This is a genomic window from Streptomyces sp. NPDC034103 (genome assembly GCF_055575395.1).
In genome coordinates, this window is sequence record NZ_JBVISS010000013.1 from 1 (window position 1) to 56,463 (window position 56,463).

The window sequence follows — 56,463 nt, forward strand, 5'->3', positions numbered from 1 at the left end:
ATCAACTAAATCTGGCGTTGATTTTTGGCACGCTGTTGAGTTCTCAAGGAACGGACGCTTCCTTTGTACTCACCCTCTCGGGCTTTCCTCCGGGCGCTTCCCTTCGTTGTTCCAAACTCTATCAGTGTTTTTCCGGCCCCCTGACCACTCTTCCGCGAGCATGCAGAAGGTGACCCCGAGATAGGATCTGACAAGTTTGGTTGCTGCTGAGCAAGGACGCTCGTGAGCGCCGCTCGTCCTCAAGCAGGGTTACGACTGTACACGCGGCCTCGGAGCACGTGCAAATCGACGGGACTGGTGGTCTAGACCACTACGCGGTATCTTCCATGCGGAACCGTCAGTTCATATGACATACGCTGCTCACAGTGCGCTGTCCAGGACAGGTAGTGACGGCGCACTTATCGATCTCCACCCCTGGGAGGCTTCCCATGACCACCGTGTCGTCCCCGCTTGCAGGACGCGCCATCGGACTGGCATCCGTGCCGGATCCGGTCTTCTCCGGGGCCATGGTCGGCCCGGGTACGGCGATCGACCCCGTGCGTGAGGCCTCCGAGGCCGTCGCGCCCGTGGACGGAGTCATCGTCTCGCTCCACCCGCACGCCTTCGTCGTGGTCGACGATGAGGGTCATGGCGTGCTCACTCACCTCGGTATCGACACCGTCCAGCTCAATGGTGAGGGTTTCGAGCTGCTGGTGAACAAGGGCGACACCGTGACGCGCGGCCAGGCCGTCGTCCGCTGGAACCCCGCCGCCGTCGAAGCGGCCGGCAAGTCCCCGGTCTGCCCGGTCGTGGCGCTCGAAGCCACGGCGGAGGCTCTCTCCGATCTGCGCGTCGACGGCGATGTGAAGGCCGGCGACAGTCTCTTCGCCTGGAAGTGACATCGACTCCGTCATAGGACGGCAAGTAGTGGCAACCACCGCGGCGGCGGGAGCCGCCGCACTATCGGAGACGGGTGAGATGGAGACAACGCTGCGAGGCGTCGGCGTGAGCCATGGTGTGGCGATCGGCGAGGTTCGGCACATGGGAACGGCGGTGCTCGAGCCGCCTGCCAAGCAGATTCCGGCCGAGGACGCGGAGCGTGAACAGGAGAACGCTCGTAAGGCAGTGGAAGCTGTGGCGGCCGACCTGATGGCGCGCGGCAATCTGGCCGGTGGTGAGGCGCAGGCGGTGCTCGAGGCGCAGGCCTTGATGGCCCAGGACCCCGAGTTGATGGCCGATGTGGATCGGCGCATCGCCGTCGGCAGCACGGCCGAGCGGGCTGTGTACGACGCGTTCGCCGCGTACCGCGAGCTGCTGGCGGGTGCCGGTGAGTACCTCGCCGGACGCGTCGCGGACCTCGACGACGTGCGGAATCGCATCGTCGCTCGTCTGCTCGGGGTGCCCATGCCGGGCATTCCGGACAGTGACGAGCCGTACGTCTTGGTGGCGCGTGACCTCGCGCCCGCTGACACGGCTCTGCTGGACCCCACTCTGGTGCTCGGTTTCGTGACCGAGGAGGGCGGGCCGACCAGCCACAGCGCGATCCTGGCCCGGGCCCTCGGCGTGCCGGCCGTGGTGGCGCTCCCGGGTGCCGGTGAACTCGCCGAAGGCACCGTGATCGCGGTGGACGGCAGCACCGGTGACATCTTCGTGAACCCGAGCGAGGAGAAGAAGGCGCAGCTGGAGGCCGCGGCCGCCGAGCGCAAGGCCGCGCTCTCCGCGTCGACCGGGCCGGGCGCCACGGCCGACGGCCACAAGGTGCCGCTGCTCGCGAACGTCGGTGGTCCGGCGGACGTTCCGGCCGCCGTCGAGGCGGGCGCGGAGGGTGTCGGTCTCTTCCGCACCGAGTTCCTCTTCCTCGACGACAGCAAGAACGCTCCGTCGGAGGAGAAGCAGGTCGAGGCCTACCGTCAGGTTCTCGAGGCCTTCCCCGAAGGTCGTGTCGTCGTTCGTGTACTGGACGCGGGTGCGGACAAACCGCTCGACTTCCTCACGCCGTCCGACGAGCCGAACCCGGCCCTGGGTGTCCGTGGTCTGCGGACGCTGCTCGACCATCCCGAGGTTATGCGTACACAGCTGACGGCGCTGGCGAAGGCGGCGGAGGGGCTGCCGGTCTACCTCGAGGTCATGGCTCCGATGGTCGCCGACCGCACTGACGCCAAGGCGTTCGCTGACGCCTGTCGTGAAGCGGGACTCCGGGCGAAGTTCGGCGCGATGGTGGAGATTCCGTCGGCCGCGCTGCGGGCGCGCTCGATTCTCCAGGAGGTCGAGTTCCTGTCGCTGGGGACGAATGACCTGGCCCAGTACACCTTCGCCGCGGACCGTCAGGTGGGTGCGGTGTCCCGTCTTCAGGATCCTTGGCAGCCCGCGCTGCTCGACCTCGTCGCGCTGTCCGCCGAGGCGGCGAAGGCCGAGGGCAAGAGCTGCGGTGTCTGCGGCGAGGCCGCGTCGGACCCGCTGCTGGCCTGTGTGCTGACGGGTCTGGGGATCACCTCGCTCTCCATGGGGGCCGCGTCGATTCCTTATGTGCGGTCGACGCTGGCGAAGTACACGCTGGCTCAGTGCGAGCGCGCCGCGGCGGCCGCTCGTGCGGCGGACAGTGCCGATGACGCGCGCGCCGCTGCCCAGGCGGTGCTGTCCGGCGAGTAGTCCGGCTGTCGCGGTCGCCGGTGTTTCCTGAGGGGCGCTCCACCTGTGGGTGGGGCGCCCCTCTGGTGTTCAGTGGTGGTGTCCGGGTGTCGGGCCGGCCGGTCCGAGGTCGGGCGGCACGCAGTAGTCGACGCCGGATTCCGGTGAGACGAGGTCTCCGGACTCGACGTCGGTGCAGTACGCGTCGAAGACCTCACCGGCGGTCAGGGGTTCGAGGCCGTCTCCGCGCAGTCGCCAGCCGTAGACGCGGTCCGTGGTTCCGGGGGCGCTGGTGCGCATGACGAGGCCGCCGGGGGTCTGGGTCGCGAGGCCGAGGGCCAGGACCGTGGTGAACTCGAGCGCTTCGGCTTCGTCGAGTTCTGTGGTGCCGTCAGCGGCGATGTCGGCGTGGAGGACCGAGGTGAGCGTCTCCGGGTTGGCCGTGACGCTGCAGACGAGGTGTCGGTTGCCTGGGTGCGCCGTGTCGAGGATGCGGACGAGGAGGGCCGAGGCGCGCACGAAGGCGGCTCGGCCGATGTCCTCACCGCAGGAGGCGCAGGCGCCGAGGCGGGCCAGGAGTGTGGAGGCGTACTCCCAGGTGGCCTGGCGCACCGCTTCGTCGATGAGGGCGGGGACGAGTTCCGCCAGGGGGCGTCCGTCGTACGGGATGGTCGGGCCCGTGGCGGCGAGTTCGGCGGTGAAGCGGGTGCGGCTGGACGGGATGTCGGGTTCGAGGCCGGTGTCGGCGCAGTAGTCGGCGTACTCCTGTGGGTCGAAGAGGGCGACTGTGGTGTGCGTGCCTTGGGATGCGCGGGTCTTGAGGAGGGCCTCCACCTGTTGGAGATAGAGCGTGTGGTCGTCGAAGGTGAAGCTGCGGTAGCGCCGCATGGCTCGGAAGTCGTGCTCGTCGGTGAGCAGGCCGATGGTGCCGGCGATTTCGCGGCGCAGGACGCGTCGCATGGTCTGGTGGTCGGTGTGCGCCATGTTTCCCCCTGAGCGCTGTCGATCAATGCTCACTCACAGTAACCGGCGGCACTGACAACGGGGGTCTGGCGGGGTGACTGCCGCCGCCGGCCAAGGGGTCGGCGGCGGTGTCGGTCAGGCGCGCTTGCGGGCGAGGTCCTCGTAGAAGTGGAGGAGGTCGAGGTTGTCGATGGACCCCGGGTTGACGGCCTTGTCGAGGGGGGTGCCCTGGAGGATGCGTTTGACGGGGACCTCGATGCGCTTGCCGGTGAGGGTGTGGGGGATGCCGGGGACCTCGATGATCTCGTCGGGGATGTGGCGCGGGGAGAGTTGCTCGCGGATGGTCCGCTTGATGCGGTCGAGGAGGGGTGTGTCGAGGGTGGCCCCGGGCGCGAGGTGGACGAAGAGGGGCATCCAGTAGCCGCCGTCGGGCTGTTCGATGCCGATGACGAGGGATTCCTTGATCTCGGGGAGTCGCTCCACGGCTTCGTAGATGTCGGCCGAACCCATGCGTACGCCCTGTCGGTTGAGCGTCGAGTCGGAGCGGCCGTGGATGACGACGGAGCCTCGGGAGGTGACGGTGATCCAGTCGCCGTGGCGCCACACGCCGGGGTAGGTGTCGAAGTAGCTGTCGTGGTAGCGGCTGCCGTCGGGGTCGTTCCAGAAGTGGATCGGCATCGACGGCATGGGGTTGGTGACCACGAGCTCGCCGACCTCGTCGACGAGGGGGTCGCCGCTGGGGTCCCAGGACTGGAGGTCGGTGCCGAGGCCGGGGGCCTGGAGTTCGCCGATGTGCACGGGGAGGGTGGGCACGGCTCCGGCGAAGCAGGAGCAGACGTCGGTGCCGCCGCTGACCGAGGCGATCCAGAGGTCGTCGCGGACCTCGTCGTGGAGCCAGCGGAAGCCGTCGGGCGGCAGCGGGGAGCCGGTGGTGGCCACGCACCGCACCGCGGAGAGGTCGAAGTCGCGTCCGGGGTGCACGTCCGCCTTTCGGCAGGCCATGACGTACGCGGCCGAGGTGCCGTAGAGGGTGGCCCCGGTGCGTTCGGCGATCCGCCATTGGGCGCCGGTGTCCGGGTAGCCGGGGCTGCCGTCGTAGAGGACGATCGTCGTGCCGGTGAGGAGGCCGGAGACGAGGAAGTTCCACATCATCCAGCCGGTCGAGGTGTACCAGAAGAAGCGGTCCTCGGGGCCGAGGTCACAGTGCAGGCCGAGTTGCTTGAGGTGCTCGACGAGGATGCCGCCCTGGGACTGGACGATGGCCTTGGGCAGGCCGGTCGTGCCGGAGGAGTAGAGCACCCACAGGGGGTGGTCGAAGGGCACCTGTTCGAAGACGGGTGCCACGTCGCCGCTGGTCAGGGCCGACCATTCCAGGGCGCCTTCCGGGGCGTCGGTGCCGAGGACGGGGATGTGGACGACGGCGCGCAGGGTGGGCAGTTCGCGGCGGAGTTCGGTCACGATGTCCCGCCGGTCGTGCTCCTTGCCGCCGTAGCGGTATCCGTCGACGGTGAACAGGACTACGGGTTCGACCTGCTGGAAGCGGTCGAGGACGCTGCGGGCGCCGAAGTCGGGGGCGCACGAGGTCCACACTCCGCCGACGGCCGCGGTGGCCAGGAGGGCGACGACGGCCTGCGGGATGTTGGGCAGGTAGCCGCTGACGCGGTCTCCGGGGCGTACGCCCAGGGCGCGCAGTTCGGCGGCGAGGGAGCCGACCTGGCGGTTCAGTTCGGACCAGGTGACGGGGCGTGGTTCGTGGGTCTCGTCGACGTGCAGGAGGGCCGGTTGGTCCGCGCGGGTCGTGGCCGCGCGCAGGGCGTGTTCGGCGTAGTTGAGGGTCGCCCCGGGGAACCACTGGGCCCCGGGCATCGAGCGGTCGCCCAGCACGCGCGCGTAGGGGGTCGAGAACCGTACGTCGAACCATTGCGTGACGGCTTGCCAGAAGGTGTCCAGCTCGTCGACGGACCAGCGGTGCAGGGCCGGGTAGCCGCCGTCGGCGGGGGCGCCGTGGTGCTCGGCTGCCCAGGCCTGGAACCTGGTGACCTGCGCCTGTGCGATGCGCTCGGGATCTGGCTGCCAGAGCGGCTGGGGGTTCTCGGTCGACATGGGGCGGCTCCCGGACTGTGCGCGTCGTGTGCGTCTTCCGCGCACGGGCTGGGGTGTGCGCGCGACGCGGATGACACGGACGATGCCATGTGATCGACATCCACACCAGGGTGCGCCCCACATAGTCCGTGTCGTGAAGATGTGGACCAGATCCACCATCTCGGCACGTCAGCGGCTGTGCGAGTGGGCCTGCGCGCTCCCCTGCCGTAGACGCCAGGGGGCCGATGGTCCTCGCGTCCGCTCACCTGATCGGCGGCTAAGCTGCCTGGCTTGGATCACCTGCACCGTACAAGGCGCTCTCGACACCGTGGACCGTGTCGTGAAGATGTGGGCCCGGCATGGGTGAACGGCAGTTGAACGACACGCGCGCGTGCGGCGGTCAGTGGCAGGGTGAGCAGCATGAACGGTCGTGACCTGGTGCGTTCGATAAAGGCGGTCGGTTCGGTGGGGGCGGCTCAGGGGTTGCGTTCCGTACGGGCCGCATGGCGTGCGCGGCGTGCCGACGCCGCCGGGTTGCCGCCGCGGGGGGCCGAGCGGGCCCGGGTGCCCGGACCGGTGCGGGAGGTGGAGCCGGGGCCCGGAGGCGGGGTGATCCGGTTCAGCCGTTCCGAGCTGCGGATCATCGTCGCGGTGAACGGGGCTGTCTTCTGGGGCTGGGACGGGGCCGGTCCCGAGCCGTCGTACGCCTTGGCGGGACGCTGCCCGGAGGCCGATCCGCGGGCGGTGCTGGAGCCGGACAAGGACGGCGGCTGGCGGGTGGTGGCCGAGCGGGCCACGGTCGTGGTCTCGCGGCACGGCGGGATCGAGGTGCGGACGCCCGGTGGGGTGACCGTGCGGCGGGACATGCCGCCGCGCTGGTGGGAGCCGGTCGACGGTGAAGGCGCGCGCTGGATGCAACGGTCCGAAGTACCCGCGGACGCGCGGTTCTTCGGGCTCGGCGGGCGGGCTTCCGGGCCCCGGCTGCGGGACGGTGCGTACCGGCTGTGGAACGCCGATCCCGGCAGGCCCTTCGGCCGCTCGGACGATCCGCTGTACCTCACCATGCCGGTGCTGCTCGTGGTGTCCGACGCGGCCACGCATCTGGCGTTCCACGACACCTCCTGGGACGGCGCGGTGACCTTGCGGGAGGGCGAGGAGGGTGCCGGGTCCGGGCACGACCGGCCCGGGACGTGCGAACTGCGGATGACCGGCGGCCCGTTGCGCTGCTGGGTGATGGTGGGGACCCCCGCGCGCGTGCTGCTCGCCTGGGCCTCGCTCACCGGTGCCCCGGCGCTGCCGCCGGCGTGGGCACTGGGGCATCACCACGCGCGGTGGGGGTTCGGGAGCGAACAGGAGGTGCGGCGGATCGTCGCGGGCTATCAGGAGCGCGGACTGCCGCTGGACGCCGTCCATCTGGACATCGACCACTACGACGAGCACCAGGTGTTCACGGTCGACCAGGAGCGTTTCCCCAAGCTGCCGCAGCTCGCCGAGGAACTGCGGCGGGACGGGGTCCGTCTGGTGTCCATCGTCGACCCGGCGGTCAAGGCCGAGCCGGGCAACGCCGTGTTCGACAGCGGTGCCGCCGCGGACGCGTTCGTGAAGGACAGTTCCGGACGGCTGGTGCGCGGGGTGGTCTGGCCCGGGGAGGCGGTCTTCCCGGACTTCACGCACGCGCGTGCGCGTGAGTGGTGGGGCAGCCTCTACGAGGAACGGCTCGCGCAGGGCTTCTCGGGGTTCTGGCACGACATGAACGAGCCCACCTCGTTCGCCGCCTTCGGGGAGTCGACCCTGCCGCGTTCGGCCCGGCACGAGCTGGACGGGCAGGGCGGTGACCATCGCGAGGCGCACAACGTGTACGCGCTGTGCATGGCCCGCGCGGGATACGAAGGGCTGCGGGAACTGGAGCCCAAGGAACGGCCGTTCGTGTTCTCGCGCTCCGGGTGGGCCGGTATGCAGCGCTACGGCGGCACGTGGTCCGGTGACGTCGCCACGGGCTGGCCGGGGCTGCGGGCGTCGCTCTCTCTGGTGCTGGGGCTCGGGCTGTGCGGGGTGCCCTACTCGGGCCCGGACATCGGCGGCTACGACGGGTCTCCGTCACCGGAGCTGTATCTGCGCTGGTTCCAACTGGGCTCGTATCTACCGCTGTTCCGTACGCACTCGGGGCAGCGGGCCGGGCGCCGGGAGCCCTGGGAGTTCGGTCCCGATGTGCTGGAGCACGCGCGCGTGGCGCTCGTGGACCGCCAAAGGCTGCTGCCGTACTTCATGACGCTGGCGCACCTGTCGAGGCGGACGGGCGCCCCGTACGTGCGGCCGCTGTGGTGGGGGGCGCCCGAGGATCGGGCCCTGCGGGACTGTGAGGATGCCTTCCTGCTGGGCGACTCCCTGCTGGTGGCACCGGTGCTCGATCCGGGGGCGGACCGGCGTGCGGTGCAGCTGCCGAGGGGGCGCTGGTACGACACGGTCACGGAACGCGCGTACCAGGGGCCGGGGCAGATTCTCGTGGAGGCGCCCTTGTCCCGGATTCCGGTGCTGGCGCGCGCGGGTGCCGTCCTCCCGGTGCGTGGGGAGGACGGCGGGCTGGAGCTGGAGGTGTGGGCGCCGGCCCGGGGGCGGACCGGCGGCGGGCTGGTCGTGCCCGACGAGGGGGACGGCTGGGACGAGCAGGAGATAGAGCGCTACGTGGCGCGTTGGCGGGGCCGGCACGTGGTCGTGCAGCGGGAGGGTGAGGACGGCGTGAGCGCGCCGCCTCACCGGGTGCGTGTGCGGGGGGCCGGGGAGCTTTAGGTCAGACGTACCGGCCCTCGAACCAGGCCCGTACGGCATGTGTGTGCAGCGGGAAGGCGAGCTCCTCGGGCCTGCGCAGCAGGTGCCAGCCCTCGGTCTCGTCCGTCGCGGCCGGGACGGGCAGGCTGTCGGCCGGGCGCTCGGGAAGCGATCCGAAGAGCAGGAGGTGGCCGTCGGGCGAGCTCATGGCGTCGACGAGGCGCACGTCGCGGCTCGCCGCGTCGATGCCCGTCTCCTCCTTGAGTTCACGGACGACGGCCTGGCGCCAGTCCTCCCGGTCGTCGATGTACCCGCCGGGCAGGGCGATGCCCCCGCGTGCGGGAGCGATGGTTCGGGTGATGACGACAAGGGCGGCGCCTTTGGTGTCGTACACCGGCTGGAGTGCCACCGCGACGGGCAGCGGGTTGCGGTAGGCCACGGTGGTGCAGGCGGAGCAGGTGCGGGGCCAGCCGGAGACGCCCTCTCCGTAGGGCGCTCCGCAGCTCGAACAGTGGGAGTCGGGCGCGGAGTTGGGGGCGGAGGATTGAGTTTCGGACACGCGGCGGACTGTATCCGATCATAGGAAGGGCGTCTTCCGGGGGCCGCTCAGTGTGTGCCGGTGAGGGACTTCCAGGACACCGGGAAGTCGAAGAAGGTGTCCGGGTAGGGCTCCGGCTTGTACGTGAAGTGCCACCACTCCTCGGCCAGGTTCACGAACCCGAGGCCCTCCAGCGTGCTCTTGAGCAGCAGCCGGTTGGCACGCTGTGCGCCCTGGACGCGCGGGTCGAGGGTGTGGGAGAGGGTGTCGAAGCAGTCGTAGCCGGTGCCCATGTCGACGGAGTTGTCGGGGAATCGCTCGTCCTGGGGTGCGTAGCAGGGGACGAGGGTCTCGCCGGGGTGGTACGGCCGGGTCGGCTTCGCGGGGAGCTTCACGAGGGTGAGGTCCATCGTCGAGCCGCGGCTGTGGCCGGACTTCTCGGCGATGTAACCGTCCGCGAAGAGCCGGGTCTTGTCGACGTTCGGGTAGAACTCACCCTTCATGGCCTGGTCGTCGAGGTCCTTGGCCCAGCGGACGAAGTGGTCGACGGCGCGCTGCGGGCGGTAGCAGTCGTAGACCTTGAGGCTGTAGCCCTGCGGGAGCAGCTTGCGCTGGGCCCGGTGGAGGGCTTCGGCGGCGGGCCTGGTGAGGATGCACAGGGGCTGGCGGTAGCCGTCGATGCGTTCGCCCACGAAGTTGTGCGGGGTGAAGTAGCGGATCTCCTGGATGATCACGGGATCCACGCTTCTCAGCGCCACGAAGTCGGCGGGCGCCTTGGGTTCGGGCGTCGCGCGGGCGGTGGTCGCGGCGGCTGTCAGGGCCAGCAGGGCGGCGAGGGTGGTCGCCAGGGCGCGTACGGCGCCGGGGAGTCGTGTCATGCCTCTGCCTCTGCCCATCTCCGGTTCACCGTGACACACTTCTGACGTTCCGTCAGATTCTGTGCCTGGGAGGAACGGTGTCACGTGCACGTACGCCCGTGGTGGCGGGTTGGTTCGCCGGTGAGGGGGACGACTTCCGGCTCCTCGGCACCCGCTGTTCGGTCTGCGCCTCGACCTTCTTCCCCCGCGAGGACGTCCACTGCCGCAATCCCGGATGTCCCGGGGGCACGCTGGAGGAGGTCCCCCTGTCGCGGCGCGGTCGGGTGTGGTCCTACACGGACAGCCGGTACCGACCTCCGTCACCCTATGTGACCGATCCGGAACTTCCGTGGGAGCCGTGCACGTTGATCGCTGTGGAGCTCGAAGCCGAGCGGATCGTGGTGCTGGGACAGGGGGTCGTGGGGCTCACCGTCGCCGATCTGGCGGTGGGCATGGAGGTGGAGGTCGTTCCCGGTGTGCTCCACGAGGACGCGGAGACGGTGTGGACGACCTGGCAGTGGCGGCCGATGAGGGGGGTGACGGCATGACGGGTGAGGTGGCGGTGCTCGGCGCGGGCATGCACAGGTGGGGCAAGTGGGGGCGCGGCTTCACCGAGTACGGGGTGGCGGCGGCGCGCGCGGCGCTCGCCGATGCCGGGGTGGACTGGCGGGACGTCGGCTCGATCGTCGGGGCGGGCACGGTGCGTGGCGGGTATCCGGGGTTCGTGGCCGGGGCGACCTTCGCGAAGGCGCTGGGGTGGCAGGGGGCCCGCGTCACGAGCGTGTACGCGGCGTGCGCGTCCGGGGCGCAGGCCGTCAACACCGCGCGGGCACAGATCCTTTCGGGCCTGGCGGACGTCGTGCTCGTGGTGGGCGCCGATGCCGCGCCCAAGGGGTTCTTCCGGCCGGCGGGCGGTGATCGTCCCGACGACCCGGACTGGCTCCGGTTCCGTGTCCTCGGAGCCACCAATCCCACGTACTTCGGGCTGTACGCGCGCAGGCGGATGGCCGTGCACGGCGACACGGCCGAGGATTTCGCACAGGTCAAGGTGAAGAACGCGGCCATGGGGGCGCTGAATCCGTACGCGCGCTACCGCAAGCGGGTCACCGCCGAGGAGGTCGCCGCGTCGACGGTGGTCGCCGATCCCCTGCGGTTGCTCGACATCTGCGCGACCTCGGACGGCGGGGCCGCCCTGGTGCTGTCCAGCATGGAGTTCGCGCGACGACAGGGGGCGGCCGAGCCGGTGCGGATCCGCGCGGTGTCGACGGTGACACCGCGCTATCCCAACACCGTGCTGGATCTGCCGGACATCGCCACGGACTCCGCCGCGGCGGTGGATCCAAGCGAGGTGACGTTCCGGGAGTCCATCGGCCGCGCCGCCTACGAGGAGGCGGGAGTCGGACCCGAGGACCTCTCCCTCGCCGAGGTCTACGACCTGTCCACCGCCCTGGAGTTGCAGTGGTACGAGGACCTCGGGCTGTGCGGCGCGGGTGAGGGGGCGAAGCTGCTGCGGGAGGGCGCGACGGCTCTCGGCGGGCGCACACCGGTGAACGTGAGCGGCGGGCTGGCGTCCTTCGGGGAGGCCGTGCCCGCGCAGGCCATTGCCCAAGTGTGCGAGCTGACATGGCAGTTGAGGGGCACGGCGGGTGCCCGGCAGGTGACCGGGGCACGGGTGGGGGTGTCGGCGAACCAGGGGCTGTTCGGGCATGGGTCGGCGGTGGTCGTGGTGAGGTGAGAGGCGGCGGGACCAGCCCTTTTGCAGGGCGAGCTCACGTCGCCGACACCCTCGCCGACCTGGGCGGGCTCACGCCGTTGCAGGAGCTGGCCCAGGGCAACCTGTTCGCGCCCCCGGCGAGGCTTCCGGCCGCAGACGTGTACGTGCCGCCCCGCTCCCCCACCGTCGTGGCGCCGCCGCGGTCGGGCCCGTCGGTACGGGAGTTCGTACGGCCCGCCGCCCTGTTGCCCGCCACCGCGTCCGCCGGCCGGGTCCGGGCGCTGCTGACCGGGGCGCCGGAGGTCTCCGGAGTGCTGCTCGTGGACGGGCACGGGGTCCCGGTGCGGGCGGTGCACCGCGCCCGTTTCCTGCTGTCGATGTCGGGACGCTACGGCCACGCCCTGTACGCCGACCGGCCCGCCGCCAAGCTGGGCGATCCACCGCGCACGGTGGGTGTCGACGCCACCGCGTGGGAGGTGCTGGACGTGGTGGCGACCGGCGTCCGCGACCGCACCACGGACGACGTGGCCGTCGTGGACCGGCACGGGCGGTGCGTGGGGATCGTACGCCTCGCCGATCTCGTACGGGCGCTGGCAGAGAGCCGGGTCGAGGAGGCGGCCGGGCTCAATCCGCTGACGCGGCTGCCGGGTTCGGACGCGATCACGGGTGAGGCGGACCGGTGGATCGCGGACGGGCGGACGTTCGCGCTCAGTTGGCTGGACGTGGACCACTTCAAGCAGGTCAACGACAGTGCCGGTTTCGCGGCGGGCGACGAGTTGATCCGCTCCGTGGGGCGCGTGTTGCAGCGGGCCGCGTCGGGCGGCGCGCGCGTGGGGCACATCGGCGGTGACGACTTCCTGGTGCTGGCCGATCCGGACGGACTCGGGGCGCCGGCCGCCTCGGTGCTGGACACGCGCTGGTGGGCCGGGGGACAGCCGGTGTCGTTGTCCCTGGCCACGGTGGTGTGCGCGCCGGGCAGCGTCACGGATCACCGGCAGGCGGCGGCCTGTCTGGCGCCTCTGAAGAAGGCCGCGAAGGCGATCCGGGGGGCGAGTTGGGTGCTGGGACGAGCGGGGTTGCCCGGGTACGAGGTCCGGCGCGGTACGGAGGTCGTCGCCGCGGCGGCGGGGTTCGGGGCGGCGGGGCCGGGCCGGGGCTGAGCCGTGTGCCGCGGTGGGTTCCGCGTGTCCAACCGTTGCCGTCCGCGTCCTTGACGCCCCCTGGACACCGGTGAACACTTCCGGTGTCAGTCGACATCGTCGTACATTCTCGGCGTATCCACGCACTGCGCCGCGTGGGCTCCCCCATGCCCAAGGCCTGTTCCGCCATGGACGATTCGGCTGCGACGGCACGCTCGTCACGGATGCCGGGCGGGGCGCGGGTCTCCCTGCCCTCGGCTGACGTCGCCATGGGAAACGCACCCTGCACGGAGGACCGGAGTCGATCGCCCCGGGCCAGGGCCTAGGAGCCGCCATGAGCAACGGAGACGTATTCCTCGGGGAGATCATCGGCACCGCCATCCTGATCCCCTTCGGCGCGGGACTGGTCGGCGCCGTCGTCCTGAACTACTCCAAGGCGAAGGACGCGGGCTGGGTGGTGATCGCGTTCGGGTGGGGCTTCGGCCGTGCTCGCCGGGGCCTACACGGCCGCGCCGCTGTCCGGTGGCCACCTCAGCCCACAGGATACGCCGTCAACCCGGCCCGCGACCTGGGCCCGCGCATCACCCACGCCGTGCTCCCGATCCCTAACAAGGGCACCCCGCACTCGGGTTACGCGTGGATCCCGGTGGTGGGACCGCTGATCGGCGGGGCTCTGTCCGGGGTCATCTTCAACGCAGCGTTCTGAAGCATCCGACGAAGGGGACGTCATGACGGACAAGTTCGTCGCCGCGATCGACCAGGGCACCACCTCCAGCCGATGCATCGTCTTCAACCAGGACGGCGGCATCGTCGCCGTGGACCAGCGCGAACACCGGCAGATCTTCCCCAAGCCGGGCTGGGTGGAGCACGACGCCACCGAGATCTGGTCCAAGGTGCAGGCGGTGGTGGCCGGGGCGATCGCCAAGGCCGGGCTGCGCGCCGACCAGTTGAGCGCGCTCGGCATCACCAACCAGCGGGAGACGGCGGTCCTGTGGGACCGCGCCACCGGCAAACCCGTGCACAACGCGATCGTGTGGCAGGACACCCGTACCGCGGCGCTGACCCACCAGCTCGGCGGCTCCGACGGCCAGGACCGCTTCCGCGAGCAGACCGGACTGCCGCTGGCCACCTACTTCTCCGGTCCGAAGGCGGCCTGGCTGCTCGACAACGTGCCGGGGCTGCGCGCGCGGGCCGAGAACGGCGAGATCGCGTTCGGGACCATCGACTCCTGGCTGATCTGGAACCTCACCGGCGGCACGGACGGCGGCCGGCACGTCACCGACGTGACCAACGCCGGACGCACCATGCTGATGAACCTCGAGACCCTCCAGTGGGACCAGTCCATCCTCGCCGCCATGAACATCCCCGAGGCCGTCCTGCCCGAGATCAGGTCCTCCGCCGAGGTGTACGGCACCGCTGTTGGCCAACTCGCCGGTGTGCCGGTCGCGTCGGCGCTGGGCGACCAGCAGGCGGCGGTGTTCGGGCAGGCCTGCTACGACGTGGGCACGGCGAAGAACACGTACGGCACGGGCAGCTTCCTGCTGCTCAACACGGGCAACCGGCCGGTGTCCTCGAAGAGCGGGCTGTTGACGACGATGGGCTACAAGATCGGTAGTGAGGCGCCGGTCTACTGCCTGGAGGGCTCCATCGCCATCACGGGCGCGCTCGTCCAGTGGTTCCGCGACCAACTCGGCATCATCCGCACCGCCGACGAGATCGAACCGCTGGCGGCGAGCGTCGAGGACAACGGCGGCGCCTACATCGTGCCCGCGTTCTCCGGCCTGTTCGCGCCCTACTGGCGCTCCGACGCGCGTGGGGTCGTCACCGGGCTCACGCGGTACGTCACGAAGGCACATCTCGCGCGCGCGGTGCTGGAGGCGACGAGCTGGCAGACGCGGGAGGTCGTGGACGCCATGTTCCAGGACTCCGGGGTCCGGATCACCACCTTGAAGGTCGACGGCGGCATGACCAAGAACAACCTGCTGATGCAGCACCAGGCGGACGTGCTCGACGTGCCGGTGGTCCGTCCCATGGTCTCCGAGACGACCTGCCTCGGCGCCGCCTACGCCGCGGGGCTCGCCACGGGCGTGTGGAACGACCTCGACGAGCTGAAGTCGCACTGGCGGAAGGACGTCGAGTGGACGCCCGGAATGGAGGCCTCGGTCCGCGACCGCGAGTACCACAACTGGCGCAAGGCCGTGGAGAAGAGCTTCGGCTGGCAGGAGGACGAGGAGAACTGACGGCACGCACGCGTGGGCGCTGACCGCTCGTGTCCGGCGCGGCGGGCGGGGGGCGGCACGTACGCGTGTGCGCTGGCCGCTCGTATCCGCGCGGTGGGCGGGGAGGACGGACGCGTCGGCGCGGCGTTGGGCCCTCGTATCCGCGCGGCGGGCGGGGCGGCACTGGCGGCACGCGCGCGTGGGCGCTGAACAGCCGTACGCGCGCGTGGCGTTCGAGAACGCGGCCCGTACCCCGGTCGGCGGGGGTACGGGCCGTCCCCGTGGGTCAGGTCGTGACGACGGTCCGGCGGCGCTCCGACGCGTAGTCCATCGCGTGCCGGACCACTGCGACGAGGACGTCCTTGGCCGACCGGCGCTCGCGGGCGTCACACAGCAGCAGGGGCACGCCCTCGTCCAGGTCGAGCGCCTGGCGGACGTCCTCGACGGGGTAACGCGCCGATCCCTCGAAGCAGTTGACGCCCACGACGAACGGGATGGAACGTCGCTCGAAGTAGTCCACGGCGGCGAAGCAGTCCTCCAGACGGCGGGTGTCGGCGAGCACGACGGCACCGAGGGCGCCCTCGGACAGCTCGTCCCACATGAACCAGAACCGTTCCTGGCCGGGCGTGCCGAACAGGTAGAGCACCAGGTCCTCGCGGAGCGTGATACGGCCGAAGTCCATGGCCACGGTGGTGGTGCTCTTGCTCTCCACGCCCCGTAGGTCGTCGACCGGGCGCCCCGCCTCGGTGAGCAGCTCCTCGGTGCGCAGCGGCCTGATCTCGCTGACCGCGCCCACGAGCGTGGTCTTGCCCACGCCGAAGCCGCCGGCCACCAGGATCTTGAACGTGACGGGCTCGACCGGGGGCTTGCCGCGCTCAGAACGCCCGAAGATCATCGGTCTCTTCTCCTGCTGAGTGGGTGGGGGTGGGGCGGCGACAGGCCGTGGCCTGCGCCGCCGGGGGTCTCGACGTCGGGTACGTCGCCGGGGCCGCGACCGCGAGGGTGCCGCCGAGTCCGGTGACGGTGGCGCCGGTGGGGCGGGCGAAGACGCCGGGGCGGTTCCGGTGGGGGACGCGCGGGGCGTCGGCGCGGCGCGCGGGACGGTCGCGGAGCGGTTGGTGCGTGCGGAGCCGGCCGTGCGCGCGGCGCGCGATGACGTCGATGAGGGTGCCGCCCCGGTCGCCCCGGGACTGTCGGCCTGTCGTCACGTCCGTCTCCCCGATCGCGCTGTTCGGCACCGTATCCCCAGAGTGGCGGCCGACCGTCTGCGGATGGTCGTCGACGATCAGTCAGATCATATCGGGAGTGCGGTGGTGACACGCGATCCGCTCGGGTGGAGGGGCGGGTGTGGGACCACGTCCCCCGAGGCCGCCGCTGAGCGGCTCGCGGCGCCGGGGAACGGCCGCCTCGGTGGGCGGGGTACTGGGTCAGAGCGCCCGGAGGCCGTTGATCACGTCGCGCAGGATGCTCTCGTCCGGCAGCTCGGCGGGCGGCACCGGTCGGTTCACGTGGACGAACTCCGCGTCCACGAGGTCGCCCACGAGAACCCGTACCACGCCGATGGGCAGGTCGAGTTCGGAGGACAGCTCTGCGACCGACTGCGGGGCCTCACGGCACAGGTCGACGATGTCCACGTGCTCCGGGGAGAGCGTGTGGTCGCCTTCCGGGTCGTCCGCCTGGGCCTCCGCGACGACCACCGCGATGAGGTCGAGGCGGTGCTGGGCCGCACTGGTGGTGCGGCCGCGCGTCATGGCGTACGGACGGACGACCGGTCCGGCCTCGTCGTCGAACCAGTGGCTTCTTCCCTGACCGTCTGTGCTCATGTCATCCCACTACCCGCCTTGAGGCAGATCGGTGCGCGGAGCGGAGGCCAGATGTACGCCGACCCGCTTGACGAGGAGCGTCATCTCGTACGCGACCAGGCCGACGTCGGAGTCGGCGTCCGAGAGGACCGCGAGGCAGCTGCCGTCGCCGGCGGCTGTCACGAACAGGAAGGCGTCGTCGAGTTCGACGACCGTCTGCCGGACGTTGCCCGCCTCGAAGTGGCGGCCCACCCCCTTGGCGAGGCTGTGGAAGCCGGACGCGACGGCGGCGAGGTGCTCGCCGTCCTCCCTGGTCAGGTCCTTGGAAACCCCCGTCGCCAGTCCGTCGCCGGAGAGCACGACGGCCTTGCGGATGCTTGCGACGCGGTCGACCAGGTCGTCCAGGAGCCAGTTCAGCTCGCCGGAGTTGTTCGTGGTGTGGCCGGTCGCCTTCGGTGCGGTCATCGACCGTCCCCCTTAGTTCCTCGTGGTGCTGTGCCGCTCTGGGTGTCTTCGCCCGCGGCGTCGTTCTCCGCACGACCACGCTGCCAGCCGCGCTGGAGCGATGCCATACGGCTGCGTACCTGGTCGGCGTCCCGCTCCTCGACCTCCGTGTCGTCGTCGGTACGGCGTGCGGCCGGGCCTTGTTTCAACTGCGGGGCCAGGTTCGCCTGGCGAACGCGGCGGGGCAGTGGCGCGGTGTCCCGCGCCGCGGAGCCGCGTCCGGCCCGCTGGGGCGTGGCGGTGGCCCCGGGCTCCGGCGCCCCGTGGTGCGAGCCGCCGCGCCGGTCTGCGGCGCCGGCACCGTTCGACGGCGCCGCGAGGTCACCTGGAGCCGTCCGCGAGGGCTCTCCCGCGCCGCTCGACGCGATCTCGGCCCGCCGGGTGCGCCTGGGGAGCAACGGAGCACCGGGCGCCCCACCGGGTTCGCGGCCCGCCGGGGTGTCGGTGCGCTGCTCGTCCAGCCGGTCGGCGACGCCGGTGGCGCGGCGCTGCGGCCCCGTCGCGCGACGGCGGGCGGGCAGCGGCGGCCCCTGCTGGAGCGAGCGGCCGGGGCCCGTCGGGGCCTCCTCGTCGGCCTCGTCGCGCTGCCCGGTCACCGGGCGGCCGTGCGAGCTGACCAGCTTCGGGGTGTGGCGGCGGGGCAGCGGCACCGGGGCGTTCAGGTCGCTGTCGGGGTGCTGGCGGGATTCCCCGCCCTGGGGGTCGTCGGCGCGGACCAGGGAGCGGCGGGGGCGGAACAGCCCGCCGCGTTCGCTGTCCTCGTCGTCGAGTACGCCGGGGAAGTCGTCGATGGCGTCCAGGTCGACGGGGGCCTCCAGCTCCACGGGACCGTCCAGGAGCCCACCCGTCAGACCGGGCAGCTGCACCGGCACGTGGGCCGACTGGGCGCGGCGGGCCTCCTCCAGCTCGGCCTCCTTGGAGGGCTGGGGACGGTCCAGGCGGAAGCCGATGCCGTTGGTGTCCGGGACGTCGTCGGTCAGGAGGGTGTTCGGGATGAACACCACGGCTGTCGTGCCGCCGTACGGCGACGGCTGGAGCGAGACGCGGACGTTCTGCCGCTGGGCGAGCCGGCTGACCACGAACAGGCCCAGCCGGTCGGTGTCGGACAGCTCGAACTCCGGTGTCTCGGCGAGCCGGAGGTTGGCGTCCAGGAGGGCGTCGGCCGCCATCCCGAGGCCGCGGTCGTGGATCTCCAGCGTGAAGCCGTTGGCGACACGCTCGCCGAGTACCTGCACGGCGGTGTGCGGCGGGGAGAACACCGTGGCGTTCTCCAGGAGTTCGGCGACGAGATGGGTGAGGTCCGCGACGGCGGGGCCGGTGACGGCGACCCGCGGCAGGCGGCGGACCTCGATGCGCTCGTAGTCCTCGACCTCGGCGACGGCCGCGCGTACGACGTCCATGAGCTGGACGGGCTTGCGCCACTGCCGGGAGGGGGCGGCGCCGGAGAGGATCACCAGGCCCTCGGCGTGCCGGCGCATTCGGGTGGTCAGGTGGTCGAGGCGGAAGAGGTCGGCGAGTTCGTCGGTGTCCTCGGTCCGGCGCTCCATGGTGTCGAGCAGGGTGAGCTGCTTGTGCAGGAGCACCTGGCTGCGGCGGGCGAGGTTCACGAAGACCTCGGAGACGCCGGCGCGCAGTTCGGCCTGCTTGACGGCGGCCTCGACGGCGGCGCGCTGGAGGGTGTTGAGCGCCTGGCCGACCTCACCCATCTCGTTCTTGTCGTACTCCAGGCGCGGGACCTCGGTCTCCACGTCGACCTGTTCGCCCGCGGAGAGCCGGCGCATGACGCTGGGGAGCCGGACGCCGGACGCCTCGTGGGCGTCCAGGCGCAGCTGCCGCAGGTCGCGGATGAGACCGCGGCCGACACGCACGGAGAGGAAGATCGAGAAGAGCAGGGCGAGCAGACCGAGGACGCCGGCGACGGCCGCCTTGACGATGACGTCCATCGCCACCGGCTGCACCCGGTCCTGATAGCGGTCGGCCGCCTGGTCGTCGAGGGTGGCGAGCTCGTCCAGCACGCTGGCCGCGGTGGCGTCCCAGCTCTTGGCGCTGATGAACCGGGGCGCGCCGGGGTCGGAGTCGACGACGATCTTCTCGGCGGAGCGCAGGGACGCGGTGGAGGCGTTCTTCCAGAACAGGTCGTAGCGCTCGCGCTCCGCCGCGGGCAGCACCGGCAGGCTGACGTCGTACAGCACGGTGCGCTGTGCGATCAGGTCGGAGACCTCACGGATCTCGTCATGGGTGAGCTTGCCGACCACGAGGGCGGAGCCCAGCAGGGCGTCCTCGCGGGAGAGGAGTTCGCGGGCGCGGTTGATGTTGACGAGGGCGCGGGACTGCTTGTCCATCTCCACGCTGTCCACCCCGTCCAGGGAGGCCAGCAGGGCGTAGCAGGGGTCCACCAGGCGGTTGTAGCGCTCGATGGCCTGGGCGCGGTTCACCGCGCCCTCCTCGACGCTGCGGCGCAGGGACTTGACGCCGCCGAAGGCGTCCAGGACGGCGGTCAGGCGTAGCTCGTCGTCCTGGTCCATCCCGTCGCGGATATCGGGGTCCTTGGCGTTCTCGCGGACCTTGGCGATGGCGTCGTCGGTGCCGGTGCGGGTCTCCCGGAGCGCGGCGAGCGCGTCCGAGGCCCGTGGGTCGGCGAGGTAGACGAGGGTCTGACGGCGTTCCTGCTGAAGGACGCGGACGACGTCCTCGGTCGGGTAGCCGAGGTCCTCGACGACCGTCGACACGTGGAACAGCTGGGCGACCGCCCGTCCCGTGAGTACCGTGGCGAAGCCCCAGATCGCGGCGAGGGACACCAGCGGCACGAGAAGCAGCGCCACGATCTTCCGGCGGATCGACTTCCCGCGAAAGCGCATGGCCTCCCCCAGCTCGACCCCCGTCGGCAGGGGGTACACATGTGCGTCAACAAACGGCGCGAGCCTACTACCGTCGCACAGTTAACTCGAAGACCCGTCCGGAGGCCGAACTTCCGCACCGGCGGCACGAGATGGGGAGTTGTCCGGGCATTGCGGGAGATGCCGCCCTGAACCCACCTCGACGACTCCTATGGATTCGGTCGGTTCTGCTGGTCAGTTGGCCAGAATTTTTCGTTCTCGGGAATCTTCGAAGCGTGTCGTTCGTCCTTCTCTTCGGGAAATGGGGGCGGAATCGGCCACACGAGCCGCATCCCACATCCGGGCAGCGTAAAACAGCGCAAGCCGGGCACCCACAGGGGAGCCGTGCGTTCGACACGGGCAGTGGTCTGCTGGCGGTGGGGAGTGACACGTTGATGGGCACGGCGGAGCGGCGCGAGGCGCCCGTGGGCGGCGCCGCGGCGCACCTGAGGGTGCGGCGGGGTCCGGAGGCACTGGATCGCGACATTCCAGAGCGCGCAGGCGGGCCCGGGTCCGGGACCGCGGAGCAGGCCACAGCGGAAGAGCGGTTCGACTACCGGCCGTTGTGGGTCGAGGAGGTGGCGCCGCGGCGCCGGATGCCCGATCCGGTGCGCCGGTCGGCGGTGCGTGCGGTCCTGATCATCGCGGTGACGCTGATACAGGCGATGGTGGCGTTCCTGTGCACCATGGCCGGATCCTGGCTGGCGTTCCCGATGGTCCTCAGCAGCGTGGCGAGCACCGTGGTGGCGACCTGGGGCGCGCTGGACGTCTGGGTGACCCGCCAGGTGTGGAACCAGCGCAACGGCGTGGTGTCGGCCCCGAGCAGCACCGCCCGGGCGCTGCGGCGCGAGCGGCGCAAGGCCCGCCGTCACGCGCGGATCGTCGCGCGGCCCCAGGGGCGGATACGGCAGCACCGGAGCGGTGCGGGGCGGCTGTCGCACTCCTGAGGGCGGCGGCCGTGCTCCTGCCGGGACCGACGCGCTCTTGAGGGGCGCAGACGCGGTCCAGGCAGGGGTCCTGGAAGCGCCGGCACCCCTTCTCGTCGGCCCGGCAGCCTCCCTCGGGAAACCACCGGGTCAACGCACGGGCTCCCTCAGGAAGTCGGCGCCGGGCGCTTGAACATCCGGGTCGCCGTGATCTCGCTGTGCCCCGCCTCCTCCGACTGCGCCTGCTGGGGCAGTCCCGGACGCAGGTGCTCCTCCACGCTGATGTACTTCAGGCCCGCCCTGAGGTCGGCGTCGTTGCGCAACCGGATGACCAGCGGGAACTCCGCGAGCGCGGTCGTGTCGAACAACCCCGTGGTGTAGAGGAGCTGGACGCCCAGAGCGTCCGACACCGCCCGCTGGAGCTCCAGCAGATAGGTCGCGTTGGCGCGTCCGATGGGGTTGTCCAGGAACAGCGTGCCCGCGTGCCGGTGCTTGTCCCGGCCCCGGTCGTTCGACCGCAGCGCGGCCATGGTGCAGTACAGCGCGATGGCGGCCGTGAGCAACTGGCCGCCGGAGAAGACGTCGCCCATCTGCCCGACCGGCACCCGCTCGGCCCGCAGCACGGCGTCCGGCTTGAGGATCTCGACCGCGACGCCCTTGGGCTCGAGCGCCGCCCCGACCCCGCGCAGCAGCAAGGACATGCCATCCCTTCGCAGGTCGGAGTTCTTCTTCACCGCCGCCCGGGTCGCCTCGTCGATGACCACGCCGAGCCGCTCGGTCAGGATGGCCTGGTCGGGCTCCTCGAAACGGATCCGCAGGAACTCCTGCCCGGACCACTCGCCGAGTCCCTCGGGCAGCCGGGACAGCCGCTGAGCGGACCGCAGGGTCGCGAGCGCCGACTCCACGAGCCCGCGCAGCCGGTCCACAATCGAGTCCCGGTTCCGCTCCAGCTGCGCCAACTCGTCGGTGAGGACCCGCAGTCGGGGCGCGAAGGCGTCCGCCCACTTCTGGGCGTGCTCCGGCAGCGCGGACGCGGGCAGTTCACGGATCTGCTGGCGCGCGGGGGTGCGAACCTGCTCGTAGCGCGTGGAGTTGGCATGGCGTACGAGGATGTCACTCGCCTCGCGCACGGCACCCTCGGCGGCGGACAGGTCGGCGGCGCAGCCTCGCAGCGAGCGGCGGGCCTCGGCGGCGGACTGCCGGGCCTCCTCCAGGTTGCCCGGGTAGGGCTCCGGCTCCTCCTGGTCGTCCTCCAGGGCGTGCTCGCGCAGCAGGTCCCGGAGCATCGCGGCGATCTCGTCGAAGCCGCCGGCCGCGTCCTCGGCGGCGCGGTGGGCCTCCAGCAGCTCGGCGTGCGCCTCCCTGGCCTGGGTCAACGCCTCGGTGCGGGCGGCGAGTTCGGCGGTCGCCGTGCGCAGCAGCGCCTGTGCGTGCTCGGCGTCACGGGGCTCCAGCTCCTCGGACAGCTCGGTGTGCGCCGCGCCGTCCTCGGGCGCGTGCCGCTCGGCCTCGCCGCGCAGTCGGCCGAGGTGTTCGCTCGCGGTGGACATCCGGGTCTCCAGGAGCTGCACCAGCTCCTCGGCGCGGGCGGCGGCGGCCTGCCGGGACGGTCCGTCGGAACCGTCGGGCGACTGGAGCAGCTGTGCCGCGCGCGTGCGGACCTTGTTGCTCAGTCGGTCCAGCTCGGCCAGCGACGCGCTCTCGTCGCTCTCGGCACGGGCCTGCTCGGCGCGCAGGTCAGCACCGACACCGACCTTCTCGTAGAGCTGTGAGGCGGCCCGGTAGGCCTCCCGCAGGGCGGGCAGCGACGCCTTGGGGTCTGCGGCATCGCTCTCCGGTACGTCGTCGGGGGCGCCCGCGATCTCGGCGCGCTCGGCACGCAGCGCACGCGCGGTGCGGCGGGCGTCGTCGGCGGCGCGCTGGGCGGCGCGCCGGTCCTCGTCGGCGGCGCGGGCGCGCTCCAGGCAGGTCTGGGCGCGGGCCTCCGACTCGGCGGCCTCGTCGGCGAGTTCACGCAGCTTGACCTGCCAGCCGGCCCGTTCGCGCAGCCGGAAGGCGAGGCCCGCGAGGGCGTCGGCGGCACGCCGGGCCTTCTGCGCGGCCTCCTGACGCTCGTCGCGCACCTGGGCGGCCTCCGCGGCGGCCTCGTCCGCCTCGGCCCGCACGGTCCGCGCCTCGGCGAGCTCCGCCTCGGCCTCCTCGGCGAACACGCGCGTGTCGTGCGCGCTCTGCGCCAGCTCGACCAGCCGCCCGGCCGGGCAGCCGGTGCGCCAGGAGGCGAGCCGCGCGGCCAGCTCCCGGTCCTTGCCGAGCCGGGCCGCGAGCGAACGGATCTCCTCGTCCCGCTCGGTGGCCCGCGCGCGCAGCGCCTGGCGTTCCTCGTCGGCGGCGTGCTCGTCGTGCATGGCCGGGTTCGGCGGTACGAGGAAGACGGCCTCGCTCGCGGAGTCGGCGGCCGGGGTCGGGGCGAGCAGGGCGGCGGCCGTACCGACGGCGACGGCGGACCGCGGCAGCAGGGCGGCTTCGTTGAGCGCCTCGCGGGCACGCGCGTGCGTCTCGGGGTCGGTGATGATCACGCCGTCCACGAGCTCGGGCCGGGCGGCCAGCACGCGCGCGTGGTCGGCGGGGTCGACGGCCTGGGCGAGGTAGCGCCAGCCGGGCAGTGCCGGGATGCCGTGCTCGCCGAGGTACTCCACGGTGGCCAGCACGTCCGGGCCGGGCGGCAGCAGTCCGCCGTCACCGAGGGCGCCGAGGATGCGGGAGTCGTCGGCGGCGGCGGTGCGCAGCTCGAAGAGGTGGCGTTCGGCGGAGGAGACGGCGTCCTCGAGCAGCTCGCGCAACTCGTCGGCGAACCGGTCGAGTTCCTCGGGGGTGAGGGCGCCGTCCACGGCTCCCACGCCGTCGTCCCCGACCGGGGCGCCCCCGACGGAGGTGCCCTTCTGCCCGCCCGGGGCATCGTCGCGTCCGCCGGGACCGTCGGCCCCCGCCCGGGGCTCGGGCACTCCCGCGCGCCTGGTGCCGGACGCGCCGGTCAGGCTGAGCAGCTCCGCAAGGCGCGGCTCGGCCGCCAGCGCCTCGGCGAGCCGCTTCTCCGCCTCGTAGGACCGTGCCGCGGCCGCGGCCGCGTCCGCCGCGCGTGCCGCCGTGAGTTCGGCACGGGACTCGGCGGAGCCCGCCTCGCGCGCGTGCTCGGAGGCCCGGCGCGCGGCCTCCCGCGCAGTGTCCCAGGCGGCCACGGTCGTCTTCTCGGCGTCGCTGGCGGCCAGGGCGGCCCGTGCCGGGTCGGCGTCGGGCGCGCTGTCGTCGAGCCAGCCGGCCCGCACCGCCTCGGCGGTCTCCTGCTCCACCTCGGTGAGCCGCTGCCGCAGATGCCCGACCTCGCTGCGGGCGCGCTGCGCCTCGGTGGCGGCGGCGGTGGAGTCCCGGTGCGCGGTCTCACCGGTCTCCTGCAGCGCGGCGGACCGCTCCTCCTCCTTGTTGGCGAGGGTCTCGGCACTCTCCGCGGCCGCGTGCAGGGCTCGGACGAGGTCGACGGCGGCCTTGGCGCGGGCGGCCAGCGCGGGTGCCGCGTCCCGCTCGGCCTCCTGGATCGCCACCGACACGCGCGCGACGCGGTCGGCGGCCGCGCGGTGCCGCAGCACGGCTTCCGCGGCCTGCCAGGCCGAGTGCAACGTACGGGCCTCGGCGAGTTCGCGTTTCTGTGCGGCGGCGGACTTCTCGGCCGCGGCGAGCGCCAACGAGGCGTGTCGGAAGGCGAGTTCGGCGGCTACCAGCGCGCTGCGCTCCCGTGCGCCCTCGGCATGCGTGACCGCGTACGCGGCGGCGGTGACCCGCTGGGCGAGGTCGGCGGCCCGCACCCGTTCCCGGGAGCCGCGCGCGGAGAGCCTGCGGGCCAGGGTCCTCGTACGGCGTTCGGCGCCGGTGTGGATGTCCCGCGCGCGGGAGCGTGCCTCGGCGGCCTCGACGATCCGTCCGAGCAGATCGACGGAGCCTGCCGTGAAGTCCCGTTCCGCGATCAGCTCGGCGCGGCGGCCCAGCTTGTTGCCGAAGCCGCTGACCAGGTCGGCGAGTCCGTCGGTGTCCCGGGTGTCGGTCACGGCCCGCAGCAGCAGGTCGGTGAAGTCGGAGTCCTTCTTGACCGCGAAGAGACCGGCGGCCTCTCCCTCGTCCGCGTTCATCTCCCGCTGGTAGCGGAAGAGTTCGGGGTCGAGACCGAGGTCCCCGAGGTGCTCGATCCAACGGTCGTGGATCTCCTCCCAGTGCACCTCCAGGTGCGGATACGCCTTGCCCGCCTCGGTGATGGCGTCCCGGAAGCCCTTCATGGTGCGCCGGCGACCCTGCGCCCCGGAGACCCCCTCGACGGTCGACCGCACGGAGGTGGACTCGGCGACGGGCAGGTTGTCCAGGGACAGCCCGGGGCCGGGCCGGAAGGAGTACCAGGCCTCGGCGAACTTCCGCGGGTCGTTGGAGACCTGCCGCCCCCGCCACTCGCTCACCTTGCCGACGACCACGCACTCGCCGGTCAGGGTGTGCTGCCACTCCAGCGCGACATGGCCGCAGTCGTCGGCGAGCAGGAACTTGCGCAGCACGCCGGAGCTGGCGCCGCCGAGGGTGTTGCGGTGGCCGGGCAGCATCACGGAGAAGATCAGCTTCAGCAGTACGGACTTGCCGCCGCCGTTCTCCAGGAAGAGCACGCCCGCGGGCGCGGGCCGGCGCGGCGGGCCGACCGGCTCGTCCTCGAAGAACTCCGCCTGGGTGGGTGCGGGGTCGGGCACTTCCGCGCCGACGCCGCGCAGGTCAAGCACGGTGTCGGCGTAGCGCGCACCGGCGGGACCGATGGAGTAGAGGCGGACCCGGGACAGCTCGTACATGGCGGACTCTCGTAAGTCTTCGGCAGGTGGGGGGAGTTCAGAGGGAGTTCAGGAGTGGAACGGCAGCCCGGCGTCGGCCACCAGCTCCTCGGTTTCCTCGGCGGGCAGCAGCGTCGGGGTGCCGTCGGTGACGGGGACCACGCCCAGTTCCAGCAGTTCGGCCATGGCGGCACTGCCGGCCATGTCGCGGACCTGGAGCTGGTAGCGGGCCGTCGTCCGGTAGGTGCCGCCGTTCTCGTCGCCGGTGCGCTGGAGGAAGCCGGAGTCGGTGAGGAAGGCCACGGCCTTGCCGACGATGCCGGTCGTGGAGCCGGCGAGTCTGCGCGCGTCCTTCGTGGCGCCCGTCGCACTGCGTCTGACCCAGATCCGCCAGGCGGCCTCCAGCCCGGGCGCGTCGGTGGCCGGGTCGGTGTTCTCGCCCGTCTCCTCGGCCCGCTCCCCCAGCCGTCGGCAGGCCTGCCGTACGAAGGCGTCGACGCCGTTGACGCTGACCCGGCCGATGTAGGCGTCGTCCGCGAGGTCCTCCGGACGCGGGAACGCCATGGCGGCGACGGCGAGGTGGGCCAGTCCGTGCAGGAACCGGTCACCGCCGTCGGCGGAGGTGCGGCGCGCGTAGTCGCCCATCCGCACGGCGAACACGGAGTCCTCGGCGGCGGTCACGGCCATCCCCGCGCGCGGGGAGACCTCCAGCACGACCAGTCCGAGCCCGGCGGCGACCGCGTCGGCGAGCCGCGCGAACGCCGGGTCCTCGCGATAGCGGCGCAGCAGCTCGGTGTACTCCTGGTCCCGCGCGGGCTGGAGCTTGGGTTGCAGCCCGAAGGCGACGAGCCGCGCCGCGTCTGCGGCGTCGGCGGGCGTGACGGCGGCGGGCACCGGCGCGGGTCCGGCTTCCGGCTCGCTCCACTCGACGTGCTCGGTCACGGTCGGTCTCCCTGCTGCCCTGTCACTTGCCTCATGCCGCCACCGTCCCGGTCACGGCCGCTCCCTGCTGTGCTGTCGCCCGGCTCACGACGCCTCCGTCCGGGCCACGACCGGGCCCGTCGCCGCGCTGTCGCCCGGTCACGACCAGGCCTTCTCTGGGCTGTCGCCCGGTCACGGCCACACCCGACTGTGGTGCGGCCCCGCTCAAGCCGCCTCCGTCCCGGTCACGAACGACCCCCTCACCGCGCCGCCAACCGGCCAGGGCCAGTCTCCCGCTGCAGTGTCGCCCGGACACGGCCACTCCCTGCTGCCCTGCCACTCGCCTCATGCCGCTTCCGTGCGGACCGCGGAGAGCCCTCTCACCGCGCCGCCAACCGGCCACCACGGCCAGTCCCCCGCTGTGGTGTCGCCCCGTCACGGCCACTCCCGACTGCCCTGCCACTCGGCTCATGCCGCTTCCGTGCGGACCGCGGAGAGCCCTCTCACCGCGCCGCCGACCGACCACCACGGCCAGACCCCCGCTGGGGTGTCGCCCCGTCACGGCCACTCCCGGCTGCCCTGCCACTCGGCTCATGCCGCTTCCGTCCTGTCCGCCGCCATGCCCGCCGCGTCCAGCAGGGCCGTGCCGACGATCAGGTCGGCCCCGCCGAACTCGGGGTCGTCCAGCTCGGTCCCGTCGTCCACGGCGAACAACAGCTTCTCCTCGCCCTGCCGGTAGGCGGTGCCGACCGGCGGGCTGGCCGCGTGGACCGCCAACAGGGCCACCAGGTACGGCAGATCGGGGTCCCGCCGACGGGCGTCCGCGAGCAGCCCCGACAGTCGGCGTGGCGCGTCCGCGGGCAGGTCGAGCAGCTCCATGGCGGAGGCGAGCTGCTCCTCGCTGAACCGGCTGTCGTCCGGGGTGGCGATGAGGTCCGGCTCGGGCATCTCCGCACCCAGGTGCTCCCGCTCCACCGGCGGGGTCAGCAGTATGTCGACGAGGTCCCCGACCCGCACCGACACCGGGGTGCGCAAACCGGTGCCGCGCGCGAAGAACGCGTCGGTGACCCGGACCGCCTGCTCCAGGGGCAGCGGCAGAACGGGCGAGACCAGCTGCCCGTAGAGGTCTATGCCCGAGGTCGTCATGGGCGTGGCGAAGGCCTGCCGGTCCTGTTCGGCCCGGAAGAGCGGCCCCGCCTCCAGCAGTCGGGACTGGAGCTGGGTGTGCCGGCGGATGCAGTCCTTGACGATGTCGACCAGTTCGGCGGCCCGGCGTTTCTGCTCGGGGTCCTCGGACTCGTCCCGCGCCTTGCGGATGTTGGTGAGGATCGCGTTCTCGTGGCGGTAGCGGTCGGCCACGTGGTCGAGCGCCTCGGTGATCATGTCGGGGACGGCGTTGAGCCAGTCGACCGCCCGGACGTTGCGCCGGGTCGCGTCCAGGGCCCGGCGCAGGGTCTCGGAGTACTGCACGGTCCGGTACCGGGCCTGTTCGGCGGCGAGTTGGGCATCGGCGAGGCGGCCGCGGCTGATCAGCACCTCCAGCTTGACCTCGGCGGCGATCTGGGCGCTGGTGACGTCGGTGTCGAGGGCGCCGACGAGGACGTTGACCGCCTCGTCGGTCGTCCGGAGGTAGACCGAGCCGCCGGGGCCGGGTACCTCCTCGATCAGCTTGAAGTCGTAGTCGCGCCGGACGTATGTGCCGTCGGTCGCGAACGTGCCGTACACCGCGCGGAACCCCCGGTCCACGCTGCCGACGTTGATCAGGTTCTCCAGGACCCAGCGGGCCACCCGCTCGTGCTCGGCGACGGGCCGCTGGGGGGCCTGTGCGGCGATGCGCGGGATGAGGCGGGCGACGACCTGGTCATGGTCGGCGCCGGTGTCGAAGTCCATGTTCAGAGTGACCAGGTCGATGGCGGCCAGGGCCACCTCCGCCATGCCGTAGACCGAGTACTCGCCCGCCAGGTTGGCCTTGCGCACGTCGAGGTCATGCAGCGGCGCGGTGCACGCGAGCGCGCGCAGCCGACGCGCCAGCCCCTCGTCGGCGGCCGGGCCCGGTGCGGGGCGCGGCCCCGCGCTGAGCTGGGGCGGAACACTGTCCGTCGTCGCAGGCGAAGTCACGGTGCACAGACTAGGCCCTCGGTCTGACAACGGCCGAAACGCCGCAGAAGCGACCCCGCCTCCCGGATTTCACACCGCGGCACGGCCGACCCGCAGGGACCGGCATCCGTCTGCCCCGCCGGAACCCGCATCCCCCCGCCCCGCCGGCACCCACTCACGCCCGCCTCGGCGGAACCCGCATCCGCCCGACCCGCCGGACCGGCCCCCGCCGTCCTGACCTCCACCTGACCGCCACCGGACCGCCACCGGACCGCCCCCGACCGCCCCCGCGCCCGCCGGACCGGCCGCAGCCGACCTCGCCCCCGCACAGCAGCCAGCCGACCTAGCCCGCACGCACAGCAGCCAGCCGACCACGCCTCCGCGCAAAGCAGCCAGCCGCCCCGCGTACAGCGGCTAGCCGTCCTCGCCGACCCTGCGCATGTACACCTCGACCACGCGCCTCAGCGAGTCGTCGAGGTACGTCGCGAGCAGTTTCTCCGCCTCGGCCTTGTCGCCCGCCTGGAGCGCCTGGAGGATCTGCTGGTTGCGCGCGAGGTAAGGCTCGTGGAGCCGGCGGGGGTCGTCCACCACGTGGAAGGCGAGGCGGAGTTCGGCGAAGACGCTGCGCATCAGCTCGTCGGTGCGCTCGCTGCCCGCGAGTGCGACCAGTTCCCGGTGGAAGTGGATGTTGGCGGTGCCCAGCGCTTTCCAGTCACCTTCGCGCACCGCCCGCTGCCCGGCGGCGACGGCCTCGGCGAGTCCCTCCCCGTCGTACGGCGGCTCGCCCAGCCCGCGTACGACGGCGCATTCCACAAGGCGGCGGGTGCGGTAGATGTCCTCGACGTCCTCCACCCTCAGGACCCGGACGAACACGCCCCGGTTCAGCTCGTGGACGAGCAGACGTTCGTGGGTGAGCAGGCGGAAGGCCTCCCGCAGGGTGTTGCGGGACACCCCGAGCGCGCCCCCGATGCTGTCCTCCGACAGGCGGGTCCCCGGCGGGAAGTAGCCCTCGGCGATACGGCTTCTCAGGATGTCCGAGACCCGCTCCGCGGTACTGGTGCGGCCGAGGAGGGCGCGGTCGCCGGCCAGGCCGGTCAGCTGCTCTGCCATGCCCGGAATTCAACCGCAGACACGAGAACGAAACAACAGGGGTATTGAAGGATCGTTCAACGATCCTCTACCTTCTTGCTCACCGCACAGCTCAGTTCCGCACCCTTCGTCCTCCCCTAGCGAGGTGCACATGAGCACGACTCCCCCATCCCAGGCCATGACCGCCGACCCCACGAGGACCGAACACGCCGCCGAAGACGGGGCGTTGGGCTGGTTCCGCGCGCTCGGTCCGCGCGGTCGGCGCGCCTTCGCCGGCGCGTTCGGCGGCTATGCCCTCGACTCGTACGACTACTTCACGCTGCCGCTGAGCATGGTCGCGCTGGCCGCGTACTTCGGTCTGGACAGCGGCCAGACCGGCCTGTTCACCACCGTCACGCTGCTGGCCTCCGGCATCGGCGGCGCCCTCGCGGGCGTGCTGGCCGACCGGGTCGGCCGGGTCCGGGCCCTGATGATCACGGTGGTCACGTACGCGGTCTTCACCGTGGCCTGCGGTTTCGCACCCGACTTCGAGTCGCTGCTGGTCTTCCGCGCCCTTCAGGGACTCGGCTTCGGCGGTGAGTGGGCGGTCGGCGCGATCCTGGTCGCCGAGTACGCGAGCAGCGAGCACCGGGGCCGCACGCTGGGCGCGATCCAGAGCGCCTGGGCGGTGGGCTGGGGCCTGGCCGTCGTCGCGTACACGCTGGTCTTCTCGCTCTTCGACGATGGCACGGCCTGGCGCGTGATCTTCTGGACCGGCGCGCTCCCCGCCCTGCTCGTGGTCTGGATGCGCCGCCGGGTCCAGGACGCGCCGCAGGCCGTCGCCGCGCGGGAGCGGAGCACCGGGCGGACCCCCTTCACGGCGATCTTCAAACCCGGCCTGCTGCGTACGACGATCTTCGCGGGCCTGCTCTCCACAGGCGTCCAGGGGGGCTACTACACGCTCGCCACCTGGGTCCCCACGTACCTCAAGAGCGATCGCGGCCTCTCCGTCGTCGGCACCGGCGGCTATCTGACCTTCCTGATCTCCGGCGCCTTCCTCGGTTACCTGACCGGCGGCTACCTCACCGACCGGCTCGGCCGCCGCCGCAACATCTGGCTCTTCGCGCTCCTGTCGGCCCTGTGCGTCCTGGCGTACGGCAACATCCCGCAGGGGGCCGACACCCTGCTGCTGGTGCTCGGCTTCCCGCTCGGGTTCTGCATGTCGGCCATCTTCAGCGGCTTCGGCTCCTTCCTGGCCGAGCTGTACCCGACGGCGGTGCGCGGCACCGGACAGGGCTTCACGTACAACGCGGGCCGTGCCGTGGGTGCCGTCTTTCCCACCACGGTCGGCTTCCTGGCCGACAGCTGGGGCGTGGGCGGCGCGCTGGTGTTCGGCGCGATCGGATACGGCATCGCCGCGCTGGCCCTGCTCGGCCTGCCGGAGACCCGCGGGAGGGAACTGACGTGAACCGCACCCAGGACCGACCTCTGCCGCCCACCGAGGACCGATCCCTGACCCTCACCGGAGACCAGGCCCCGACAGGCACCGGAGACCAAGCCCCGACAGGCGCCGGAGGCCAAGCCCTGACGGGCGCCGCAGCGCGCCTCATGACCGGCGCCGAGGAGCGACCCTTGAGCAGAGCCGAGGAGCGCCCCATGAGCGGAGCGGCAGACCAATCCCTCACCCGCACCCAGGACCGGCCCTTGACCCTCGTCGACGAGCACGCGCACGCGTGGAGCCCCAAGGAAGCCAGGGCCCGCTTCCGGGCGGGCCTGACCGGCCCCACGGCCGGGGTCGCCGCCGGTCACACCCAGGCCAACCTGATCTCGGTGCCCGCGGACTGGGCGTACGACATGCTGCTGTTCTGCCAGCGCAACCCCAAGCCCTGCCCGGTGCTCGACGTCACGGACGCGGGCTCCCCCACGACCGTCCTGGCCGACGGCGCCGACCTGCGCACCGACCTGCCGCGCTACCGGGTGTGGCAGGACGGCGAGCTGGTGGACGAGCCGACCGACGTGCGCGCACACTGGCGTGAGGACCTGGTGTCGTTCCTCATCGGGTGCAGTTTCACCTTCGAGTGGGCACTGAGCGAGGCAGGCGTGCCGATCCGTCATCTGGAGCAGGGACGCAACGTCCCGATGTACGAGACCAGCTGGCAGTGCCGGCCGGCGGGGCGCCTGCACGGCCCGATGGTGGTGTCGATGCGTCCGGTGCCGCCCCAGCACCTGGCGGCGGCGATCCGGGAGAGCAGTCTGCTCCCCGCGGTGCACGGCGGCCCCGTACACTGCGGCGACCCGTCGACCCTCGGGATCCGCGACCTCGATCGCCCCGATTTCGGGGACCCGGTGGACCGCGAGCCGGACGACATCCCGGTGTTCTGGGCCTGCGGAGTGACCCCGCAGGCCGCGGTGACGACCTCGCGCCCGCCGTTCGCGATCACCCACGCGCCCGGCCAGATGTTCCTCACCGACGCCCGCGACCAGCAGTACCGAGTGGCCTGAGACACGGCCCGGCAAGGAGACGCGGAACTTCCATGACCTCGATCGATCTCAACGCCGACCTCGGCGAGGGCTTCGGCCGCTGGCGGCTGACCGACGACGAACAACTGCTGTCCGTCGTCACCAGCGCCAACGTGGCCTGCGGCTTCCACGCCGGGGACCCGGTCACCATGCGGCGGGTCTGCGAGCAGGCCGCCGAGCGCGGGGTACGGGTCGGCGCCCAGGTCTCCTACCGGGACCTGGCCGGGTTCGGGCGGCGGGCCATGGACGTGCCGCCCGCCGAGCTGACGGCCGAGGTGGCGTACCAGATCGGCGCCCTGGAGGTCTTCGCCCGCGCGGCGGGCACGCGCGTGTCGTACGTCAAGCCGCACGGCGCGCTCTACAACCGGGTCGTGCACGACGAGGAGCAGGCCGCCGCGGTCGTCGACGGTGTGCGCCTCGCGGACGCCACGCTGCCCGTGCTCGGCCTGCCGGGCTCGCGCCTGCTGGAGCTGGCGGGCAAGGCGGGCCTCCCGGCGGTCACCGAGGCGTTCGCGGACCGCGCGTACACCGCGCGGGGCACCTTGGTGCCGCGCGGTGAGGAGGGCGCGGTGGTCACCGACCCGGAGGCCGTCGTGGCGCGCTCGGTGGGGCTCGCCCGGGACGGCTGGGTCACCTCGCACTCGGGCGCGCGCATCGAGGTCCGGGCGCGCTCGCTGTGCCTGCACGGGGACACGCCGGGCGCCGTGGAGCTGGCCCGCCGGGTCCGTACGCGGCTCACGGAGTCCGGGGTCCGCGTGGAGGCCTTCACATGAGGGTGCTGCCCGTCGGTGACGGCGCGCTGCTCGTCGAGGTCGCCTCGGGCGAGGAGGCCCGGGCCCTGCACGCGGCATTGCTGCGCCGCCGCGCGGAGGGCTCCCTGAGCGTGGCCGAGATCGTCCCCGCGGCCCGTACGGTCCTCCTCGACGGCCTCGCCGACCCCGCCCGGCTGGCCTCCGAACTGACCGCCTCCCCCGCACCGCCCGCTCCCCCACGCACGGGTGACGTCGTCGAGCTGCCCGTGCGCTACGACGGCCCGGACCTCGCCGACGTGGCCGCGTACTGGGGAGTCCCGCTGCAGGAGGTGGCCCGCATCCACGCGGCCACCGAGTTCACGGTCGCCTTCTGCGGATTCGCGCCGGGCTTCGGCTACCTCACCGGTCTCCCGCAGCGCTACGACGTCCCGCGCAGGTCGACCCCGCGCACTGCCGTCCCGCCCGGCTCGGTGGCTCTCGCGGGCCCGTACACGGGCGTGTACCCGCGTTCGTCGCCGGGCGGCTGGCAGCTGATCGGCACGACGGACGCGGTGCTGTGGGACCACGCACGCGTGCCGGCGGCTCTGCTGTCCCCGGGCACGCGCGTGCGGTTCGTCGCGGCGGGTGCGGCATGACCGACCGCGCGCTCGCCGTCGTACGGTCCGGGGCGCTGACCACCCTCCAGGACCGGGGCCGTCCCGGCCACGCGCACCTCGGCGTGCCCCGCTCGGGGGCGCTGGACGGACCCGCCGCGGCGCTCGTCAACCGCCTCGTCGGCAACGCTCCCGGCGCGGCCGTCCTGGAGACCACGCTCGACGGCTGTGCCCTGCGCCCCCGTTGCGCGGTCACCGTCGCCGTGGGAGGCGCCCCCTGCCCGGTCACGGTGGACGGCCGCCCGGTCGCGTGGGGCGCCCCCGTACCGGTCCCCGCGGGTGCCCTCCTCGACGTCGGCCGGGCGGTCTCCGGGCTGCGCTCCTACGTGGCCGTCTCGGGCGGCGTCACCGTCGAGCCGGTCCTCGGCAGCCGCTCCACGGACCTCCTGTCCGGCCTCGGCCCCCCGCCCCTCACGGACGGCGCGGTCCTGCCCTTGGGCGCCCCGACAGAGCCCCACGCACGCGTGGACGTGGCTCCGCAGCCGGCGCCCCCGGCGGAACTCACCCTGCGCGTGACACCGGGCCCGCGCGACGACTGGTTCACCCGGGAGGCGCTGCGCGTCTTCACGTCCCGCGCCTACCGGGTCTCCTCCGCGAGCAACCGCATCGGCCTGCGCACGGAGGGACCCGCGCTGGAGCGTGCCGTCCCGGGCGAACTCCCCAGCGAGGGCATGGTGCTGGGCGCGGTCCAGGTCCCGCCGGACGGCCGCCCGGTGGTGTTCCTGGCGGACCACCCGACCACCGGGGGCTACCCGGTCATCGCCGTGGTCCGCGCCGGGGACCTCGCGGCAGCCGCCCAGGCGGTACCCGGGACGCCGGTGCGCTTCGTGGAGGTACGCCGCCACTGAGGGCGCCCAGCCGCCATTGAGGGAGCCCAGCCGCCGCTCGGCGCCGTCACGGGCGCGCCGAGCCTCGACACCCCGGGCGACCGGCACCCCGGACACGGGCGCTCCCGGACCACCGGCCCCCGGACCACGGGCACGCCGGACCACGGACACCCGTCCGCGGACCAGCGGCAAGCGGCACCGCCGGGCCCCCGTTCCCACGATGACCGGCCACCACAGACCCGCCGACCCCGCCGACCCGGCCGGCCCGGGGCCCCCGGGCTCGGACGACGCCGCGTTCCCGACCGCGAGTCCCGTCCGGGCCACGAACGCGGGGAACCACAGCGCCAGTCGCAGGAAACCGCAGCACCAGTCGCCAGTGCCCCCGCTCACCCGGGTCTCACCGCGGGCGACGGACCGGACCGGTCTCCTCAGACGCCCCCGGGCACCGAGATCGGCGCGTCGTGCGCGGCGAGGAACGCCTCCACCGCCGTGGGCCACCCGAAGCACTCGGCACGCGCGCGTGCCGCTTCCCGGCGCTCGCCGCAGGGCCGCTCCAGCAGCGTCTCCACGGCGTCCGCGAAGGCACCCCCGTGATCCGCGGCGACAGCCCCGGCGTGGCCGATCACCTCGGGCAGCGCCGACGAGGCGCTGGCCACGACCGGTGTCCCGCACGCCATCGCCTCCAGCGCGGCGAGCCCGAACGTCTCGGCCGGGCCGGGGGCCAGGCACACGTCGGCGGAGGCCTGGAGCACCCCGAGCAGCGCGCGGTCGGCGACATGGCCGAGGAAGACGACCGGGAGCCCACGCGACCGCTGTTCGAGTCGTCCCCGCAGCGGGCCGTCCCCGGCCACCACCAGCACGGCCCGCCGCCCGCGCCGCAGGAGCGCTTCCAGGGCGTCCACCGCAGTACCGGGCCGTTTCTCCACGGACAGCCGGGTGCACGTCACGAGCAGCGCCTCGGCCACGCGCGCGTACCGGGCACGCACCCCCGGGTCGCGCAGCCCGGGATGCCGCTCCACCAGGTCGACGCCCAGGGGCGCCCGGACGACGTTGCGCGCCCCGATCCGCACGAACTCACGCTCGGCGAACTCGGTGGTGCACACCACGCGCGCGTAGGTGTGGGCCGTCCGGACGTTCAGGGCGTCCGCGGCGCGCCTGGCCGCGCCCTCGGGGACTCCCCAGGTGCGCAGGACGCCGTCGGCGGTCTCGTGGGAGACCATCACGGCGGGCACCCGGGCCCGCCGTGCCCACTTGCCGGTCCACCGCAGGGTCGTACGGTCGGAGACCTCCAACCGGTCGGGGGCCAGGTGCTCCAGCAGCCCGGCCACCCGCCGTCGGTCGGTGAGCACGCGGTACCCGCCGGTGCCCGGCAGCAGCGGACCGGGCAGGGTGATCACCCGCCCCTGCTCGGTCTCGACGTCGCTCATCCGCTCGCCCGGCACGACGAGCACGGGCTCGTGACCGGCGGCCCGGTATCCCTTGCCCAGCTCACGCAGCGCGGTGCGCAGCCCACCCGAGGCGGGCGCGACGAAGTTGGCGAGTCGCACGATCCGCAACGGGCGTCCGCCACTCCCGCCGCCCGGCGCGGATCCCGTCCCCGCCGCGCTCAAGGCCTCACCCCCGATCCGCGACGGGACCACACCACGCCCAGCCCCTCCTCCCGGCGACGGACGCACACCGCCTCCGGTCCCCACCCCGCTGACGCTGCCTCCCGCCCCCGCCTCGCTCACACCACCAACGCTGACCGACGACGGACGCACACCGCCCCCAGCCCCCACGCCGCTGACACCGCCTCCCACCCCCACCTCGCTCACACCGCAACCGCCGACCGACGACGCACGCACACCGCCCCCAGCCCCCACCCCACTCACACCGTCTCCAGTCCCCGCCCCGCTCACGCCGCCACCGCCGTCGGCCGCGTCGTGAGCACGCTCGCGTAGTGGCCCAGCAGTTGGTCGCCGACGGCGGCCCAGGTGCGGCCCTCCACCATGGCGCGTCCGGCGGCGCCGTACGCGGCCCGCAGGCCGGGGTCGGCCGCCAGGGCCCACACGGCGTCCCGTACGGCGGCCGCGTCGCGCGGTGGGACCAGCAGGCCGGTGCGCCCGTGGGCGACCAGGTCCAGCGGGCCGCCGGTGGCGGGGGCGACGACGGGCACCCCGCTGGCCATCGCCTCCTGCACGGTCTGGCAGAAGGTCTCGAAGGGGCCGGTGTGCGCGAAGACGTCCAGGGAGGCGAAGATCCGGGCGAGTTCGTCGCCGGTGCGACGGCCCAGGAAGACGGCGCCGGGGAGCGCCTCCGCCAGCCCGGGCCGGCTGGGCCCGTCGCCCACCACCACGACCCGCACGCCCTCCAGGCGGCAGACGTCGGCCAGCAGCTCGACCTGCTTCTCGGGGGCGAGCTGCCCGACGTAGCCGACGATCAGCTCGCCATCGGGGGCGAGCTGACGGCGCAGCGCCGCATCGCGCAGCGCGGGGCGGAAGCGGACGGTGTCCACGCCGCGCGGCCACAGCCGCACCCGGGGGACGCCGTGGGCTTCCAGGTCGCGCAGGGCGGCGCTGGACGGGGCGAGGGTGAGGTGGGCGGCGGCGTGCACGGAGCGGATGCGCCGCCAGGCGGCCTGCTCGCCGAGGCCCATGTAGGTGCGGGCGTAGCCGGCGAGGTCGGTCTGGTAGACGGCCACGGCCGGGAGGCCGAGCCGGGCGGCGGCGGCCATGCCGCGGACGCCGAGGACGAAGGGGCTGGCGAGGTGGACCAGGTCGGCACGGTGCGCGGCGATCGCCGCGGCGACACGTCGGCTCGGGAGGGCGACGCGGACCTGGGGATAGCCGGGAAGGGGGAGCGAGGGGACGCGGACGACGGGGCAGGGCGCCGGGACGTCGGGGCCGGGCCCGGTACCGGCCGCGGTGGCCGGCGCGACGACGAGCGGGGAGTGGCCGCGGTCCACGAGGTGCCGGGCGGTCTGGAGCGCGCAGTGGGCCACGCCGTTCACATCGGGGGGAAAGGACTCGGTCACGATGACGACACGCATACCGGTGTTGTCGCCGCACCGGACGTGGACGCGTCAACGTGGATCTTTCCGGGCGAGGAACGTCCCGTGAGCGTTGTGCTGCACACCCGCGCAGGTCAGGCCGTGTCCATGCGGGCCTGACCCGCGGGTCACCCCGAGTTCACCCTGAGGGCAGGCGTCACATGGCGGTGGTGTCCGAGGGTCCGATCCGGCTGCGTACGGCGGTCTGGACCTCGGCCTCCTCGGCCGGGTCCGCGGCGAGGCGGCGGAGCTGCTCGACGACCCGGGCGTCGGCGGTCTCGGCGTGCCGGGCGGCGATCTCGCGGGTGGTCTCCTCGCAGTCCCACAGGCACTCGACGGCGAAGCCGGTGGCGAAGGAGGGGTCGGTCGCGGCGAGGGCCCGGGCGGCTCGGCCGCGCAGATGGGAGGAGGCCGTCTCGCGGTAGATGTGGCGGAGCACGGGGGCGGCGCAGCCGATGCCGAGCCGTCCGGTGCCGTCGACGAGGGTCCACAGGGTCGGTGCGTCCGGCCCCTCTCCTCGTACGGCCTCCCGCAGGGCCGCGAGGACCAGGTCCCGGTCCTGGGTGCCGCCGCGGCAGGCGAGCATCCGTCCGGCGGCGGCGCCGAGCGGGTCGGGCCGGTGGGCCCAGCCGCGCGCCCGGTCCACGGCGGCGACACTGCGCATACGTTCGAAGGCGTCGACGGCGGCCTCCACGACCGGCGCCGATCCGGTGACCACGGCGGCCTCGATCAGGTCGAGGGCGCCCGGATCATTGGCGTCGGCCAGATAGCGCAGGGCGGTGCAGCGGGCGCCCTCGGTGCCGTCCTGGGCGGCGGCGACGATCTCGGGCCGGTCCTCGGGCCCCGCGACGGCCATGAGGCAGCGGGCGGCGGGCACATGGAGCGCGGCGCCGCGTTCGACGCCCTGCTCGGCCCATTCGAAGACCGCCCGCACGCTCCACCCCGGACGGGGCCCGGTAGGTCGCATCTGGCGTTGCCAGCGGTCGAAACAGCCGGCCTCGTGAGCGGCACGCACGCGTGCGGCGATCGACTCGCGCGGATCCTCGGCCCACAGCCGCCAGGGCCGTGGCTCGAAGGCGTCGCGCACGGTGGCGGCCAGTTCGGCCTCGCCCTCGGCGTCGGTGGCGAACCGGGCCAGCACGGGGACGGCGAGGGCACGCAGCCCGGCGTCGTCGTCCCTGAGGGCCAGTTCGTCCAGCGCCCAGGCCCAGTTGGAGCCGGAGGCGGCGTACCTGCGCAGCAGTTCGAGCGCGTCCCGCCTGCCGTAGGAGGCGAGGTGCCCGAGGACCGCCAGGGCGAGGCCCGTACGGGACTCCTCGTCGTCGAAGTGGTCCTCGACGTCGAAGAGGTGGGCCTCGATCTCGTCCAGTTCGCCGCTCAGGTCGAGGTAGAGGCGGGCGTAGTAGAGGGAGCGGTTCTCCACCTGCCAGTCGTGGCGGGGATCGCGCAGCACACAGTGGTTGAGGGCCGCGAGCGCTTCGGCCCGCGGGGCGGTGAGCGCGTGCAGTGTTCCGTCGCCGCGGCCCCTCTGGAGGAGGCCGAGCAGCGTACCGCTGGGCGCTATGACCGGTTCGAACATGGGAAACAGCCTCACATCAAGCGTCGACGCAACCGGGGTTCTTGCTTCACCTGGCCGCGTGACAACACGTCGGGGCGCCCGCCGTTTCCTGCTTGCTGTAGACCATTTCTCTCTGCCTCTCGTCGGTGGCCCATGCGGACCGCATCACGGCCCGCGCGGTGCGGCAACGCCTGCCCAGCCATCGCGTCCGTGAATCACGACGTCATGATGACTCGGCACTTACATCTGCCGCGACCGAAATTTCGGCGGCCCCGTACCGCCTCCCCCGTTTTCCGTGTTGTTGCTGGTCAGAGCGTTCGAGTCAGTGTGCGTCGAACAACTCGAGCAGTTCCGTCTTGTCGAACATGCGAGCGGTGTCGAGAGCCGACGGGGTTCCCGCGGCCGGGTCGGCACCGCTGTCCAGAAGCGCCTGGATGACCTCCGTCTCCCCCTTGAAGACCGCCCCCGCGAGCGGGGTCTGGCCTCGGTCGTTGATGCGGTCCGCCTCCGCGCCCCGGGCGAGCAGCGCGCGCACCGCGTCGGCGTGGCCGTGATAGGCGGCGAGCATCAGGAGGGAGTCCCCGCGGTCGTTGGTGAGGTTGGCCGGAACTCCCGCGTCGACGTACGCCACGAGCGCCTCGGCCTGACCCCGGCGGGCCAGATCGAAGATCTTGGTCGCCAGCTCCACGACCTCCGGGTCGGGGGCTTCAGTCATCGGCCGTTCCGCCTCTCATACAACCGTTCAGGTGAATCGCCAGGGTACTGGCTGGCGCGGCACATGACCCGATGTGCCGGAGGTAAAGATCACCACTGACCCGGTCGGACGCAAGTCCCCTGCTCATCCGGCCCCAACCGATCCCTGCCGACCGAGTGAAATCGCCCGTAATTCACCCAGTTGCACCTTTTATCGTATGGATACATGCTGTGAGCCTGGAAGTACTCATGGTGACTGTCCCCACCTGAACCAGGAGCACCCACATGATCTTCTCCATCTCGGGCGTCGTGCTGCTCGGCATCGTCGTCTTCATCTTCTTCCGCAAGGACGGCCTCAAGGCGTCGCACGCCTTCGTCGCCGCCCTGTTCGGCTTCTACCTGGCGAGCACGGCCATCGCCCCCAGCATCAAGGCGGGCGGCGAGAGCCTCGCGAGCCTGCTGGGCGGCATCAAGTTCTGACGCCGCCCGGTTTCCGCCTCCAGTCCGTACGCACCATCAGGAGACAGCAGTGGCCCGGCGCCCCCTCCCCCGCATCCTGAGCACAGGCAGCGCGCAGATCGCCCGGAGCCGGGAGCTGGCCCGGACGGCGGCCGACAGCGCCACCGACGTCCTCCATCCGCTGATCACGATCACCCGCGGTCTGCGCCGGTTGGCCTCGGCCGGCCGGCGCAGGTGGGCCGACACCCCCAAGGACAAGCGCGGACCGCTGCTGTTCTTGGTGGCGTCGGTGGTCCTGGTCGTGGCCCTGGTGCCGTACGGCCCGCTGCTCGCCGTCATCACCCTGATGGCGGCGGCAGCCTGGCAGGGCCGGGACCGCACCCCACCGGCCCCCGAGGGCCCCGACGAATCGCAGACCGAGCGCCTGCGCACGCTCTACGAGGCCCTGGTGCCCTACTTCTCGACGGCCGAGGACCCCGCTCCCCTCTATGCCCACGGCGGCGAGTGGGAGAAGGTCTTCCCGGCCTACGAGTTCGACGAGACGAACCGCGTCAGACACCTCGTGATCCGCTACCCCGCCTATTTCACCGACGGCGAGGCCGACTCCCGCGCGCGGATCGAGCAGTTGCTGCACGCCAAGTCCGGCCGCGGCCGCGAGTACCGCTTCACCTGGGACGAGGAGGGCAACGAGCTCTCGGTCTCCGTCCTGCCGCCGCTGCCCACCGACATCGCCGCTCAGCGTTTCGTCACGTCCCCCGGCGAGACGGTGCTCGGCTTCACCGACCCCGGCGAGGTGCGGCGCACGCTCCCGCTCACCTACGGCGAGGAGCAGGGCGACGTGCCCCCCGTCGTCTGGCGCACCGGCGTCCGCTCCACAGAGCCGCATCTGCTGGTCATGGGCCAGCCGGGCAGCGGCACCTCGACCCTGCTGCGCTCCGTCGCGCTCCAGGCGCTGCCCCACGGCGACGTGGTGATCGTCGAGGGCGGCGGCACCGGCGAGTACGCCTGCCTCACCGGCCGGGACGGCGTCCTGGCCGTCGAGTGCGGGCTGACCGGGGCCCTGGCGAGCCTGGAGTGGGCCGCCACCGAGACGGAACGGCGGCTGATCGCCATGAACCGCGCCCGCCAGGCGGGCCAGCAGCCCCCCGAGGACACCAGGCGTCCCCTGTGGCTCCTCGTGGACCGCCCGAGCGCGTTCACGCACCTGGCCGCCGCCGACGGCCACCGTGACCCGCAGTCCCTCCTCCAGGTCCCCCTCCGGCACGGTCGCGCGGCCAACGTGACGGTGGTCGTGGCGGACCAGTTCGACAGCGCGGACACGCTGAGCGACGCCGTACGGCAGCACACACGCGCGCGTGTCGTGCTCGGCCCCGCCACGGCCGGGCAGTTGGAGGCCGTCCTGGGCGCCCGGCCCCACACCACGCCGGTCGCCGAGGTCCCGCCCGGGCGCGGATACGCCCGTCTGGGCACCGGCCCGGTGCTCCGCCTCCAGGTCCCGTCCACGCCGGACCCCTACGACGACGCGACGAGCGACGCGGACCGCAAGGCGGTGCTCGCGCTGCTGCCGCCGCGTACGACCCCGGCGGACGCGGAGGGGCAGCCCGAACCGCTGCCGACCGAAGCAGTGGCCGAACCGGCAGTGGCCGACACGGTGCCGGCCGAAGCCGTCCTGAACGCCGTCCCGGCGGAAGCAGTCCCGGCCGCAGCCGTCGCCAACGCCGTCCCGGCGGAAGCAGTCCCGACCACAGCCATCATCAACGCCGTCCCGGCGGAAGCAGTCCCGGCCGCAGCCGTCGCGGCCGAAACGGTCCCGGTGGAAGCGGTGCGGGCGGAGTAGCCGGCCCCGCGGGGCGCCTCTACGCGACGAACGTACGAGGCGCCTCGCCGCCCCCGGAGGCCCCGCTCTGCACCAGCTTCGCCGCCATGGCCAGCCGCGCCGCCGCCTCCTCGGCCACCGCGCCCCCCACGGTGAACGGCAGCCGCACATACCCCTCGAAGGCCCCGTCCACCCCGAACCTCGGACCCGACGGCACCCGCACCCCGACCCGCTCCCCCACCTCGGCGAGGCGCGACCCGGACAGCCCCCCGGCCCGCACCCACAGGGTCAGCCCGCCCCGCGGCACCTCGAACTCCCAGCTCGGCAGCTCCCGCCGCACCGCCGCGACCAGGGCGTCCCGGTTCTCCCTGGCCTGCGCCCGCCGCACGTCCACGGCCTGCTCCCAGCCCCCCGTGCTGAACAGCCAGTTCACGGCCAGCTGCTCCACCACCGGGGTGCCCAGGTCGGCGTAGGCCCGCGCGGCGACGAGGCTGCGGATGACGTCCGGTGCCGCCCGCACCCAGCCGATGCGCATCCCCGCCCAGAAGGCCTTGCTCGCCGAGCCGACGGTGATCACGGTGGAACCCGCGGGGTCGAACCCGCACACCGGCCGCGGCATCTCGACCCCCTCGTCCAGCCACAGCTCGCTCATCGTCTCGTCGGCGACCAGCACGGTGCCCGCCGAGCGCGCCGCGTCCACCAGCCGGCGGCGCTGGTCGTCGTCGGCGAGCGCGCCGGTCGGGTTGTGGAAGTCGGCGACGATGTAGGCGATCCGCGGCGCCGCGTCCCGCAGCACCTGACGCCAGCGGTCCATGTCCCAGCCGCTCAACCCCTCGGCCATGGCGACGGGCACCAGCCGGGCGCCCGCCTCACGCATCAGCTGGAGGATGTTGGCGTACGACGGCGACTCCACCGCGATGCGCTCGCCACGGCCGCCGAAGAGATGGCAGATCGCGTCGATGGCCCCCATCGCGCCGGTGGTCACCATGATCTGCTCGGGCATGGTCGGGATCCCGCGCGCGGTGTACCGCTCGGCGATCATCGCGCGCAGCGCGGGCAGCCCGGCCGGATAGTCGCCGTGGGTGTGGGCGTACGGCGGGAGGTCCTCCAGGGCGCCCTGGACGGCGCGGGTCAGCCATGGCTCGGGGGCGGGCAGCGCGGCACAGCCGAGGTCGATCATCGAGCCGAGCGCCTCGGGGGGCAGCGGCTCCAGACCGCGCGCGGGCAGGGGGTTGCCGGCCGGGACGGCGGTCCAGCTGCCGGCCCCCCGCCGCGACTCCAGGAAGCCCTCGGCGCGCAGCGCCTCGTAGGCGGCCGCCACCGTCGTACGGCTGACGGACAGGGACAGGGCCAGTTCGCGCTCGGCGGGCAGCCGGGCCGCGACCGGGACGCGGCCCTCCAGCACCAGCAGCCGGATGCCGTCGGCGAGCGCCCGGTAGGCGGGCGGACGGCGCGTGCCGGGGCCCGCGGGACGGTCCTGCTGCGAGTTGAGCAGCCGGGCGAGCTGCGCCGCTCCCACCGCCGAGGTCCACTGCGCCATGGAAATCAGTCCACCTTCCCCGAATTGGCCATGGATGATGTTTCCACCCAAGCCACAGGGTGTCATGGACCAGGCCACGACGACCACGGGGGCACCACTTGTCCGCACAGAGCCGGCTCGGACGCCGGCTGATCCAGCTGTACGCCGGTCTCGCCCTCTACGGAGCGAGTTCCGCGCTGCTCGTCGAGGCGGGCCTGGGCCTGGAGCCTTGGAACGTGCTGCACCAGGGCCTCGCCGAACTGACGGGGCTCACCATCGGCGTGGTGTCGATCGTCGTGGGCGCCGCGGTGCTCCTGCTGTGGATCCCGTTGCGCCAGCGGCCGGGTCTGGGCACGGTCTCCAACGTCTTCGTGGTCGGCGTCGCCATGGACGGCACGCTCGCCGCGCTGCCCGAGGCACACGCCCTGGCGGTGCGGATCCCGCTCCTTATCGCGGGCGTCGTGCTCAACGGCGCGGCCACCGGTCTCTACATCGCCGCCCGCTTCGGACCGGGCCCGCGGGACGGCCTGATGACCGGCCTCCACCGGCGCACCGGCCGCTCCGTCCGGCTGATGCGGACCGCCGTCGAGATCGCGGTCGTCGCCACCGGCTTCGCCCTGGGCGGCACGATCGGCGTCGGCACGCTGCTGTACGCGGTGTCCATCGGCCCGCTCGCCCAGCTGTTCCTGCGGGTGTTCGACGTCCCGGCGGCATCGGACGGCAGCACGGCCGTTGCCACCGGGCAACCCCAGGGCGCGATACTGCGTCCGTGACCACCCGGATACGCCACCCCTACCTCGACCATCCCGGCCCGATCCCCTTCGCCCACCGGGGCGGGGCGGCGGACGGTCTGGAGAACACCCTGCTCCAGTTCCGGCGGGCGATCGAGACCGGCTACCGCTACCTGGAGACCGACGTCCACGCCACAGCGGACGGCGAGCTCGTCGCCTTCCACGACTCGACCCTGGACCGGGTGACGGACGGGGCCGGCCGGATCGAGGAGCTGCCCTGGTCGGAGATACGGCACGCGCGCGTGGCGGGCAGAGAGCCGGTGCCGCTCTTCCGGGAGCTCCTGGAGACGTTCCCGGAGGCCCGCTGGAACGTCGACCTGAAGGCCGAGTCGGCGCTCCACCCGCTCCTGGAGCTGGTCGAGCGCACCGGCGCGTGGGACCGGGTCTGCGTCGGGTCCTTCTCCGAGGCCCGGGTGGTGCGCGCCCAGCGGCTCGCCGGCCCGCGTCTGGCGACCTCCTACGGCACCCGTGGCGTCCTCAACCTGCGCCTGCGCTCCTGGGGCGTGCCGGCCGCGCTGCGCCGCTCCGCGGTCGCCGCCCAGGTGCCCGAGGCCCAGAACGGCATCCAGGTGGTCGACCACCGGTTCGTCCGCGCCGCCCACGCGCGCGGACTCCAGGTGCACGTGTGGACCATCAACGATCCCGATGCCATGCACCGGCTCCTGGACCTGGGGGTCGATGGCATCATGACCGACCACATCGACACGTTGCGCAAGGTCATGGAGGACCGGGGCGTCTGGGTCTGACGGCCCCCGCACCCCTGGCACCGCGGGACCGAGGCGCGGGACCACCGAGGGGGCCGGGTTGGGCACCGACGCCAGCACCGACGCCATGCCTGCGGCAGGCGCCGACGAGGCCGCCGAGCGGCGCCGCGAACAGCGCGGCTGGTACTTCTACGACTGGGCGTGCTCGGTCTACTCGACCAGCGTGCTCACCGTGTTCCTCGGCCCCTATCTGACCTCGGTCGCCGAGGAGGCGGCCGACGCGGACGGCTTCGTCCATCCGCTCGGGATACCGGTGCGCGCCGGGTCCTTCTTCGCGTACTCGGTGTCCCTCTCGGTGATCGTGGCCGTGCTGATCATGCCCCTGGTGGGCGCGGCGGCCGACCGCACCGGCCGGAAGAAGCCGCTGCTGGCGGCGGCCGCCTACACCGGGGCCGCGGCGACGGCGGCCATGTTCCTCCTCGACGGCGAGCGCTATCTGCTCGGCGGCGTCCTGCTGATCGTGGCGAACGCGGCGAGCGCGGTCGGGACCATGCTCTACAACTCCTACCTGCCCCAGATCGCCGGGCCCGAGGAACGCGACGCGGTCTCCTCCCGGGGCTGGGCCTTCGGGTACGCGGCGGGCTCGCTGGTCCTGGTCGTGAACCTGGTCCTGTACACCGCCCACGACTCCTTCGGCCTCTCCGAGGGCATGGCGGTCCGCGTCTGTCTCGCCTCGGCGGGCCTGTGGTGGGGCGCCTTCACCCTCGTCCCGCTCCGCCGGCTGCGCGACCGCCGTACGGCGGTGAAGGAGGCGAGCACGCCCGGCTTCCGGCAGCTGGCGGCGACGATCCGGAGCATGCGCCGCCACCCGCTGACGCTCGCGTTCCTGCTGGCGTACCTCGTCTACAACGACGGCATCCAGACCGTGATCTCCCAGGCCTCCGTCTACGGCTCCGAGGAACTCGGCCTCGGCCAGTCCACGCTCATCGGCGCCGTCCTGCTGGTCCAGGTGCTGGCGGTGGCGGGCGCGCTGGGCATGGGCCGACTGGCCCGGGTCCACGGCGCGAAGCGCACGATCCTCGGTTCGCTGGTGGCCTGGACACTCACCCTGGCGGCCGGCTACTTCCTGCCGGCCGGAGCGCCGGTGTGGTTCTTCGTGCTGGCCGCCGGGATCGGTCTGGTCCTCGGCGGCAGCCAGGCCCTGTCCCGCTCGCTGTTCTCCCATCTCGTCCCGCCCGGCAAGGAGGCGGAGTACTTCTCGGCGTACGAGATGAGCGACCGCGGCATGAGCTGGCTGGGGCCGCTTCTGTTCGGCCTCACGTACCAGCTGACCGGAAGTTATCGGGACGCGATCATCTCCTTGGTGGTCTTCTTCGTCCTGGGGTTCGCCCTGCTCGCACGGGTTCCGGTGCGCCAGGCGATCCGCGACGCGGGCAATCCCGTTCCGGGGAAGATTTAGCGTTCGGCGCGAAAGGGCGGTAGTGTACGCGTTTGGCCTGCCAGGCGTACCGTTACTGCGCGTCAAAGATAGCGAAACGCTGGGTGACATCTGCTAGCAGATGTGACAAACCGGGCGCTGGTGGGTACAACAAGGGGCGGCTACGACGGCGACGCATTGCCCGGAACCGGGAATCTTTACCGCCGACCGGACGTTGACCGGATGACGACGACAGCGACACCTGTCCTGTGGGCGACAAGCCCGGGAGGCACGATTCATGAGTGAGCGAGCTCTTCGCGGCACGCGCCTCGTGGTGACCAGCTACGAGACGGACCGCGGCATCGACCTGGCCCCGCGCCAGGCCGTGGAGTACGCATGCGAGAAGGGGCACCGGTTCGAAATGCCCTTCTCGGTCGAGGCGGAGATCCCGCCGGAGTGGGAGTGCAAGGTCTGCGGGGCCCAGGCACTCCTCGTGGACGGCGACGGCCCTGAAGAGAAGAAGGCCAAGCCCGCGCGTACACATTGGGACATGCTGATGGAACGGCGCACCCGAGAGGAACTCGAAGAGGTCCTCGAGGAGCGTCTGGCTGTTCTGCGTTCAGGGGCGATGAACATCGCGGTTCACCCCAGGGACAGCCGCAAGTCCGCGTAGTCCCGCCACGGTTCGGGCGGAACACAACGCAAGCAAGAGACCGCGGGCGCCGTACTTCATGTACGGCGCCCGCGGTCTTTTGTGTCCGGCGCCCGTCCGGGTGGTACTCAGCCCGTCAGCGGAGGACGCCGGTCCTCAGGCGTACCGGCCGGCTCGTCCCTGAGGACCTCGCCCTGGACGACCTTGCCGTCGGGGCGCCGCATCCGGGCCTGCTGGAAGGCGCCGCCCAGGGAGCCGGGACCGGCCTCCCGGAGCCGGCGCTCGAAGGTGCGCTCGGCTCGCCGGGAGACGGCCTTCTGGACCGGCGGGATCAGCAGGACCAGTCCCACCGCGTCCGAGATCAGGCCGGGGAGCATCAGGAGGAGGCCGCTCAGCATCATCAGGCCGTTGCCACCGCCACCGGCCGGCGCGGTGCCGCGTTGGAAGGCCTCGTTGAGGTTCCGGAAGGCCCGCCGTCCCGCCCGTTTGATGACCACCGCGCCGAGCACCAGGCCGGCGAGCAGCAGCAACAGCACCACAAATCCGCTCGCGGCGCCGGCCACCAGGGTCAGCAGCCAGATCTCCAGCACCAGCCACGCCGCGATCCCCAGCGGCAGGAAGGTGCGCAACCGGGAGCGCGGGGGCCGGGCGGGATGCGTCGGGGTCGGAACGCCAGTCGTCATGCGTCCAGTGTGCCTGGGCAGGGCTCAGCACGGGATAAGGGGACGATCAACGCCGGCTGTGCGACCAGGGCGTACGGGCGCCGTCAGGCCTTTTTGTCGCGGCCGCCGAGCACCTTGCCGACTCGTTCCCCCACGCCCCACGTGGTGACCCGCCACAGCGCCTCCACGAGGATGTCGCGGCTCATCTTGGAGTCGCCGTGCTCGCGCTCGACGAAGGTGATGGGCACCTCGACGACGTGGTAGCCGGACTTGATCGCGCGACGGGCGAGGTCGACCTGGAAGCAGTAGCCCTGGGAGGCGACCTCGTCGAGACCGAGGCCCTCCAGCGTCTCGCGGCGGAAGGCGCGGTAGCCACCGGTGACGTCCCGGATCGGCACGTCCAGCAGGACCCGCGAGTAGAGGCTGCCGCCGCGGGAGATGAACTCACGGGACCTGGGCCAGTTCACGACCCGGCCGCCGGGCACCCAGCGGGAGCCGAGGACCAGGTCGGCGCCCTTGAGGGCGGTCAGCAGGCGGGGCAGCTCCTCGGGCTGATGGGAGCCGTCGGCGTCCATCTCGACCAGGACGCCGTAGCCGTGCTCCAGGCCCCAGGCGAAGCCCGCGAGGTAGGCGGCGCCGAGGCCCTCCTTGCCCTTGCGGTGCAGGACCTGGACGTGGTCGTCGGTGGCGGCGAGTTCGTCGGCGAGCTTGCCGGTGCCGTCGGGGCTGTTGTCGTCGGCGACGAGGACGTGCGCGTCGGGGACGGCCTTGCGGACCCGGCCGACGATGGTCTTGATGTTCTCCGCCTCGTTGTAGGTCGGGATGATCACCAAGGCCGTGCCGAGCGGGCCGAACTGCCTCCCCTGACCCTGTGCCGCAAGGGCCCCGTCGCCGTCGTTCACTGCTGCCCCTTCACGTTCGTCCGCAGACGTCCACCATAGTGGGCGCCGCCTGGGCCGACGCGACAAGACGTTCGTATGGTGGTGTCGTTTTCGCAAGATCGGGGTGGGAGCGCGGCTCTCGCGGCCGTGTGTCCTGCGGATGGGGGCCCGGCGCCCTTCGGGCCGACCTGGGGCCCGCTGGCTGCGGGTCGACCGAAAGCCGTTGTCTACTGAGCGTCCGGGCCCCACCCGGGTCACACCTCCCCGACCAGCCGGAACGTTCCCTCGCTGCGGCGCGGGCGCTGAGCCTGGCTGCCAGTGGCGGTGCCCCGGTGCGGCACACCGTCCCTGACCCAGCGGCGCGGCGACGAGTCGGCGGACCTTCCCCGGTCGGGCGTCCGGTGGTGGACTGGGCCGAACCTACCGGCCCCCTGCCGTCGGCTGTCAACAGCCGCTTGAGCTGGGGGTCTGCACACAACGCCCTGGTCAGCCCGGAGGATGCGCAGGTCGCGAGACAGGGCGGCGGCGGCCGGTCGTAACCGCGCCGCCCCGGGAGATCACTCGCTCGGCCGCACGAACACGGTCCGGCCGCCCACCACCGTGCGCAGGCAGACCGGCAGGTCGGCGCCCGGGGAGAGGTCGGGGAGCCCGGGGGTGCCGGAGCGGGGGTCGGTGGACCAGCGGGCGACCCGGTCGTCGGGCGCCTGGACGACCAGCTCGTCCGTGCGCCACACCGCGTAGTCGGCGGGCGCGCCCGGCACCAGCACGCCCGCGTCGTCCCGTCCGACCGCCCGCCAGCCGCCCCGCGTGTGGGCGGTGAACGCGGCGCGCACCGAGACCCGGTGCTCCGGCGTGCGATGGAAGGCGGCGGCGCGGACCGTGCCCCACGGGTCGAGCGGGGTGACGGGACTGTCGGAGCCGAAGGCGAGCGGCACCCCGGCCCTCAGGAGGGCCGCGAAGGGGTTCAGGGCGCGCGCCCGCTCCACGCCCAGACGCCGCGCGTACATGCCGTCCTCGCCGCCCCACAGCGCGTCGAAGGCGGGCTGCACGGAGGCCGTGAGGCCGAGGTCGGCGAAGGCGGCGATGGTCTCGGGGGTGAGCATCTCGGCGTGCTCGACGCGGTGCCGGGCGGCGCGCACACGGTGCAGGCCGACCTTCTCGGCGGCGGTGCGGACGCCCTCGACCACGGCGGTCACGGCGGCGTCGCCGATCGCGTGGAAGCCCGCCTGGAGGCCCGCCTCGGTGCAGGCGACGACATGTGCGGCGACGGCGGCGGCGTCCAGGTACGCGGTGCCGGTGTGCTCGGCGTCGGTGTACGGCTGGTGCAGACAGGCGGTGTGGGAGCCGAGGGCGCCGTCGACGAAGAGGTCTCCGGCCGCGCCGACCGCGCCCAGTTCGCGCGCCTTCGTCACGTCCTGCTCGGCCCAGTAGCCGACGACCCGGGGCCCGGCCCCCTCCGCCGCGAGCCGGAGCAGGCCGGTGAAGTCGTCCTCGGAGGAGATCTCCGGTCCGGCGCACTCGTGGACCGAGCCGATGCCGAGGGAGGCCGCGTGGGCGAGGGCCGCGCGCTGGGCCTCGGCGCGCTGGGCGGGGGTGATGGCGGCGAGCGCGGTGGCGCGTACGGCGTGGTGGGCGTCGGCGGTCAGCGGGCCGTCCACGCGCCCCAGGGACGTCATGTCGAGCAGGGCCGTGGTCACGACCGCCGAGTGGACGTCGATGCGGGACAGGTACAGCGGCCGGCCACCGGTGACCTCGTCGAGCTCGGCGCGCGTCGGCGGGCGGCCGCCGGGCCAGCGGGCGGCGTCCCAGCCGTGCCCGAGCAGCACCCGGTCGTCCGGGCGGGCGGCGGCGAACTCCCGTACGAGCGCGAGGGCCGCCTCCACGGAGGGGGCGCGGGACAGGTCGAGGCCGGTGAGAGCGAGTCCCGTGGCGGTGGTGTGCACATGCGCGTCGGTGAACGCCGGGGTGACCAGAGCGCCGTCCAGGTCGACGACGTCGTCGACCCCGTCCGCGAAGGCGTCGGCGGCGCCTTCCGACCCGACCCAGGCGACCTGCCCACGCTCCACGACCATCGCGGTGGCGAACGGGTCGGCGGGACTGTGGACCTCGCCACGGCGGAGAAGGACGGTCTGGGGTGCGGCAGTGGACTCACTCATGGGGAACAGTCTCGCGCCTCACGGGGGTGGCTCCGCACACCGGGCAGCCGTAACACCCTCAGGGCGCGGGGAACCGCGTGACCGGCCACGAACGGCCCGCGGCCGCCGACGAAACCCGGTTTCAGATCCTCGGCGGGCGGGCCTCGTACGGGGTCGACAGCACGACCGTCGTCCGAGTCGACACCCCCGCCAGCGACCGCACGCGCGCCAGCAGCTCCTCCAGCTCGTGCGGGGTCGCCACCCGTACCTTGAGGATGTAGTTCTCGTCGCCCGCGACACTGTGGCAGGCCTCGATCTCGGGCACCCCGGCCAGCCGCTCGGCGATGTCGTCGGGCGCGCTGGGGTCGAACGGTTTCACCGAGATGAACGCGGTCATGGGCAGCCCGACGGCCTCGGGGTCGACGACGGCGGCGTACCCCCGGATCACGCCACGCTGCTCCAGCCGGCGCACCCGCTGGTGCACGGCCGACGTGGACAGGCCCGTGGCCTTGCCGAGGTCTGTGTAGCTCATCCGCCCGTCCTTGACGAGCAGCTGCACGATCTGACGGTCCAGCTCCTCCATGGCGCAAGAACCTACAGTGCGCCTGATCTCCTCGGATACAGGAGCGGCGCAGGTCATACCCGGTTCGTGATGTGGCCGAGAGCCGCGGGTGAGCCGTCCGGGGGACAAACGGGCCGCCACGGGCACCTGCGAGCGGCATGTGACGAACACCACAGCCCCCGAACCGTCTCCGTGAAGGTCTCGTGATTACCGCCGAGACCGGGCGGGAAGTGCTTGCTGTGGTCGAGGCCGCAGCGCCTTCACGGCCCAGCCCGAGGGGGAGAACCCAATGCAGAGTCTTAAGCGCCCTGGTCGTACCGCACCCAAGCGACTCCAGGCGGTCGCCGAGCCCGAGCCGGAGGGCGTCGAACCCGACGCCCTCGAGGACGAACTCGACGCGTACGACACCTTCGAGATGTTCCGGGTCGTGTGCCCGGACTGCGCGCAGCCCATCGCGCTGCTGGCGGACGAGGAGTTCCTGCCGGAGCACGCGCTGTGCGCCTCGCCCTGGAACCCGTTCGGGCTGACGGTCTGCGCCGGCACCGGCCGCCGCGCCTGCGAGGCGCGTCCCGCGGACGAGGACCTGGAGCCCCAGGAGCAGGACACCGCCCTGCTGTTGACGCTCCCTCAGGGGCTCGACTGGCGGACCCAGCCCTTCTCGCACGTCGGCGGGCCGGGCTCGCGCCCCATCAGGGTCCCCGTCATGCGGCGCCACGCCGCCTGAGCGCACCCCAAGGGTCATCGCTCGATCCCCGTAGCTGCCCTGCACCATGGCTCGCAGGCTGCCGTGGTGCAGGATCAGTGCGTCCGGGTGCGCGGGGGCGACGGTCCCACCGATCGTCAGCGGCCCCAGCGCGAGCGGCATCCGGTCCTCCCTCAGCGCATCTTCCGGGGAACCGCACGGCTGACGGCACGTCAGACAGCCGTCGGGGGGCCGGACTCGGCGCCGGGCGACGTCCGTGAACTCACGGTCGATTCCGTCGACGGGTGACCTGTCCGGCCGTCACCGCGTTGCCCTGGTATGACCCCCACATATTCGGCGACCGGGCGTCAGCGCCACATCTTCGTGCCTCCACCCGCAGAATCGGTTCCGCCTCCCGTGGACCCGCCCATCTACCGGGATCTGCTGCGCACATGGGCCGACCGCGGCCGGACCCTGCCGGGGCGCCACGACCCGGAGTGGGTCCGGCTCGCGGCGCCACAGGTGAGGCCGGGTCAGTTCAGCGCTTCTCCGGACCTGCCAGGTGGCGGGCGATGACCATCCGCTGGATCTGGTTGGTGCCCTCCACGATCTGGAGGACCTTGGCCTCGCGCATGTAGCGCTCGACGGGGAAGTCCGCGGTGTAGCCGTACCCGCCGAGGACCTGGACGGCGTCGGTGGTCACCTTCATCGCCGTGTCCGTGCAGTGCAGCTTGGCCATCGCCGCCTGCTTGGCGAACGGCCGGCCCGCGTCCCGCAGCCGTGCCGCCGACAGGTACAGCGCCCGGCCCGCCTCGATCTGGGTCGCCATGTCGGCCAGCATGAACCGCAGCCCCTGGAAGTCGACGATGGCCTTGCCGAACTGCCGCCGCTCGGTCGCGTACGCCACCGCCGCGTCCAGCGCCGCCTGGGCCACGCCGATCGCGCAGGCCGCGATGCCCAGCCGTCCGGAGTCCAGCGCGGACAGGGCGATCGCGAAGCCCTGCCCCTCCTCGCCCAGGCGCCGGTCGTCGGGGACACGGACGCCGTCGAGATGGACCTGGGCGGTGGGCGAGCCCTTCATGCCCATCTTCTTCTCCGGCAGCGCCCCGCTCAGGCCCGCCGCGTCCCCGGGCACCAGGAAGGCGGTGATCCCGCGCGGGCCCTCCTCGCCGGTCCGGGCCATGACCGTGTAGAAGTCGGCGATGCCGCCGTGGGTGATCCAGGCCTTGGTGCCGGTGATCACCCAGTGGTCGCCGTCCCGCACCGCCTTGGTCCGCAGGGAGGCGGCGTCCGAGCCGGACGAGGGCTCGGAGAGGCAGTACGCGCCGAGCAGTCCACCGCCGAGCATCGCGGGGAGGTGCTCGACCTGCTGCTCCTTGCTGCCGTAGGCGGCCAGGGCGTAGGAGGCGAGGGTGTGCACGCTGACGCCGAGGCCGACGGTGAGGCGGGCCGCGGCGAGCTCCTCCAGGACCTGGAGGTAGACCTCGTAGGGCTGGTCGCCGCCGCCGTACGCGGAGTCGTAGGGCAGTCCGAGCAGGCCGGAGCGGGAGAGCAGGGTGAAGATCTCGCGCGGGAAGTGTCCGGCGTCCTCCTCCTCGGCCGCCCGCGGGGCGATCTCGCGCTGCGCGATGTCGCGGACGAGGGAGATCAGCTCCCGGGCCTCGTCCGTGGGCAGTTGCCGGTCCACCTGCTGCGGGGCGCGGTCGGGCATGGCGACGCTCTCCTCCCTGTGTCGGGCACGTCGGCGTGCGCCTTTGGATGGGGGCGGCTCCGCCGGGTCTTGCTGCGGCTGGGCCGATGGTCGCACTTTCGGGTCGCGGAAGCTGTTGACCAGCGGCTCTGCGCTGTGAGTATGCCCGATCGGCGGCACCGCGTCACCAGTTAACGACCGCTTACTTCAAGAAACCGAGCGAAGGTCCCGCAGGGCTCGAGATTGGTACGAACCATTGACGCACTGGTCTAGTCCTCCTACTGTGGCGGACCACCGCTTTACCGCGTTCATGCCAATCGGCGCACGCTCCCCTCTCCCCCACGAGGAGACACCCGATGCACGAATCCCCCCGCCCCCGCACCCGCTTCCGGGCGCTCGTCTCCGCCGCGTGCTGCGCGGTCCTCGGCGCCGGACTGCTGGCCGGCGCCGGCACCGCGACCGCCGAACCCGCGGCGAGGCCCGCGGTGAAGGCCGGCTCCAAGGTCGTCGGCTACTTCACCGAATGGGGCACCTACGACCGCAAGTACCACGTCAAGAACATCGAGACCTCCGGTTCCGCAGCGAAGCTCACGCACATCAACTACGCCTTCGGCAACGTCACCGGCGGCAAGTGCGCGATGGGCGACTCCTACGCGGCGACCGAGCGCACCTACACCGCGGCCGAGTCCGTGGACGGGGTCGCCGACACCTGGGACCAGCCGCTGCGCGGCAACTTCAACCAACTGCGCGAGCTGAAGAGGAAGCACCCGGGCCTTAAGGTCATCTGGTCCTTCGGGGGCTGGACCTGGTCGAGCGGCTTCGGCGAGGCGGCGAAGAACCCGGCCGCGTTCGCCCGGTCCTGCTACGACCTGGTCGAGAACTCCCGGTGGGCCGATGTCTTCGACGGCATCGACATCGACTGGGAGTACCCCAACGCCTGCGGCAACACCTGTGACACCAGCGGCCGGGCGGCCTTCAAGAACCTGATGGCGGCACTGCGGTCCACCTTCGGCTCCGGCAACCTGGTCACCGCGGCGATCACGGCCGACGCCACCCCGGGCGGCAAGATCGACGCGGCGGACTACGCGGGCGCGGCGCAGTACGTGAACTGGTACAACCCGATGACGTACGACTACTTCGGCGCCTGGGCGGCGACCGGACCGACGGCTCCGCATTCGGCGCTGCACTCCTACGCCGGCATCCCGCAGGCGGGCAACCACACGTCGGCGACCATCGCCAAGCTCAAGGGCCTCGGCATCCCGGCCTCGAAGCTGCTGCTCGGCCTCGGCTTCTACGGCCGCGGCTGGACCGGCGTGACCCAGGCGGCACCCGGCGGCACCGCGACCGGTCCGGCGGCGGGGACGTACGAGGCGGGCTTCGAGGACTACAAGGTGCTCAAGGCCAAGTGCCCGGCGACCGGCACGGTGGGCGGGACGGCGTACGCCAAGTGCGGGAACGACTGGTGGAGTTACGACACCCCGGCGACCATCGGCACGAAGATGGCCTACAAGAACCAGCAGGGGCTGGGCGGCACGTTCTTCTGGGAGCTGAGCGGGGACACCTCGGGCGGCGAGCTGATCAGGGCGATCAACTGACCTTGCCGGTGCGGCACTTGGGGCGGAGGCGCGAGAGCCTTCGCCCCTCGGCGCGTCAGGAGTCGCGGCGGGCCGGGCCCGGGGCCGGGTAGGCGGGGTCCAACTCCTCGATGGCGCGCAGGGAGGCGCCGAGGGTCTTCACCAGCAGTTCGCGCATGGTGTCGCGGGTGAGCTGGGCCGGGCGGTCGATCCAGTCGAGGGTGGCGCCCTCGACGCTGCACACCCAGGCGAACAGGCCCATCCGGGCCAGCGCCGAGATGTCGGTACGGCCGTACGCCCCCTCGGCGACGGTCGCGACGATGGCCTCGCGCACACCGTCCCGGATGGCGTGCACCTCGGCGTCGAAGCCGACCCCGCCGCTCACGACGGTCCGGTACGCGGCCTGGTTGTGCTCGGCATAGCGCAGATAGCCGTCGATCGTGCGCTGGACCCGGTCCACCTGGGCCAGGTGGATGCCGCTCGCCGCGAAGGTGACCAGGTCCGCGACGGAGTCCTGGATGATGGCCAGGTAGTAGCCGCGCTTGGACTGGAAGTAGTAGTAGATCAGCCCTTTGGCGACATGCGCCTGGCGGGCGATGTCATCCATCGAGAGCGCGTCGTAGGACGTGTCGGCGAACAACCGCCGCCCGATCGCGATGAGTTCGGCGCGGCGCGCCACCGAACGGTCGGTGCCGCGCGGCTTGGGACGGGCGGCGTCGCGCTGTTGGCTGATACTCAATTTCGACCCTGGTCTCAACGGGGCGGGACACCCGCAGTATGTCAGGTCATTCGTGGGTCAGGTCACAGTAGTCCGAGCTGGGTCATAAGCATCGCGACCACCACGACCAGGGTCCAGCCCATGACGTGCTCGAGGACCTTCGGGCCGTCTTCCTGAGGGCCGCCGGTGCGGACGCGAGGGGCGGCGGCTGAGTTCGCAGTCATGTGTCCACCTTGCCACC

45 protein-coding genes and 2 pseudogenes are annotated in these 56,463 nt (G+C 72.6%); 22 read left to right on the forward strand and 25 right to left on the reverse strand.

Translation table 11 applies throughout. The features are described 5' to 3' along the window. The first annotated feature begins 428 nt into the window (after positions 1-428). Positions 429-878, forward strand: a complete 450-nt coding sequence (locus ACZ56U_RS28035; RefSeq protein WP_469086753.1) for a PTS sugar transporter subunit IIA — start codon at positions 429-431, stop codon at positions 876-878. Between the two features lie 79 nt (positions 879-957). Beyond that, a complete protein-coding gene (gene ptsP, locus ACZ56U_RS28040; RefSeq protein WP_469086982.1) occupies positions 958-2,628 on the forward strand; it encodes a phosphoenolpyruvate--protein phosphotransferase in 1,671 nt (556 codons plus the stop codon). 69 nt (positions 2,629-2,697) lie between these two features. On the opposite strand, the gene ACZ56U_RS28045 is transcribed toward ptsP, so the two are convergent. After that, on the reverse strand, positions 2,698-3,591 hold the full coding sequence (locus tag ACZ56U_RS28045) for a hypothetical protein (protein ID WP_469086754.1): 894 nt from the start codon (positions 3,589-3,591) through the stop codon (positions 2,698-2,700). 114 nt (positions 3,592-3,705) lie between these two features. Further along, positions 3,706-5,673, reverse strand: coding sequence for an acetoacetate--CoA ligase (locus ACZ56U_RS28050; protein WP_469086755.1), 1,968 nt, complete (start codon positions 5,671-5,673; stop codon positions 3,706-3,708). A gap of 399 nt (positions 5,674-6,072) precedes the next feature. On the opposite strand from ACZ56U_RS28050, the gene ACZ56U_RS28055 reads away from it, so the two are divergent. Continuing rightward, positions 6,073-8,439 (forward strand): glycoside hydrolase family 31 protein, encoded by a 2,367-nt coding sequence (locus ACZ56U_RS28055; protein WP_469086756.1) that lies wholly within the window; start codon positions 6,073-6,075, stop codon positions 8,437-8,439. A 1-nt stretch (position 8,440) separates the two neighbouring features. Here the strand turns inward: ACZ56U_RS28055 and ACZ56U_RS28060 are convergent, their stop codons facing one another. Continuing rightward, positions 8,441-8,977: an NUDIX domain-containing protein gene (locus tag ACZ56U_RS28060; RefSeq protein ID WP_469086757.1), complete on the reverse strand. Its 537-nt coding sequence runs from the start codon at positions 8,975-8,977 to the stop codon at positions 8,441-8,443. Between the two features lie 47 nt (positions 8,978-9,024). Continuing rightward, positions 9,025-9,834 carry a M15 family metallopeptidase gene (locus ACZ56U_RS28065; RefSeq protein WP_469086758.1) on the reverse strand — a complete coding sequence of 270 codons (810 nt, stop codon included), beginning with the start codon at positions 9,832-9,834 and terminating at the stop codon, positions 9,025-9,027. Between the two features lie 98 nt (positions 9,835-9,932). On the opposite strand from ACZ56U_RS28065, the gene ACZ56U_RS28070 reads away from it, so the two are divergent. The 5 genes and pseudogenes from ACZ56U_RS28070 (at position 9,933) to glpK (ending at position 14,906) form a co-directional block, all read left to right on the forward strand. Next, positions 9,933-10,361 carry a Zn-ribbon domain-containing OB-fold protein gene (locus ACZ56U_RS28070; protein WP_469086983.1) on the forward strand — a complete coding sequence of 143 codons (429 nt, stop codon included), beginning with the start codon at positions 9,933-9,935 and terminating at the stop codon, positions 10,359-10,361. Then, positions 10,358-11,548: a lipid-transfer protein gene (locus ACZ56U_RS28075; RefSeq protein ID WP_469086759.1), complete on the forward strand. Its 1,191-nt coding sequence runs from the start codon at positions 10,358-10,360 to the stop codon at positions 11,546-11,548. Before ACZ56U_RS28070 ends, ACZ56U_RS28075 begins: the two co-directional genes overlap by 4 nt. An 83-nt stretch (positions 11,549-11,631) precedes the next feature. After that, positions 11,632-12,687 (forward strand): annotated as a pseudogene (locus ACZ56U_RS28080) (GGDEF domain-containing protein); the annotation flags it as partial. Between the two features lie 313 nt (positions 12,688-13,000). Beyond that, a pseudogene (locus tag ACZ56U_RS28085) lies at positions 13,001-13,372 on the forward strand (aquaporin). 22 nt (positions 13,373-13,394) lie between these two features. Continuing rightward, positions 13,395-14,906: a glycerol kinase GlpK gene (gene glpK / locus ACZ56U_RS28090; RefSeq protein WP_469086760.1), complete on the forward strand. Its 1,512-nt coding sequence runs from the start codon at positions 13,395-13,397 to the stop codon at positions 14,904-14,906. A gap of 265 nt (positions 14,907-15,171) precedes the next feature. On the opposite strand, the gene ACZ56U_RS28095 is transcribed toward glpK, so the two are convergent. From ACZ56U_RS28095 to ACZ56U_RS28115, 5 genes are all read right to left on the reverse strand, one after another. Then, the gene (locus ACZ56U_RS28095) at positions 15,172-15,780 is read right to left on the reverse strand and encodes a GTP-binding protein (protein ID WP_469086761.1); all 609 of its coding nucleotides are present in this window, start codon (positions 15,778-15,780) and stop codon (positions 15,172-15,174) included. Next, on the reverse strand, positions 15,761-16,093 hold the full coding sequence (locus ACZ56U_RS28100; RefSeq protein ID WP_469086762.1) for a hypothetical protein: 333 nt from the start codon (positions 16,091-16,093) through the stop codon (positions 15,761-15,763). Before ACZ56U_RS28100 ends, ACZ56U_RS28095 begins: the two co-directional genes overlap by 20 nt. A 219-nt stretch (positions 16,094-16,312) precedes the next feature. Continuing rightward, complete coding sequence (locus ACZ56U_RS28105) at positions 16,313-16,708, reverse strand: DUF742 domain-containing protein (protein ID WP_391241064.1); 396 nt, start codon at positions 16,706-16,708, stop codon at positions 16,313-16,315. Positions 16,709-16,717: 9 nt separating this feature from the next. Next, positions 16,718-17,152, reverse strand: coding sequence for a roadblock/LC7 domain-containing protein (locus ACZ56U_RS28110; RefSeq protein ID WP_391241061.1), 435 nt, complete (start codon positions 17,150-17,152; stop codon positions 16,718-16,720). Continuing rightward, positions 17,149-20,049, reverse strand: a complete 2,901-nt coding sequence (locus ACZ56U_RS28115) for a sensor histidine kinase (protein WP_469086763.1) — start codon at positions 20,047-20,049, stop codon at positions 17,149-17,151. The genes ACZ56U_RS28110 and ACZ56U_RS28115 overlap by 4 nt, the downstream gene beginning before the upstream one ends. A gap of 413 nt (positions 20,050-20,462) precedes the next feature. Between ACZ56U_RS28115 and ACZ56U_RS28120 the strand changes: the two genes are divergently transcribed. Next, entirely contained in the window at positions 20,463-21,014 is a 552-nt protein-coding gene (locus tag ACZ56U_RS28120; protein ID WP_469086764.1) for a hypothetical protein, read from the forward strand. 146 nt (positions 21,015-21,160) lie between these two features. Here the strand turns inward: ACZ56U_RS28120 and ACZ56U_RS28125 are convergent, their stop codons facing one another. From ACZ56U_RS28125 to ACZ56U_RS28140, 4 genes are all read right to left on the reverse strand, one after another. Continuing rightward, the gene (locus ACZ56U_RS28125; protein ID WP_469086765.1) at positions 21,161-25,864 is read right to left on the reverse strand and encodes a hypothetical protein; all 4,704 of its coding nucleotides are present in this window, start codon (positions 25,862-25,864) and stop codon (positions 21,161-21,163) included. A gap of 48 nt (positions 25,865-25,912) precedes the next feature. Next, a complete protein-coding gene (locus tag ACZ56U_RS28130; protein WP_469086766.1) occupies positions 25,913-26,785 on the reverse strand; it encodes a hypothetical protein in 873 nt (290 codons plus the stop codon). A gap of 570 nt (positions 26,786-27,355) precedes the next feature. Further along, positions 27,356-28,882, reverse strand: coding sequence for a hypothetical protein (locus ACZ56U_RS28135; RefSeq protein ID WP_469086767.1), 1,527 nt, complete (start codon positions 28,880-28,882; stop codon positions 27,356-27,358). Between the two features lie 393 nt (positions 28,883-29,275). Beyond that, on the reverse strand, positions 29,276-29,971 hold the full coding sequence (locus ACZ56U_RS28140; RefSeq protein WP_469086768.1) for a GntR family transcriptional regulator: 696 nt from the start codon (positions 29,969-29,971) through the stop codon (positions 29,276-29,278). A gap of 130 nt (positions 29,972-30,101) precedes the next feature. Between ACZ56U_RS28140 and ACZ56U_RS28145 the strand changes: the two genes are divergently transcribed. The 5 genes from ACZ56U_RS28145 to ACZ56U_RS28165 all read left to right on the forward strand — a co-directional run bounded on the left by ACZ56U_RS28145 (position 30,102) and on the right by ACZ56U_RS28165 (position 34,702). Continuing rightward, positions 30,102-31,397, forward strand: coding sequence for an MFS transporter (locus ACZ56U_RS28145; protein WP_469086769.1), 1,296 nt, complete (start codon positions 30,102-30,104; stop codon positions 31,395-31,397). A gap of 188 nt (positions 31,398-31,585) precedes the next feature. Then, the gene (locus tag ACZ56U_RS28150) at positions 31,586-32,431 is read left to right on the forward strand and encodes a putative hydro-lyase (protein WP_469086770.1); all 846 of its coding nucleotides are present in this window, start codon (positions 31,586-31,588) and stop codon (positions 32,429-32,431) included. 32 nt (positions 32,432-32,463) lie between these two features. Beyond that, on the forward strand, positions 32,464-33,222 hold the full coding sequence (locus ACZ56U_RS28155; RefSeq protein ID WP_469086771.1) for a LamB/YcsF family protein: 759 nt from the start codon (positions 32,464-32,466) through the stop codon (positions 33,220-33,222). After that, positions 33,219-33,836, forward strand: coding sequence for a 5-oxoprolinase subunit B family protein (locus tag ACZ56U_RS28160; protein ID WP_469086772.1), 618 nt, complete (start codon positions 33,219-33,221; stop codon positions 33,834-33,836). Before ACZ56U_RS28155 ends, ACZ56U_RS28160 begins: the two co-directional genes overlap by 4 nt. After that, positions 33,833-34,702 carry a 5-oxoprolinase subunit C family protein gene (locus ACZ56U_RS28165; protein ID WP_469086773.1) on the forward strand — a complete coding sequence of 290 codons (870 nt, stop codon included), beginning with the start codon at positions 33,833-33,835 and terminating at the stop codon, positions 34,700-34,702. The genes ACZ56U_RS28160 and ACZ56U_RS28165 overlap by 4 nt, the downstream gene beginning before the upstream one ends. Before the next feature lie 407 nt (positions 34,703-35,109). Here ACZ56U_RS28165 and ACZ56U_RS28170 read toward each other — a convergent pair whose 3' ends face one another. The 4 genes from ACZ56U_RS28170 to ACZ56U_RS28185 all read right to left on the reverse strand — a co-directional run bounded on the left by ACZ56U_RS28170 (position 35,110) and on the right by ACZ56U_RS28185 (position 39,982). Then, positions 35,110-36,291, reverse strand: a complete 1,182-nt coding sequence (locus ACZ56U_RS28170) for a glycosyltransferase (RefSeq protein ID WP_469086774.1) — start codon at positions 36,289-36,291, stop codon at positions 35,110-35,112. 284 nt (positions 36,292-36,575) lie between these two features. Then, positions 36,576-37,709, reverse strand: coding sequence for a glycosyltransferase family 4 protein (locus ACZ56U_RS28175; protein WP_469086775.1), 1,134 nt, complete (start codon positions 37,707-37,709; stop codon positions 36,576-36,578). Between the two features lie 157 nt (positions 37,710-37,866). After that, positions 37,867-39,288 carry a HEAT repeat domain-containing protein gene (locus ACZ56U_RS28180; RefSeq protein ID WP_469086776.1) on the reverse strand — a complete coding sequence of 474 codons (1,422 nt, stop codon included), beginning with the start codon at positions 39,286-39,288 and terminating at the stop codon, positions 37,867-37,869. 301 nt (positions 39,289-39,589) lie between these two features. Beyond that, on the reverse strand, positions 39,590-39,982 hold the full coding sequence (locus ACZ56U_RS28185) for an ankyrin repeat domain-containing protein (protein WP_469086777.1): 393 nt from the start codon (positions 39,980-39,982) through the stop codon (positions 39,590-39,592). Between the two features lie 263 nt (positions 39,983-40,245). Between ACZ56U_RS28185 and ACZ56U_RS28190 the strand changes: the two genes are divergently transcribed. Together ACZ56U_RS28190 and ACZ56U_RS28195 are read left to right on the forward strand one after the other, a co-directional pair. Beyond that, positions 40,246-40,440, forward strand: a complete 195-nt coding sequence (locus ACZ56U_RS28190) for a hypothetical protein (protein ID WP_469086778.1) — start codon at positions 40,246-40,248, stop codon at positions 40,438-40,440. A gap of 49 nt (positions 40,441-40,489) precedes the next feature. Continuing rightward, the gene (locus ACZ56U_RS28195) at positions 40,490-42,256 is read left to right on the forward strand and encodes an ATP-binding protein (protein ID WP_469086779.1); all 1,767 of its coding nucleotides are present in this window, start codon (positions 40,490-40,492) and stop codon (positions 42,254-42,256) included. A gap of 19 nt (positions 42,257-42,275) precedes the next feature. Here ACZ56U_RS28195 and ACZ56U_RS28200 read toward each other — a convergent pair whose 3' ends face one another. Beyond that, complete coding sequence (locus ACZ56U_RS28200; protein ID WP_391241019.1) at positions 42,276-43,775, reverse strand: SCO1417 family PLP biosynthesis transcription factor; 1,500 nt, start codon at positions 43,773-43,775, stop codon at positions 42,276-42,278. Between the two features lie 98 nt (positions 43,776-43,873). On the opposite strand from ACZ56U_RS28200, the gene yczE reads away from it, so the two are divergent. The 4 genes from yczE (at position 43,874) to ACZ56U_RS28220 (ending at position 47,339) form a co-directional block, all read left to right on the forward strand. Next, positions 43,874-44,527, forward strand: a complete 654-nt coding sequence (gene yczE, locus ACZ56U_RS28205; protein WP_469086780.1) for a membrane protein YczE — start codon at positions 43,874-43,876, stop codon at positions 44,525-44,527. Then, on the forward strand, positions 44,524-45,291 hold the full coding sequence (locus ACZ56U_RS28210) for a glycerophosphodiester phosphodiesterase (RefSeq protein ID WP_469086781.1): 768 nt from the start codon (positions 44,524-44,526) through the stop codon (positions 45,289-45,291). Before yczE ends, ACZ56U_RS28210 begins: the two co-directional genes overlap by 4 nt. Positions 45,292-45,376: 85 nt before the next feature. Next, entirely contained in the window at positions 45,377-46,708 is a 1,332-nt protein-coding gene (locus tag ACZ56U_RS28215) for an MFS transporter (RefSeq protein ID WP_469086782.1), read from the forward strand. A gap of 256 nt (positions 46,709-46,964) precedes the next feature. Further along, positions 46,965-47,339, forward strand: a complete 375-nt coding sequence (locus ACZ56U_RS28220) for an RNA polymerase-binding protein RbpA (protein WP_003977404.1) — start codon at positions 46,965-46,967, stop codon at positions 47,337-47,339. A 107-nt stretch (positions 47,340-47,446) separates the two neighbouring features. Here ACZ56U_RS28220 and fxsA read toward each other — a convergent pair whose 3' ends face one another. From fxsA to ACZ56U_RS28240, 4 genes are all read right to left on the reverse strand, one after another. Continuing rightward, positions 47,447-48,001: an FxsA family membrane protein gene (fxsA, locus tag ACZ56U_RS28225; RefSeq protein WP_469086783.1), complete on the reverse strand. Its 555-nt coding sequence runs from the start codon at positions 47,999-48,001 to the stop codon at positions 47,447-47,449. A gap of 83 nt (positions 48,002-48,084) precedes the next feature. Beyond that, positions 48,085-48,882, reverse strand: a complete 798-nt coding sequence (locus ACZ56U_RS28230) for a polyprenol monophosphomannose synthase (protein WP_469086784.1) — start codon at positions 48,880-48,882, stop codon at positions 48,085-48,087. A 536-nt stretch (positions 48,883-49,418) separates the two neighbouring features. Continuing rightward, entirely contained in the window at positions 49,419-51,017 is a 1,599-nt protein-coding gene (locus tag ACZ56U_RS28235) for an amidohydrolase (RefSeq protein WP_469086785.1), read from the reverse strand. A gap of 121 nt (positions 51,018-51,138) precedes the next feature. After that, positions 51,139-51,579 carry an Lrp/AsnC family transcriptional regulator gene (locus tag ACZ56U_RS28240; RefSeq protein ID WP_039932055.1) on the reverse strand — a complete coding sequence of 147 codons (441 nt, stop codon included), beginning with the start codon at positions 51,577-51,579 and terminating at the stop codon, positions 51,139-51,141. 268 nt (positions 51,580-51,847) lie between these two features. Here ACZ56U_RS28240 and ACZ56U_RS28245 point away from each other — a divergent pair, with 268 nt between their 5' ends. Further along, positions 51,848-52,282 carry a hypothetical protein gene (locus tag ACZ56U_RS28245; RefSeq protein ID WP_469086786.1) on the forward strand — a complete coding sequence of 145 codons (435 nt, stop codon included), beginning with the start codon at positions 51,848-51,850 and terminating at the stop codon, positions 52,280-52,282. Positions 52,283-52,778: 496 nt separating this feature from the next. Here ACZ56U_RS28245 and ACZ56U_RS28250 read toward each other — a convergent pair whose 3' ends face one another. Beyond that, positions 52,779-53,951 (reverse strand): acyl-CoA dehydrogenase family protein, encoded by a 1,173-nt coding sequence (locus ACZ56U_RS28250; protein ID WP_469086787.1) that lies wholly within the window; start codon positions 53,949-53,951, stop codon positions 52,779-52,781. Positions 53,952-54,286: 335 nt separating this feature from the next. On the opposite strand from ACZ56U_RS28250, the gene ACZ56U_RS28255 reads away from it, so the two are divergent. After that, positions 54,287-55,525 carry a glycoside hydrolase family 18 protein gene (locus ACZ56U_RS28255; RefSeq protein ID WP_469086788.1) on the forward strand — a complete coding sequence of 413 codons (1,239 nt, stop codon included), beginning with the start codon at positions 54,287-54,289 and terminating at the stop codon, positions 55,523-55,525. Between the two features lie 55 nt (positions 55,526-55,580). On the opposite strand, the gene ACZ56U_RS28260 is transcribed toward ACZ56U_RS28255, so the two are convergent. Then, positions 55,581-56,243: a TetR/AcrR family transcriptional regulator gene (locus ACZ56U_RS28260; protein WP_469086789.1), complete on the reverse strand. Its 663-nt coding sequence runs from the start codon at positions 56,241-56,243 to the stop codon at positions 55,581-55,583. Positions 56,244-56,305: 62 nt separating this feature from the next. Continuing rightward, positions 56,306-56,446, reverse strand: coding sequence for an SCO1431 family membrane protein (locus tag ACZ56U_RS28265; protein ID WP_469086790.1), 141 nt, complete (start codon positions 56,444-56,446; stop codon positions 56,306-56,308). Positions 56,447-56,463 lie beyond the last annotated feature (17 nt).

What these genes read in the sequence shown, in the direction of transcription:
- ACZ56U_RS28115 (WP_469086763.1), bottom strand. Translation starts at nt 20,049, where the DNA reads ATGCGCTTTCGCGGGAAGTCGATCCGCCGGAAGATCGTGGCGCTGCTT.
- ACZ56U_RS28055 (WP_469086756.1), top strand. Translation starts at nt 6,073, where the DNA reads ATGAACGGTCGTGACCTGGTGCGTTCGATAAAGGCGGTCGGTTCGGTG.
- ACZ56U_RS28075 (WP_469086759.1), top strand. Translation starts at nt 10,358, where the DNA reads ATGACGGGTGAGGTGGCGGTGCTCGGCGCGGGCATGCACAGGTGGGGC.
- ACZ56U_RS28215 (WP_469086782.1), top strand. Translation starts at nt 45,377, where the DNA reads ATGCCTGCGGCAGGCGCCGACGAGGCCGCCGAGCGGCGCCGCGAACAG.
- ACZ56U_RS28110 (WP_391241061.1), bottom strand. Translation starts at nt 17,152, where the DNA reads ATGACCGCACCGAAGGCGACCGGCCACACCACGAACAACTCCGGCGAG.
- ACZ56U_RS28220 (WP_003977404.1), top strand. Translation starts at nt 46,965, where the DNA reads ATGAGTGAGCGAGCTCTTCGCGGCACGCGCCTCGTGGTGACCAGCTAC.
- ACZ56U_RS28160 (WP_469086772.1), top strand. Translation starts at nt 33,219, where the DNA reads ATGAGGGTGCTGCCCGTCGGTGACGGCGCGCTGCTCGTCGAGGTCGCC.
- glpK (WP_469086760.1), top strand. Translation starts at nt 13,395, where the DNA reads ATGACGGACAAGTTCGTCGCCGCGATCGACCAGGGCACCACCTCCAGC.
- ACZ56U_RS28035 (WP_469086753.1), top strand. Translation starts at nt 429, where the DNA reads ATGACCACCGTGTCGTCCCCGCTTGCAGGACGCGCCATCGGACTGGCA.
- ACZ56U_RS28190 (WP_469086778.1), top strand. Translation starts at nt 40,246, where the DNA reads ATGATCTTCTCCATCTCGGGCGTCGTGCTGCTCGGCATCGTCGTCTTC.
- ACZ56U_RS28240 (WP_039932055.1), bottom strand. Translation starts at nt 51,579, where the DNA reads ATGGAGGAGCTGGACCGTCAGATCGTGCAGCTGCTCGTCAAGGACGGG.
- ACZ56U_RS28175 (WP_469086775.1), bottom strand. Translation starts at nt 37,709, where the DNA reads ATGCGTGTCGTCATCGTGACCGAGTCCTTTCCCCCCGATGTGAACGGC.
- ACZ56U_RS28250 (WP_469086787.1), bottom strand. Translation starts at nt 53,951, where the DNA reads ATGCCCGACCGCGCCCCGCAGCAGGTGGACCGGCAACTGCCCACGGAC.
- ACZ56U_RS28125 (WP_469086765.1), bottom strand. Translation starts at nt 25,864, where the DNA reads ATGTACGAGCTGTCCCGGGTCCGCCTCTACTCCATCGGTCCCGCCGGT.
- ACZ56U_RS28155 (WP_469086771.1), top strand. Translation starts at nt 32,464, where the DNA reads ATGACCTCGATCGATCTCAACGCCGACCTCGGCGAGGGCTTCGGCCGC.
- ACZ56U_RS28265 (WP_469086790.1), bottom strand. Translation starts at nt 56,446, where the DNA reads ATGACTGCGAACTCAGCCGCCGCCCCTCGCGTCCGCACCGGCGGCCCT.
- ACZ56U_RS28235 (WP_469086785.1), bottom strand. Translation starts at nt 51,017, where the DNA reads ATGAGTGAGTCCACTGCCGCACCCCAGACCGTCCTTCTCCGCCGTGGC.
- ACZ56U_RS28150 (WP_469086770.1), top strand. Translation starts at nt 31,586, where the DNA reads ATGAGCGGAGCGGCAGACCAATCCCTCACCCGCACCCAGGACCGGCCC.
- ACZ56U_RS28145 (WP_469086769.1), top strand. Translation starts at nt 30,102, where the DNA reads ATGAGCACGACTCCCCCATCCCAGGCCATGACCGCCGACCCCACGAGG.
- ACZ56U_RS28200 (WP_391241019.1), bottom strand. Translation starts at nt 43,775, where the DNA reads ATGGCGCAGTGGACCTCGGCGGTGGGAGCGGCGCAGCTCGCCCGGCTG.
- ACZ56U_RS28180 (WP_469086776.1), bottom strand. Translation starts at nt 39,288, where the DNA reads ATGTTCGAACCGGTCATAGCGCCCAGCGGTACGCTGCTCGGCCTCCTC.
- ptsP (WP_469086982.1), top strand. Translation starts at nt 958, where the DNA reads ATGGAGACAACGCTGCGAGGCGTCGGCGTGAGCCATGGTGTGGCGATC.
- ACZ56U_RS28095 (WP_469086761.1), bottom strand. Translation starts at nt 15,780, where the DNA reads ATGATCTTCGGGCGTTCTGAGCGCGGCAAGCCCCCGGTCGAGCCCGTC.
- ACZ56U_RS28105 (WP_391241064.1), bottom strand. Translation starts at nt 16,708, where the DNA reads ATGAGCACAGACGGTCAGGGAAGAAGCCACTGGTTCGACGACGAGGCC.
- ACZ56U_RS28255 (WP_469086788.1), top strand. Translation starts at nt 54,287, where the DNA reads ATGCACGAATCCCCCCGCCCCCGCACCCGCTTCCGGGCGCTCGTCTCC.
- ACZ56U_RS28120 (WP_469086764.1), top strand. Translation starts at nt 20,463, where the DNA reads ATGGGCACGGCGGAGCGGCGCGAGGCGCCCGTGGGCGGCGCCGCGGCG.
- ACZ56U_RS28045 (WP_469086754.1), bottom strand. Translation starts at nt 3,591, where the DNA reads ATGGCGCACACCGACCACCAGACCATGCGACGCGTCCTGCGCCGCGAA.
- ACZ56U_RS28140 (WP_469086768.1), bottom strand. Translation starts at nt 29,971, where the DNA reads ATGGCAGAGCAGCTGACCGGCCTGGCCGGCGACCGCGCCCTCCTCGGC.
- ACZ56U_RS28185 (WP_469086777.1), bottom strand. Translation starts at nt 39,982, where the DNA reads ATGACTGAAGCCCCCGACCCGGAGGTCGTGGAGCTGGCGACCAAGATC.
- fxsA (WP_469086783.1), bottom strand. Translation starts at nt 48,001, where the DNA reads ATGACGACTGGCGTTCCGACCCCGACGCATCCCGCCCGGCCCCCGCGC.
- ACZ56U_RS28065 (WP_469086758.1), bottom strand. Translation starts at nt 9,834, where the DNA reads ATGACACGACTCCCCGGCGCCGTACGCGCCCTGGCGACCACCCTCGCC.
- ACZ56U_RS28165 (WP_469086773.1), top strand. Translation starts at nt 33,833, where the DNA reads ATGACCGACCGCGCGCTCGCCGTCGTACGGTCCGGGGCGCTGACCACC.
- ACZ56U_RS28050 (WP_469086755.1), bottom strand. Translation starts at nt 5,673, where the DNA reads ATGTCGACCGAGAACCCCCAGCCGCTCTGGCAGCCAGATCCCGAGCGC.
- ACZ56U_RS28245 (WP_469086786.1), top strand. Translation starts at nt 51,848, where the DNA reads ATGCAGAGTCTTAAGCGCCCTGGTCGTACCGCACCCAAGCGACTCCAG.